This is a genomic window from Algoriphagus terrigena DSM 22685 (assembly GCF_000429445.1).
In the GTDB taxonomy this organism is placed as follows: Bacteria; Bacteroidota; Bacteroidia; order Cytophagales; family Cyclobacteriaceae; genus Algoriphagus; species Algoriphagus terrigena.
On record NZ_AUBW01000006.1, the window covers coordinates 230686 to 277391 of the forward strand.

The window sequence follows — 46706 nt, forward strand, 5'->3', positions numbered from 1 at the left end:
AAAGGCATTATGTTTGTGAATTGATGCAGCATTCCCTGATCACCGTGAGATTTATCCCAATCCTCTTCCTGTTTTGCCTTTTCTTCCTAGGGTCGAATGCCGGTTTTGGCCAGCAACCGCTTTCCAAAAAAGAAGCCAAAATCCAGGAAATCCAGACTAAGTCCAGCCGCTATTTTATCGAAGGAGAAAAGGCACTGGTACTTGGCGACCTCGAAAAAGCCTTCTTTTATCTGCAGCATTCGCTGGAACTGACTCCGGAAGAGCCTGCCATCAACTACAAAATCGCCGAGGTGCTCGTCAGATCAGATCAGGCGCAAAAAGGCCTTCCCTATGCGGAGAAAGCCGCATCGGCGGATCCTGACAACAAGTACTATTCGCTCATGGTCGCCGAGATCTACACCAATCTCAACCAGCCGCTCAAGGCCGCCGAGATCCTGGACCGATTGACGGCTGACTCGGAGCAAAACCAACAGTACAATCTGGATCTGGCTTCTCTGTATCTCAACGCAAACGAGTTTGACAAAGCACTGGTCGTGCTCGATCGCGCAGAGGACTACTATGGTATCCGTGAACCCTTCACCGTGCAGAAGCAGCGCATCTATCTCAGGAAAAATGACTTGCCAAATGCCATCCGAGAAGGCCGACAGTTGATTGAGGCTTTTCCCGGCAATCCCAACTATGTACTGAATCTCGTCGAAATCCTGTACAACAATGCCCGATTGGATGAGGCATTGGAGCTGGTTTCGGAGGAAATCAGCAAGTATCCCAACCAGCCGGAACTTCAGATGGCAGCCTATACGCTTTTGAAGGAAAAAGGTGAAATCGCCCAGGCAAACGCCTATTTGATGTCGGCTTTTGAAAGTCCCGACTTGGATGGCGAGGTCAAGGCGAAGACTTTCAAATCCATGCTTTCGGAGATGAAGACCATCGAGCGGGATTCACTTTTGGATGAGATGGAAGTGCTGATGCTGGAGTTGAATTCATCCAACGCCATGGTCCTGGAAGTCGTCGGCGAGCGGAAAAGAGCCGCTGGAGATATGCCAGCAGCAATGGACTATTTCAAAAAATCCCTTCAGATCCAGCCCAAAAACGCCTCGCTTTTGGAGCAGGTGATCCTAAATTCCTTTGGCGAAAGTCCGGATTTTGCAGAATTGGAAACCTATACCACGATGGGCGTGGATGAATTTCCGGAGGCGCCGGAGTTTTGGTTTTATGACGGCGTGGTGAAATCATCCCGAAAAAAGGACACGCTTGCCGTGCAGTCGCTCGAAAAATCCATTGAACTCAATGCCGGCAAAAACCCGCAACTGGACCAAGTCGCCTACGGGTCACTCGGCAATTCACTGTACAACCTCGGGGAAAAAGATTCGGCGTTTGTCTACTTTGAAAAAGCACTCAAGCTCAATCCGAACGACGAACAGGTACTGAACAATTACGCCTATTTTCTTTCGTTGGAAAAAAAGGATTTGGAAAAAGCCCGATCCATGTCCGAGAAAGTCGTCAAAAAACATCCTACCAACTCCACCTATCTCGACACCCATGCATGGGTACTCTTTCAGATGGGCAGCTATCAGGAGGCTTCGCAGTATATGAATCAGGCCATCGAAAACGATTCAGAGCCAAGCGGCGTGATGTTGGAGCATTATGGAGACATTCTTTTTCATCTTGGCAAAGTTTCTGAGGCGATGACCTGGTGGAAAAAAGCGGAAGGGAGCACCGAAGCCTCCGAAAAACTTGCCCAAAAACTAAAAGACGGAAAATACCATGAATAAACTTTTCGCAGGTGTTCTGGCACTTTTGATCATCAGCATGGCGGGGTGTGCCAAAAAAGTCATCCTCTACGAAGGAGACGGTCAGATGGAGGAGTTTCAGCCTGTCGTCGCCAAGTACGACTACCTAAGTGCCAAGGCAAAAGTGGTCATCGAAGAAGAATCAGGGAAAGTCACTCGGGGCACGCTGAGTCTCCGGGCAAAAAAAGACAGTGTCCTTTGGTTTACCATGTCTCCGGGAATGGGGATGGAGGCGATCCGTGGCTTTTTCACCCAGGACCGGATTCAGATACGGGATCGGGTCGGGCAGGACGACATCAACCTCACCTACGAGGAATTTGAGAAATTCTACGGCTTGAAACTTTCGCTGGAACTGTTCCAAAACGTCCTTTGGGCCAATACACCATTCGACTTCGACTATCAGGACAGGCTGTTTAGAGTGGGCAAAAAGTTTGAATTGACCCAGATCAGGGACCAGGTCAGGTACTTTACCAAGATCGAAACCAGCCACGGCAAGGTATCCGAGCTGGTGAGCAACTCGCTGGACGACCGCGGATCTGTGTTGGCGAGCTTTCCAAAATTTCAGGATGCTGCCTCTCAGCCATTTCCCGCCGAAGTCCTTTTCAAGCTAGCTTACCAGCTTCCCGAAGGCGGCCAAAACACCATCATTCACCTGGAGTGGACTTCTATTGAGCCAAATTCACAGCCGCTCAGCTTTCCTTTCAGATTCTAAGTTCCATGCGGATTTATAGATTTATACTCTTCTTATTTTTACTGCTTTTCCTCGGGAGCTCTGACACCTTTTCCCAAACCACAAAAACGAGAGAGGAGCTGGAGCGGGAAAAAGCCGAAGTGCAGGCAAGACTCCGGGAGTTTGACGCGATCCTAAAGCAGACCACCGCCAACAAAAAAACGTCCCTGGGAGAACTCAATGCGCTGACTAGGCAGTTTCAGACCCAAAACAGGCTGGTAAACACGCTCGACCGTGAGATCCGTCTGATCAATCAGGAAATCGCCGAGACTGAAGAAAAAATCTCAGAGCTGGAGTCCCAACTCAAGGAGCTCAAGGCCGAATATTCCAGGATGATCTATTCGTCCTCCAAGATAAACCGCGGCCTTTCCATTGTCGCGTTTGTATTTAGCTCGGGCAATTTCAACCAGCTCTACATGCGACTGAAATACCTGAGGCAATACAGTGAGAGCAGAAAACAGCAAGCGGCACAGATCGAGAAATTCTCCCTCGAACTGGCCGAACAGCGGACCTTACTGGATCAGCGAAAAGCCGACAAGGTAACCGTGCTTTCTGAGGAGCAAAAAGAAAAGGCTGAGCTTGAGCGACTAAGAAAAAGCCAGCAAGGCGTGGTAAATACCCTTTCCAAAAAAGAGCGGGACATCCAGCGTCAGATCACCGCTACCAAAAAACAACAGGATCAGCTCAACAGGATGATCAAGAAAGTGATCGAGGACGAGATCAAACGCGCCGAAGCAGAAGCTAAAAAAGCCAACACCACCACGACCAAAAAAGCCGGAACGAGCATGCCGATGACACCGGAAGCGGCGGCACTTTCCAGTTCTTTTGCAGGAAACAGAGGAAAATTGCCTTGGCCAGTGGCGACGGGATTCATCGCCCAGAGCTATGGAACGTATCCGCACCCCTCACTGAAAGGCATTACACTCGAAAGTGACGGGATCGATATACGCACGCAGCCCAACTCAAGTGTAAGGACTGTATTCGACGGCACGGTGACCAAGATCACCACCATGCCGGGTTTTGGAGGCACGGTCATCATCAAGCATGGAGAATACTACACCATGTATAGCCGACTGAAAAACATCAGCGTGAAGTCAGGTCAGGCCGTCAAGGCAAAAGACATCATCGGTGAGGCGGGCACTAACGGCGAAGGAGAAACAGAAATCCACTTCCAGACCTGGAAAGGACTCCAGATCATGGACCCCGCAACATGGATTTCATCCAAATAGAATTTAAAATCGTATGTTCATAAAAAAGAGCAATTGTCAATAGCCATATTTTTGGCTAAGCGCGTGACACTTGTATCTTTGTAACCCTGTATATCCTTAAACAAATACACCATCATGACTACATTAGGTTTCATTCAAAACATGGGCGGAGGTTCGATCATATTGATCATCGTTATCATCCTCTTGCTGTTTGGTGCTAAAAGGATCCCTGAATTGGCCCGAGGACTGGGTCGTGGCATTAAAGAATTCAAAGACGCTACCAAAGAAATTCAGAACGATCTTGAAGAAGGGCTGAAAGACAAGAAAAAGTAATCTCTCAAGCCAATACCCTTGGAAAAATTTAGTTCATTCGACGAAATCAAGAAGTCGCTCGAAAAAAAAGAGGCCGGCTGCCGGGCAATCGTCAATCACTACTTACAAAACATCTCAACGAAGGCGCATCTCAACGCCTTCGTTGAAGTTTATAAGGAGTCCGCTCTAGAACGCGCCGACCAAATCGACGAAAAAATCGCCAAAGGTAAAGCCGGAAAACTCGCCGGAATGGTAATAGGGATCAAGGATGTCCTCAACTATGCAGGACACGAATCCAATGCTGCATCGGCAATTCTCAAAGGTTACCAAGCCCAATATACTACGACCGCCATCCAAAGACTGATCGATGAAGACGCGATCATCATCGGCAGACTCAACTGTGACGAGTTTGGCATGGGCAGCTCCAATGAAAACTCTGTGCACGGCAAAGTGCTCAACGCCCTGGATGAAAGCCGCGTACCCGGCGGGTCTTCGGGAGGTTCTGCCGTAGCCGTCCAAGCCAATCTCTGTACCGTCTCCCTGGGAACTGATACCGGAGGATCTGTCCGCCAGCCGGCAGCTTTCACGGGAATCATCGGGATGAAACCCACCTATTCACGCGTCTCCCGCTGGGGGCTGATCGCCTACGCATCCACATTTGATACGATCGGTGTCTTTTCACGAACGGTAAAAGACAATGCACTGGTCATGGAGATCATCGCCGGACACGATGAGTTCGACAGCACTTCCTCCCGAAAACCGGTACTCCATTACAGTGAGCTGTTGCATTTTGACAAAAAAGTAACAGTCGCTTACCTCAAAGAGACCCTAGAATCTCCTGCACTTCAAGCCGAAATCAGGGAAAACACCTTGGCTACGCTTGATAAACTGAAGGCCGAAGGCCATGAAGTCAAAGAGGTTACATTTCCCCTGCTGAAATACCTCCTTCCGACTTATTACATTCTCACCACGGCTGAGGCCAGTTCTAACCTCTCCCGTTTTGATGGAGTGAAATATGGCTACCGCACTCCAAACGCCCATAATCTGGAAAGCATGTACAAACTCACCCGAAGCGAAGGTTTTGGGTATGAGGTAAAAAGAAGGATTATGCTGGGCACGTTTGTACTTTCTGCCAGCTACTACGACGCCTATTTCACTAAGGCTCAGCAGGTCAGAAGACTAATAAAAGACTTCACAGAAAATCTTTTAAACGAATTTGACTATATTATTATGCCGACGACGCCATCTACTGCGTTCAAGTTTGGTGAGCACAGCGGCGACCCTGTAGCGATGTACCTCGAGGATCTCTTCACCGTACAGGCTTCAGTATCAGGCGTTCCGGCGATCTCTATCCCTAATGGGTTTGACAAGTCTGGCATGCCAATTGGGCTACAAGTAATGTCCAACTCATTCAAAGAGGCTGAGCTTTACGGCTTTAGCAATTACCTGACTGAATTAACCTCTTAAATTAACAATTGATGAAAAAGTCTTTGCGCAGTACAATCATTCCGGTATTTCTCACTTGTCTGATCCCTCTGACCGAAGCTTTTTCCCAAGAAGAACCACAGGAATCGGCCGTATTGATGTCTGAAGACATTCAGCCCAACTATCATTACGAATACATTCCGGACTTTACCTACGAAGAAGTCGAGCAGCGCATCGAGGCCATGACCATTGGGATGCCTTTTGAGCTGAATGACCGCATTTTTTCCTTTATCCAATACTTCACCGTCCGAAACAGGGACTACACCAAGATGGTGCTCGAGCGAAAAGACATCTATTTCCCGATGTTCGAAGCCACGCTTAAAAAACACGACATGCCATCCGAGATCGAATATCTTTCGATCGTGGAATCGGGCCTTGACCCTCAAATCAAAAGCCGTGTCGGAGCTATGGGACTTTGGCAGTTTATGCCAGCCACAGGCAAGATGTACGGCATGAATGTGAATCCCGATGTCGATGACCGCATGGACCCAGAGCTATCCACGGATGCCGCAGCCAAATACCTGAAGTCACTCTATCGCATGTTTGGTGACTGGGAAGTTGCGCTCGCTGCCTACAACTGCGGGCCAGGCAACGTCCGAAAAGCAATCCGGAGATCCGGTGGCAAGAAAACCTTCTGGGGGATTTACAACTACCTGCCAAAGGAAACCAGAAGCTACGTGCCCCAATTCCAGGCTTTCCTCTACATCCTCAACAATCTAGAGGCGCACAACTTCAGCCTCGAGGAACCCACCTACCCGATTGAGTACGAAAAGATCAGATTCGATCGGGCATTCAGTCTGGACAAACTCTCCGAGCTGACCGCAATCTGCATCGAAGACCTCGAGCATCTGAACCCCTCCATCAAGGCAAAAAATGTCCCCCTATCGCATCGCAGCATGGAGGTGAAAATACCAAGATCAAAGGCACCGTTTCTCAAGGAAAATCTGGCTTGGATAGGCGATTCGTTGGGAAGTCAGCCCAACCTACTTTTAGCATCCAATGATGCGCCAGCGATCGTCGCGGTCGAGAAAGCCGTAGCATCTTCCAATTCCGCAAGAACCTCCTACCGGGTGAGATCCGGAGACGTGCTAGGTTCCATCGCCTCCAAACATGGAGTCAGTGTCAGTCAGCTGAAAGAATGGAATAACCTCCGATCAAATCTGATCAAAGTGGGACAAACCCTCTACCTGTACAACGGAAAAGCACCCGCCGCCGAAAATCTGGCTGATAATTCATCTAATTCAGGGCAGCGAACTTATACCGTCCGTCCCGGTGACTCACTTTGGATCATTTCCCAGAAACACGCCCTGTCAGTGGATCAAATCAAGCGGTTGAACAATCTCAACTCCAACAACATCAAGCCCGGCCAACGGCTGATCATCGGATAGTTGGCTCATTTTTAAGTCGAACTTAAGTCGGTTGATCTACTTCATTAAAGTTATTTAACTTATAGATTAATTAACCAAAATCGGAAAGACTCGTTTTTAGTGATTAACTTGAGGCGATGCTTAAACAAGAAAACTATGAAAGCGCTTTCCTATACACTCCTGATTCTATTTTCGGCTCTTCTGATCTCATGCGGTGAAAACGGCAAAGGCAGCTTCCTCGAAAATCAGAAACCGAAGGCTCGGGGATCAATCGGAGAGATTGTACTGGCCATTGACTCCACCAAATGGGCCGGGCCTGTTGGAGATGAGCTGCGGGAGATCTTTGAAGCAGACATACCGGGAATGCTCCGATCTGAGAGTATCTTCAAGGTACACCGTGTTGACCCTCGTGCCATGACGAGAATGCTGAAGATGTATACCAATCTGATCTACGTGACCACATTCGACGACAAAAAAGGCGGCAGTCAAGTGATCAATGCGCAGTTTACAAAGGAATCCAAAGATAAGGCCGCTGCAGATCCGAGCCTCTATTCGTTGAGAATGGAAGACGAATTCGCAAGCGGTCAGGAAGTCCTCTACCTCTTTGGCAATACAGAAGAAGAACTGATTGCCAATCTCCGGAAGAACAAGGAAAGACTTCGAAACCTATTTGAAGTACGGGAACGCGGCAGATTGGAGAAGCCTCTTTTCGCCAGAAAAAACTCCCAAGCGGAACACGATGCGAGAGAAAATCTGGGGATTGAAATCCAAGCTCCTGCATCCTATCAAGTCGCTAAGTTGTCCGATGACTTCCTTTGGATGAGGTCCCCCTCGCCCACTGAGAACCGCCCGGACATCAGTATCTTTTTCTATGAAACAGACTATACTTCCGAGGAGCAGACGTTTCCTGCAAACATCCTGAGCCTCAGAGATTCAGTCGCAGGCAAGCATATCTTTGGAGATCCAGAGGACCCAAACTCCTTCATGGTAAGCGAAAAACAAATCCCGCCTGCTTTCCGAAACATGGTGATTAATGATAATTTTACCGTCGAAATGAGAGGCACCTGGAAAACCAACAACATCAGCATGGGGGGGACTTACCTAGGATATTTGATGGTGGATCAGGCCAAAGGCAAACTGTATTACATGGAAGGTTTTGTCTACTACCCCAATGAATTACACCGGGATGCACTTCGCGAGATCCAGACCATCTTGCTGAATACCAATGTAAGCTGGAAAGAAAGCCAGGGTGCCTGACCTATACTCCCAAATATGACAATCAAAATCCGAAAGGAAGACGCCTTAAATTATCATAGCCAAGGCTCACCCGGGAAAATCGAAGTAATTCCAACCAAGCCAGTTTCCAGTCAGATCGACCTTGCACTCGCCTACTCTCCCGGAGTGGCTGAGCCCTGCAAGGAAATCGCCCTTGATCCCGAAAACAGCTACAAATACACCGCAAAAGGCAACCTGGTAGCGGTAATCTCCAATGGAACTGCCGTCTTGGGTCTCGGCGACATCGGACCGGCAGCTTCCAAACCGGTGATGGAAGGCAAGGGAGTACTTTTCAAAAAATTTGCTGGAATCGACGTCTTCGATCTGGAAGTCGACGAAAAAGATCCAAAAAAACTGATCCAGATTATCAAGTCCCTAGAGCCTACTTTTGGCGGGATAAATCTGGAAGACATCAAAGCTCCCGAATGCTTCGAAATCGAGCAGACGCTGAAGCAGGAGATGAATATCCCCGTGATGCACGACGATCAGCACGGCACCGCGATCATCTCAGGCGCTGCACTGATGAATGCGCTGGAGATCGTGGGAAAGAAAATCGGTGACATCAAACTCGTCGTGAGCGGAGCCGGAGCTGCGGCCATTTCCTGTCTGAGATTCTATGTCAGCCTGGGCGTAAACATTGAAAACGTCATCGTTTGTGACAAGGACGGCGTAATCCGTACTGACAGACCGGATCTTTCTGACATTCATCGGGAATTTGCGACCACCAAGGACATTCACCATATCCGTGAGGCTTTGCCGGGAGCGGACGTGTTTTTGGGTCTTTCAGCCGGAAATATCATCTCTCAGGACATGATTCTGTCGATGGCGCCCGACCCCATTGTTTTTGCGCTGGCAAACCCGGATCCTGAGATAAACTATGATTTGGCAATAGCCACCCGGGCAGATGTGATCATGGCCACCGGCCGATCCGATCACCCGAATCAGGTGAACAACGTCTTGGGATTTCCCTACATTTTCAGAGGAGCTTTGGACGTAAGGGCCACGGTGATCAACGAAGAGATGAAACTGGCTGTCGCGCATGCGATCGCCAAGCTTGCCAAAGATCCCGTTCCGGAGATAGTCAACAAAGCATACGGTGACTCCAACCTTGCTTTTGGAAGATTTTACCTGATTCCAAAACCAGTCGACCCAAGGCTAATCACCACTATCGCCCCCGCCGTAGCCAAAGCTGCCATCGCGTCTGGAGTCGCCAAAAAGACTATTGAAGACTGGGATGCCTACGAACTGGAACTTCAAAAGCGAATCGGAATCGATCAGCGCCTGATGTCCATCGTCATCGGCAGAGCCAAAAAAGATCCAAAGCGGGTCGTATTTGGAGAAGCAGATAATTTAAAAATCCTCAAGGCGTCACAGATTCTGCGGGACGAAAAAATTGCTATCCCAATCTTGCTGGGTAACCGTGAAAGAATCCTTGAGCTTATCGAAAACAACGCACTCGATCTGAAACAGGTGACGATCATCGATCCGGTAGAGGAACTTGCGACGGTGGAGAAATTTGCCAAAATCCTGTACAAAAAGCGTCAGCGCAAAGGCATGACGATCTTCGATGCAAAACGACTGGTCAGAGAACGGAATTATTTCGGCGCGCTGATGGTCGAGACAGGTTCGGCGGATGCCTTTATCTCGGGCCTGACGCGGGATTATCCAAAGACAATCCTTCCCTCACTCCATACTATCGGGGTCAAAGAAGGTGTAAATCGTGTCGCGGGGATGTATATCATGAATACTCCAAAAGGCCCGTATTTCCTGGCCGATGCCACAGTCAATGTCAACCCTACTGCGGAAGAACTCTGCGAAATCATCGGCCTGACAGCCAACGCCGTGAAGTTTTTCAACATGGAACCCAAGATCGCGCTGCTGTCCTACTCCAACTTTGGCTCCGCCCAGGGAGAAATCCCAGCTAAGATGGCCAAAGCGACTGCGCTGGCCCAAGCCAAATACCCGGACATCATCATCGAAGGAGAAATGCAGGCCAATGTCGCGCTCAATCAGGAGATCCAGCGGGAGATTTATCCTTTCTCCAAACTGGCCAAAAATGCGGTCAACACCTTGATCTTCCCCGATCTTGCGTCCAGCAACATTGCTTACAAACTGCTCGCTGAACTTGGCAATGCAGAAGCCATCGGTCCGATCCTGCTAGGCATGAACAAACCGGTTCATATCCTACAATTGGGCAGTTCGATCCGCGAAATCGTCAATATGGTCGCCATCGCAGTGGTGGACGCTCAATCTTCGGATGGAGCCCTATGATCGCCTATCTGAGTGGCAAACTTGCCTTCAAAGACCCGACCTATGTCATCATCGATGTGGGCGGGGTCGGCTATCAAGTGAAAATATCGCTGCAGACCTACAGCAAAATCAAAGATGAGGAGCAAATCAGGCTCCTGACCTTTTTGCATATCAAGGAGGACGCGCATACACTCTACGGATTCAAAGAAGAGTCCGAAAAGAAACTGTTCCTTTTGCTCATCTCCATCAACGGGGTCGGACCAAATACCGGATTGATGATCTTGTCCTCCCTGAGCACCGAAGAGATCGAGCATGCGATCTTGTCCGGCGACGTAGCTACCATCCAAGCCGTCAAAGGCATCGGTGTCAAGACCGCCCAGCGGATCATCTTGGAACTGAAAGACAAGGTCGGAAAACAGGGTAACGGCGAGACTACAACGCCGCTCGGATTTCTTAAAACCAGCAATAAAATCCGCGAGGAAGCGTTACAGGCGCTTATTACTCTGGGATTTCCAAAGGCTGTGGCAGAGAAGAATATCACGCTGGTGCTTAAAAAAACCGATGGAGAAATTTCCTTAGAAGATTTAATTAAAGCATCTTTAAAGACACTTTAATTTGAAGCTGGATTGAACTTTCAGGAGTTACTGACTTTCTACAGAAGCGAATTTAGAAGTCACGGGCCTGTTTTTATTTTCCTGTTGGGCTGTCTACTAGCAATTTCGCCGCTCAATGCCCAAACAGTTGCAGTTGATAGTACCCAATCCCGTATCGATTCCCTAAATACTCGCAGATTGTCTCCCTCATTTTTGCTTTGGCAAAACATGAGAACCAATCCATTAAACCCCAACCGAAATCCGTTTTTAAAGCCAAAATCCCCTTTTCTCCCAAGTCCTCCCGTCGAGCAATCGGTCAAAGTCCTGATCGACTCCACTCTCCGGTACAACATCGTCGATCAGATCGACAGCACCCGGGTGGGAAACGAGCAAGAATACGATTTTGAGCAATTTTCCCAGCTTCAGGAGTACCGCGTGCGCCAAGACTACTGGAGATCCCGAGCCAGGGGAATGGACGGCGAAAGTGCTGTGGAAGGTAGGAGTCTGATCCCGCCACTTACCGTCAGCCCGTCGTTTGATCGAATATTCGGCGGCAACGAGATCAACATCGTCCCAACTGGATACGTTAACCTGGATTTTGGGGCCATCTTTCGGAGGATAGACAATCCCACACTTCCGATTCGTCAGCAACAAAACGGAGGATTTAATTTTGATCAGCAAATCCAGATGGCCGTCAATGGCTCTTTGGGTCAAAAGATGAAGATCTCCGCCAACTTTGACTCCAACAATTCCTTTGATTTTCAGAATCAGCTCAAGGTCGAATACGATGGTTTTGAAGAAGACATCCTTCAATCCGTCGAGATCGGCAATGTGAGTATGCCGATTCAAAACAGGCTGATTCAAGGGGCGCAAAATCTCTTTGGGGTGAAAACACAGCTAAGGTTTGGCAAATTGAATATCACCGCGGTCGCTTCTACCCAACGGGGTCGAAGAGACAACCTGGTGATCGATGCCAATGGCCAGGGCAGGTCGTTTGACATCCAAGCTTCGGAATATGACGAAAACAGGCACTTTTTCATCGGCCACTTTTTCCGGGACAACTACGAAAGGTGGCTTAGAGGACTGCCTCAGGTGCTTTCCGGCGTCACGGTCACCCGTATTGAGGTATACATCATGAATCGCGCGACCAATACCGAGACGCTGAGAAATTTCGCCGCCTTCATGGATTTGGGCGAAGGTCGGGTGATCTATAATCCAACCAACCCAAACATCGGCCCCGGAAATGCGGGAGCTCCGGCTGGAAACAGCGCAAACTTACTGTACTCCAACATCTCAAATAATCCCTCGTTCAGGCCATTTGATACAGGATCCAGAGCTATGGAGTCGAGCTTGGGAATCAGAAAAGGGGTGGATTTTGAGCAGATCAACGGAGCCAGAAAGCTGAATCCAACCGAATACTTTTTCAATCCCCAGCTCGGTTATGTTTCTCTTTTCCGAAGACTTCAAAACGACGAAGTGCTTGCAGTATCCTACGAATACACCTACAATGGCCAGGTTTATAAAGTGGGAGAACTGACAGAAGACTATCAAGCAAGAGCTGAGGATGAGCTCATTTTCCTGAAAATGCTCCGACCGACACGCATCAATCCCAGGATCCCGACTTGGGATTTGATGATGAAAAACGTGTACAGCCTCAACGCAAGCCAGATCATGAGAGAAGGCTTCCAACTCCAGGTGATCTACCGCGATGACCGGACTGGCTTGGACAATCCCTCCCTGCTGGAAGGTGCGAATGTCCAGGACAAGCCGCTGATCCGGCTCACAGGACTGGATAATCTCAATCCGCAGAATGACCCTGCGCCGGACGGAAACTTTGACTTTATCGAAGGACTCACGATGCTCTCTGACAGAGGTTTGCTCATCTTTCCCGTCCTGGAGCCTTTCGGATCGAATCTTGAAAAAAACTTCCTCCCGCAAGAAATTGTCCTCAAGGACAAATACGTCTACGATACTCTCTACCGCACGACTCAAGCAGATGCTGAGCTTGTCACGCGACTCAACAAATATTTCATCAAAGGGAGATTGACCGCGGGCTCGGCCAGTGAAATCCAGCTCCCGGGACTGAATATCGCTCCAGGATCTGTCGTCGTCCAAGCAGGAAATATTCCGTTGACCGAGGGAGTCGACTACACCATCGACTACAATGTAGGGCGCTTGGTGATCATCAACGACGCGATCCTCCAATCAGGCAAACAGATCAATGTCAGCTTCGAAAAGGCTGATCTGGTTTCCTTCCAAACCCGGAGTCTCATCGGCACACGACTGGACTACCTCGTCAGCAAAAAGCTGAACATCGGAGGTACGTTCATGTACCTGAACGAGCGACCAAATGTGACCCGGATCGCAACTGGAAATGAAACCCTTAAAAACAGTCTCTGGGGATTGGATGTCAACTTCAATGACGAGTCCCGGTGGCTGACCAAGCTTGCCGATGCCTTGCCTTTTACCGACACGAAGGAAAAGTCCCTCGTCCAGTTCAACGCCGAGTTTGCTCACCTGATCCCGGGAACTTCCAATACTGTAGACGGCGATCCGGCTTCTTACATCGATGATTTTGAAGCGGCTGTCACGCCATTTTACCTCGGCGCTGCGGCCAACCAAAACTGGAAACTTTCATCTACTCCAAAGACCCCTACCAATCGCTTTGACCTGAGCGGTCAGACGGAAGACAATCTTGGAAGCGCTTACCGAAGAGCGAGACTGGCCTGGTACAACATCGACAATATTTTCTACCGGGATGGCGGCGCAGGAGTTCCGACTAACATTACACCTGCGGATCGACAAAATCATTATGTCAGAGCAATACGCCCGCAAGAAATTTTCAAAAATCAAGATCGCGAAGTGATCGTGGTTCCCCAGCCGCTCTTCGAAATGGCCTACTTCCCGAGTGAGCGGGGAATGTTCAATTACAATCCAAACCTGGATGCTGACGGCCTCCTACCCAACCCACGACTGAACTATGGTGGGGTTACGCGGGCGATCACGACTGAGGTTGACTTTGACCGAACCAACATCGAATACATCGAATTTTGGTTATTAGATCCTTTTATCCCGGGGGAAAACGGAAAAGTGCTGGACGGAATTTTCAACGAAAACAATACAACTGGCGGCAAGCTGTTGATAAATCTTGGAGACATCTCCGAAGATGTGATGAAAGACGGCACACATGCTTTCGAAAATGGGCTTCCGGCTGACGGTGATCCGTCCGAGACCGGCCAAAACGAATGGGGAAGACTCACCCGGGAGCAGTTTCTGATCCCGGCTTTTGACAACTCTGAGTCCTCTCGAGCAAATCAGGATGTCGGTCTGGATGGGCTGAAAAATGAGGACGAGCAGAACTATTTCCAAAGTAGATTCCTGGATCGTCTTAACGTATCTGCCGACGCGAGAAATACCATCACACAAGACGTCTCGGCAGATGCTTTTCAATATTATCTGGACGAAAAATTTGACGAAGCCGACATCAAAATACTGGAGAGGTACAAGAAATTCAATGGAATGGAAGGCAATACGCCAGTCTCTGCCAACGAGAATCTCGACTATACGCCCTCCGGAGGCAATATCCCCGACAACGAGGATCTGAATACCGACAACACCATCAACGAGCTCGAAAACTACTACGAATACGAGATTGACCTACGCCCAGGAGAGATGAACGTCGGTGAAAATCACATCGTGGATAAGGTCACCAACTCTGAAGGGGGCCAGGAAGTGAGTTGGTATCTGTTTCGGATTCCAGTGCGCCAGCCTGATCGGGTGGAGGGCGAAATCACCGGCTTCAAGTCGATCCGTTGGATGCGGACGTATCTGACAGACTTCGAACAACCCGTCGTGTTGCGTATGGCCGAGTTTAGGATGGTGGGTAGCCAGTGGCGGATTTTCCAAGAATCGCTATACGAAAAAGGGTTTTCGGAAATTCCCGAGCCGGACGTCTCTAACATGGTAGTGGATGTGGTCAACATTGAGCAAAACTCGCAGGGTAACGACAAGCAAAGCCCCTACGTCTTGCCTCCTGGCATCAACCGGGACCGGGACAATACCTCTACTGTCGAGCGGCGTCTCAACGAGCAATCGCTCCGGCTATGTATCGAGGATTTGGCGGCAAAAGACGGCCGTGGCGTTTTTAAAAACGTGAATCAAGATCTGGTGCAATACGAGCGAATCAAGATGTTTTTCCACGCCAACAGTGCCGATGTCCAAGATGGAGAGGTATCTGCCTTCCTGAGATTGGGCACGGACTACACCGACAACTACTACGAAATCGAAATTCCGCTCCTGATCTCCCCGCTAGGTACCAATGACCAAAGAGCTGTTTGGCCTCTGGAAAACGAGCTTGATATCGCCATCCAGGAAATCGTCGGCGTAAAAGTAGATCGCGACAACAGCCAATCGCCGCTCAATCTCCCGTTTTCCCAGAATATCAGACAGTACAAAGTGACCGTGGTCGGTCGACCCGAGTTGAGCATGGTGCAGAGTATGATGATTGGGGTGAAAAATCCTGGGACTGGGGTCGGTTCATCCAAGTCAATCTGTATTTGGGCCAACGAACTCCGTGTGACGGGCTTCACCAAAAGCAACGGCTGGGCGGCCAATGCATTCTTAAACACCAAAATCGCCGACGTCGCGGTTGTCTCGGCTTCGATCCGACACAATTCCATTGGCTTTGGAGGATTGGAAACCAAGCTTTCGCAACGGGCCCGTCAAGCCACGACGCAATATGACATCTCCACCAACGTAGAGATCAACAAGTTGCTCCCCGAGGCGCTGGGCGTGAGTATACCGATGTATTTCTCGGTAGAAAACTCCAATACCAAGCCGGAATATGACCCGCTTAACCCCGACGTGCCGTTCGAAGTGGCTTTGGGGAAATATGAAACCAACGCGGAACGGGATGCCTATCGAGATATCGCCTTGGATCAACTCAACCGCCGAAATCTGAGTTTTAATAACGTACGGAAAATCAAACGAAATCCGGATTCGCCAAACCGAATCTATAACTTCTCCAATTTTGCGTTCTCTTATGCCGTCGGTTCGGTCACCCAAACCAACGCGCAGATTCAGAGCTACAACTTCAAAACCAACCGGGGAAACATCACCTATAACTTTCAGCCCAAGGAGTGGCGAATTGCCCCTTTCCAAAATAAGGAAGGCATGACCTCTCCCTACCTGCGTTTGTTGAAGGATTTCAATCTAAACCTCGCTCCGACAAACCTGCTGGCGCGGCTGGATGTGGACAGGAGATTCCTGAGATCACAGTATCGCAGTGGTGATCTAAGCACGACGGGGGTGGATCCTTTATTTCAAAAGTCATTCTTCATGAATCGCTCCTTCAACATCAACTGGGATCTTTCCAACAGTCTGAGAGTAGACTTCGCGACACGTGCCAGCGCGATTGTGGATGAACCAGAAGGGGATTTGGATACGGAAGCCAAGCGCGATTCAGTGAAATACAACGCCTGGCGATTTGGTCGCACGACCAACTATAACCACACCCTTTCTGTCAATTACTCCATTCCGCTGGCGAAGCTGCCGGTGACCGATTGGATCCAAACAGACTACAAATACATCGCTTCCTATACTTGGCAAACGGGTACCGTCGGCCAAAAAGACAGCTTGGGAAACGTCATCTTCAATACAAGGGATCAGAGCTTGACCGGCAAATTTGACATGCTCAAGCTGTACAACAAGAATAAAAAGCTCGCTGCTCTCAACGCGCCAAAACGGCCGCCAATTCCCGGAAGAACCACCACGACTGCCGAGGACACCATCGGGACGCCATTCAGCAATCACCTGATGAAATTCCTGATGATGACCAAAGAGATCACCTTCTTCTACGGTGTGCTCGAAGGGACATTTATGCCCGGCTACATGCCAAACACCGGACTGCTGGGGATGGACAAAGCTTGGGACAATCCAAGCTGGGCATTCGTCTTTGGTAGCCAAAATCCAAACCTGCGATACACTCTTGCCCAAAACGGAGAGGTGGCGCCCAGTACCGAACTCACCCAGACGTTCAAGCAAAACCGAGCGATGACCCTCAGATTGAACGGAATTCTGGAGCCTATCCGTGATTTTAGAATCACGCTAGAAGCTCGAAAACGCGAAATCGGAGACTATCAGGAAATCTTCCGAAACTCCCTGGACAATCCAGGAGAGTATCAAAGTCTTAGCCCTAACAGGCTTAGCTCCTACTCCATCACGACCATCATGCTGGGGACTTCGTTCAGTAAAGATGACTCTCAAAACAACTCTCCACTGTTCACCAACCTTGAAAACTACCGGTCAATCATCAAGTCAAGGCTCGACGCAAGCTCGGAAGTCCCGGGGGAATATGGCCTGAACGGCCAAGACGTATTGATCCCATCCTTCTTGGCAGCTTATTTGGGAAAAGACCCGAATGAGGTCAAACTCAATCCTTTTCCAAAGACACCCCTACCCAACTGGAGATTTGACTACCGGGGCCTTTCCCGACTGAAAGGACTGAGTGACATCTTCAGCAGCATCAATCTGACCCACGGCTACACCTCAACCTACGACGTCAGCAACTTCTCTAACTCCCTTCAATATCAGCAGGGGCTTGAACTCTTCAACTCACTTCAGCAAATGCAACGGCCGGATATATCGAACGATGACGGCCTATTTATCCCCATCTACATCTTGAACGAAGTCGTGCTGACAGAGCGTTTTGGTCCGCTGATCGGGCTCGATTTGATGACCAAATCACGACTGAACGTCGTAGTCAATTACAACAGGGAGCGGATTTTGGGAATGAACTTCTCCAACTCCCAGGTGACTGAGCAAAAAAGCAGTGACTTCGGACTGACATTGGCCTACACCAAAGCTGGTGTGAAGGTTCCCTTTAAGATTCAGGGAAGTCAGAAAGTATTGAAAAATGACCTGCAGCTACGTCTTGACTCCAAGGTAGTCGACGTCCGTCAGGTACAGCGAAAGATAGAAGAGGGAAGCACCATCACCAACGGTAACCTCAACATTCAACTGAGGCCGACCGTAGGCTATGTCATCAATCAAAACCTAAATCTAACGCTGTACTTTGAGCGAACGATCAACGAACCTCGAGTGACCACAGCTTACCGAAGATCCTCCACTGCTTTTGGCGGACAATTGAGATTTAATTTATCTCAATAGATTTCAATCTCGCCCGATTCCTTTTAATTTTGGCCATTCTAAAAACGAACAAATTATGAATTTTCCACAAGAACTGAAGTACACCAAGGATCACGAATGGGTTAAGATCGAAGGTGACATCGCGACCATTGGTGTAACCGAATTCGCCCAGAAAGAATTGGGAGATATCGTCTATGTAGAAGTAGAAACTGTGGGCGACACGATCGAAGCTGGTGAAGTATTTGGTACTGTGGAAGCTGTCAAAACAGTGTCAGACCTATTTATGCCGCTGACCGGAGAAATCCTCGAATTCAACGAAGAGTTAGAATCCGCTCCTGAGTTGGTCAATGAATCTCCTTACGGAACTGGTTGGATGGTCAAAGTGAAGATCGTTGGCGATCTTCCAGAAGATCTACTGGATGCGGCGGAATACGCGGAATTGGTTGGAGCATAATCTCTGAGTTTTGCGATTGATTCTTGCGATTTCCTGGTTGGTTTTATTGGCATTTGCCATGCTGACTCCGGGAACCAAGCTACCTGAAGTTGACCTGTTTGACTTCCAAGACAAAGCAGTTCACTTGATTTCATTTTTCGTTCAAAGCTATCTATGGAGCGGCATCGGAATCAAGAGGGATCAGGTATCAGCCAAGAACACTGCCATCTGGCGTAATTTCGTCCTTTTCGGGGTCCTCGCCGGGATAATTTTAGAATCTCTCCAACAATTTATCCCGTTTCGTTCGTTTGAATTAATGGACATGATAGTCAATGTACTAGGTGCAGGAATCGGAGTGTTGATCTATTTAAAATGGCCGTCCGTTAAATACATTTTGGAATAATCTCCAATAATTCTTACACTTGTTATTCAGATTTCGAAAAGATTAACCTGTAAAAACCAATTTCACCATGGAAGCAAAAAAGTCTCCAAGCGCTGATATAACCAAAAGGGTTGGTATGTTTACCAATCTCGGGTTAGCAGTAGCTGTTGGGCTTACACTTGCTGCCTTCGAATATAAGTCATACGATGACTCAGGTCTTAAGGATCTGGGTGCAGTAACTGACAACTTCGAAGAGTTGCTTGATGTGCCAATCACAGAACAGCCACCTCCACCACCTCCACCACCTCCAATGGAACAACCGGTTATTGAGGAGATTCCGGATGAGGTAGAGATCGAGGAAAAAATCGACGTAAACTTCGATGTCGACGTGAAAGAAACCACTGTCATCAAAGAGGTGGTTATCGCTGAAGCTCCAGTAGTAGAGAAGGCAGATGAAATCTTCGACGTAGTAGAAACTCAGCCAAACCCTCCGGGCGGAATGTCAGGTTGGAATCAATATCTTTCCAAAAACCTGAAGTACCCAACCCAAGCGAGAAGAATGGGTATCGAAGGTACGGTAATCGTAGTATTCGTAATCAACACTGACGGATCTATCCAAGACGTAGAAGTCTTGAGAGGTATCGGCGGAGGTTGCGACGAAGAAGCTGTAAAAGTAGTACAGGAAGCCCCGAAATGGGAACCTGGAAAGCAAAGAGGCCGAGCGGTACGTACTCGTATGAGACTTCCGATTCGATTCAAGCTTAGCTAAAATCAATAAGAGACCCGAGAAATCGGGTCTTTTTTTTGCCTGGATTTGAAAAACTTTTTGAATAGTTAAAAAACGTTAGAGAAGTAGCTATTTCAAATTAGCGAGGTTAACTTCTGTCAACCAAAACTCTAACAATCATGGAACTAAAAAAGAACATCGGGTCCGATCTTCGCAGATGGCAAGGCCCGCTTCTCAACCTCGGACTGATGATCTCAGTCGGCGCAGTATTGGTGGCTTTCGAATGGAAGGCTGAAGAGGAAAATCCACTGCTCGATATCTCAAAGGGTACGACAGAATGGGATACCGAAATTGTTCCGATCACGATACAAAACCCGCCACCGGTGACTCCCCCACCCGTCTCACCTCCTGAGATCAAAATCATCGACAATGATATCAAAGTCGACCAAGTGTTTACCATCGACATCAATCCGAATGAAGCCGAGATAATCCCTCCGGTGGAACTTGCCGGGCCACCGACCGTGGAGGTTGCAGACGAAATACTTGACTTCAGCGAGGTTCCTGCCGAGTTTGCAGGTGGGATGGACGCATGGTACAAGTACCTCCGGGGCAATCTAAACTATCCCCGACAAGCGCAAAGGATGGGAATCGACGGCACGGTACTGGTGAGATTCGTAGTCAATACGGACGGAGGTATTCAAGACGTGGAAGTGGTTCGTCAGGTGGATCCAGCCTTGGACAAGGCCGCAATGGACGCTGTTCTTAATTCTCCCAACTGGAAAGCCGCCCGTCATCACGGCAAGCCTGTGAGAGTCCGAATGACGATCCCTATTAAATTCAAGCTTAACTAAACCAACTGCCTTTCAAAGGAAAAGCCTACGCTGATGGCGCAGGCTTTTCTGTTTCATATGCATTGGCATCCGTCAGCTTTCCGTAGCGAACAGAGCCTAACTCAAACTTATTTTAGATCACATTCAGCGACTGCTCTTTGATTTTTTCGAGCTCGTCTTTCATCAAGATAACGTGTTTTTGAATCTCGGCGTCATTGGCTTTGGAGCCGATCGTATTGATTTCCCGACCTATCTCCTGGCTGATAAATCCCAGCTTTTTGCCTTGACTGACTTCCTCACGCATCGATTTCATGAAGTAGTCCAAGTGGGTTTCCAATCGGACCAACTCTTCGGTGATGTCGATCTTTTCGAAATAGTAAATCAACTCCTGCTCAAAACGGTTGGCGTCAAAAGAGTTCTCATCCATCCACTGTGCAAAATGTCCTTTGATGCGCTGCTGAATTCTCTCTTTCCGGATCGGTTCCTCAGCTTTCACCCGCTGAAAAGCACCCCGGATCACCTGAATATTTTCTTCAAGCTTCGCATACAACGATGCCCCTTCGTCCTTTCTAAAACCGTCACACTTCTCCAACGCTTGCTGTAACACTTCCTTCACCTGAGCCCAGTCATCATTTTCTTCGCGCTCCACAGGCACTGAAATGATCACATTGGGAGCCTGCAGTGCCAGCTTAAACAAATCGGAAGGTTTCTCCCCGACTAAATCCGCCAAGCTTTTGAATTCTTCGAAATAGGTCTTGAATAACTCCTGATTGATGGTAACAGGCAGACTCTGGCTTCCTTTTGCCACAAAGTCTATTGATACATTCACTTTACCGCGATCCAAAATTCCCTGGACAATGGAACGGATCTCCGGTTCCTTATCAGAAAATTGCCTGGGGCTTCGAATGGATAAATCCAAAAATTTTGAGTTGAGCGAACGAACTTCGACTTGAATCATCATTTGCTCATTCTCAAATCCGGCTACTCCAAAGCCGGTCATTGACTTGATCATAAATTGGGGTGTATTAGAAATTGTAACCCAAAGTAAAGTAAAACTTCAGGTCTTCCGTCTCATAATTTCGAATCGGACGAGCCATATCAAATTTGACGTAGTAGTTCAGCAAGACCGTTCGTAATCCAGCGCCATAGCTTTGCAGCCAAGGACTGTTGAAGTTGTTCAATACGATCACAAACGGAGAGCCTTCCGTATTAATCACCTCCGTATTTTGGTCGTTGACACGCTCCCAAGGTGCAAACTCATCCCACGCCGATCCGACGTCGTAGAACCCGACAAGTTGGAAATTGCGAATGAAGTTGGAAGTGATGTTTCCACGGGTCAGATAAGAGAAAAGTGGAATCCGCAACTCGGTGGTAAAGGTGATGACCTTATTTCCCCGGATCTCGTCATAGTCATAGCCTCTCAGATCCACGAAATCGGCAAAGAGAATATTTGAATTTTCGACACCACTTGGATTCCTTATCGGAGAAGGCTCGGGTCTGTTGGACGGCGGATTATAAAATTCATTAAACAGCCAGTTGTCCATGCCCCCAACTAGGTAATCTTGTGGGTTTTTGCCGAAAAATCCGCCGACGTAAAGCTTGGAGGCCAGAGTAATATTCTTGTGTATCTTCTGGTAGTTTCTCAGATCAAGATAGAAATTGCTGAACGAGCGGTCTCCGTGATTCAATCCCTGATAATGCTGAAACCCAATTTTCCCCTTCAAACCGGTAAACGAATACAGTCCCATAGGCTCAGTCTTGTCAAAGACAAACTCCACCTTGCCTCCAAGATAGTTGACGTCAAATCGGTTTTGCTCGGGAACCTGTCCGTAAATCAGGGAATCGGGATTAAGGTTGAAGTACTGGGATTTGGCAACGAAAGGAGCCGCGTAGATTCTGGAATTGATATTCAAAGGATACGAAACGCCGGCTTCTACCTGGGTCAGCACGTACTTTTGAAAAGTAATGTCACTTTGTTCAACCCTAACGGTCTTCCGGTCAAATCTCCCCCGGAAATCCATGCGGCTTTTCAGATACTCGTATTCAAACCAGATATCTCCACCTGAATTGAAATCCAACGCAGTCATGATCCCTCCGGTAAACACATGGTTATCTAGAATGTCCGTCATTTTCCCGTCGAGATTGATTCCAAATCCGCGCAACGGGTCTACCACAAATCTGGTGTTGATGTGATTCGTAAAAAACTGCGGTTCCATCCTCTTGGGGCCAGAAACCCGCTTTTGCATGGATTGCTTCCGGAAAGTCTCGAGTAGATTGGTCCGATTGAGGTCCGGTTTGCCAGCTGCTGTACTAGTCGATGGCTGCGTCTGGGGCAGCGTATCAAAGGTGTAATTTTCGGTATTGACTCCCTTTCTGGATTCAAATCGCAATCGATCCAGATTGATCGAAGAGGTCTTGTTCGTCACAACGGTATCCACTTTGGGTAGCTGTTCCGTTTGAGGGGCAGCGGTGGGAGTTTCGGTCTTCTGGGCAGCGCTGGTCCTTGACTCTAGAAGCCTACGGGCTGCCAGACGTTCATTTAAGTCTTTTGCCTGAGCCAGTTGAATTCTAGGAGTACTCGGCGTGAACTGATCTGCACCACTGTAGCCCTCCACATAGAGATGAGATTCTTTCCCGCTGCGCAGCGCATAGGCGATCTTGTTCATCCTGCTGGTAATGTCAAAGACCTCAACGCTCTTGTCAAATGCCGAGATCTGATTAGACACCTGATTGCCGATATTGAATCGCATCAGATTGGTAATCCCACTGAGATCGCTCATATACAGGAGCGTATTGCTGTTGACTTTTCGCGGATGCGTGTTTTTACTGTTGGAGTTGGTCAGTCTGGTAAAAAAGGTCGTATCCTTCAGGACGTCCACCCGGAAAAGATTGTATTGGTTCGGTAAAACTTTGATATCAGGCGTCGCCGTCAAAACGGAATCTGGCAAATCGACGAAATTGGTCGAATAGACTATCACAGAATCATTCAAAAACGCAGGACTCAAATCATCAAAAATATCGTTGGTGAGCCGCTTGCCTTGGCCTCGCACGTTCAGGGTATAGATATCGGTTTTGCCATTGGAAATGGCCGAAAGGACCATGTTTTTTCCGGATTCATTAAAATCGAGACTCAGGATTTGGGTAATATTTCTGAGGAAAATCTTGTCCTGATTGGAACCATCGATCGACCGAAGTCGCAGCGTCGTGAATCCTCTTTTGAAAGAGGCAATCGCCAGATTGGCGGAATCCCTCCAAGCAATGATCGGCGAATACAGATTCGGAGTCAACTCGTCGAAGCTAGCTCCTCCCTGAAAGACAGTCTGCTCCTGACCAGTGGACAGATCCCGGACGATGACCTTAAATTTCCCGGCATTATTCAGCACGTAGCCCAACATCAGCCCGTCAGGACTAAACTTGATATCGCTGATTGCACCATCCACCCTAGAGGAAGTCTTGGCGATAGACGATTCCGGATTTACATTTTTGAATGATGTGTAAACCGGCTCATTTACTTTGAGATAGTAGCTTTTCCAATCATCAAAAAATGCCTTCGCATTCACTCCAATCGTATTTGCAATGCTGTTTTCCTCATTCCGGTTGATTCTGGACAGGTTGAGGATGCTGGAGATATAGCGGCGTCCGTATTTTTCAGAGATGTAATTCCAGATCGATTGCCCTACAAGACCAGCTTCGATGCCGGTCAGGTTGAGGATTTTTGGATTGGAGGTTTCCTTGATGTACTCTCGCATGAAATCGTCCATCTCTCGGCTCCAGCCTCTGGCCAGATACAGGGCCGCTCCGTCGATGTACCACTCTGGGAAATCATTGATCAGATTGGACTGAAACGCATCCGCAACAGAGGCGCCATAGAGCATCTCCCGGATGATCACTTTGGACGTAGCGAAGATGATATCCTCTTTGAATTGATCGATCCTTCCTTTGTATGAAACCTCGGCGATCAATCGGGTAAACTTGGTCTGACCGTCTTCGGAGTATTCCTGTACGTTCAGGTTCAAGTTACTTTGCAGCGCTTCTTCCGGAGAATTGTAGATGTAAATCTTTGGCTTGGTGTACGCCACATAGCCGATCATCTGGGTCAACTTGTCAAATTCCCCTTCGAGGTAGTCAATTGCCATCTTTGCGTTTGGCCCACCGCGGTCGTAGTAATAGACCTCAAAATTGTTGGACGAATAAAAATACCATTCGATCTCTTTGTGTTGAACTCGGTTTTTGCCAAATCGCTCTTGGTCAAATTGTGCCAAAGCAGAGGTATAGCTACCCAGGATAAGAAAAAGGAGCAAAAGTCGAAAGACTGTGTATCGCATTCGGGTCGGAATTGATAGGTTTTAAATATACTTAAAATACCGAGCTATATTAACTTCAGCACTAATTGGCTGAGACTTTATAAGATAATCTGCCATCATTTTACTAAAAAACGGAGTGAGCGAAACACCTTTGGCTCCAAAACCATTGAAAATGTAAACGCTATCTTCTCTTGGATGTTTGCCCAGAAATGGTTTTCGGTCTTTTGTCGCTGGGCGGATGCCGGTTTTATGGCTTTTCACCTCCGTGACAGGGACTCGGACGAGGTCTTGGAGCTTTGCCAAAATCTCGCTTTTAGCAGTTTCGGTCGGCCCAGTTTCCAAGTCATGCCAAGTGTAAGTCGAGCCTACGCGATAAATTCCTTTGCTCAACGGAACTCGGAAAACTCCACGGTTAGCGATGAAATCAGGATCAAAATCCTGGGCTACTTCCAGCAGCTCGCCTTTGACCGGAGCAAAGGGCAAATAGCTAAAGAATCGACTTTTTGACGCTCCCAGCCCGTTGCAATAGACTATGTTTTTTGCAAAAACAGTCCCATATTTCCAGCCGTCGGAGGTATTCTCCAGCAGCGTTTCATCGAAACCCTCCAGCCTCAGCCGATCCGAGAAATATTCCGCCATTCCATCCAAATACTCGTTGATGTTGAGCCAGCCGGACATTCGCAGCAGGACACCGCCAAACGAATCCCGCATCTGTGGATATTGGCTCTCTGTAAAGATCGTCTCGATAAACATCCCGATCGCCGGATCACTCGAATGCCCCATCCATTCATTTTGCTCCTCGATGGACAGGAAGGGTCGGTATATCTTTTGTCGGGTCAAAAACTGTCTTCCCGTCAGGTGTTCCAAGTCGCTGTAAAACGACTCAATCTCCGGAAAAAGCTCTTCCGCCTTCCAGGATCTGACCATCTTTCGTCCCGTGACCGGATTGTACAATCCTGCGGCAACCCGGCTGCTTTGATTGGATTCCGGCTGGTCAAAGAGCAAAAAGGTTTGCCCCAACTGCTCCAGCCGATAGGCCAGCGCGGTACCTGCCAAGCCCTGTCCAATGATCAAAAAATCAATTTCCATATCCCAAATTAAAGCCATAATTCATTACTTTGCTGCGATCACGCAGACTTTTGCAATGCTTCATATCAAGTCCTTCACCTTCAATCCCTTTCAGGAAAACACCTACCTCGCTTACGATGATCAAGGCATAGCCGCCTTGATTGATCCGGGCTGCCACACGGCGCCCGAGCGGAGAGAACTGGAAGATTTTGTGACAGCAAACGGGCTGAAAGTATTGCACCTCCTCAACACTCACTGTCACATCGATCACGTGTTGGGAAACGCCTGGGCTAAGAAACGATTCGGAATACCACTTTGGATTCATGCGATGGAAATCCCGGTATTGAAATCCGTCGAAGTCTACGCTCCGAACTATGGCTTTCAAGGTTTTGAGCCAACGGAAGCGGATCATTTCCTGGAAGAGGGACAGGAATTCAAGGTTGGAGAAGAGACTTTGAGCGTGTTGTTTGTGCCGGGGCATGCTCCTGGGCATGTGGTTTTCTACCACAAAGGCAGCGGACAATGCATCGTTGGAGACACGCTCTTCCGGGGAAGCATCGGCCGGACTGACCTGCCTGGAGGCAATCACGATTTGCTGCTGGAAAAGATCAAATCCCAGCTGTTCACACTACCCGCTGATACCGTCATCTATCCCGGGCATGGACCGGAAACCAAGATCGGATTCGAAAAAATTTACAATCCCTTTGTCGGAGAGAGGGCAGTCCATTGAACATCAAGTCGCAAATACCCAATACGCTGACCCTCCTGAATCTGCTTTTCGGAGTGATCGGGATCATCTGGGTGCTGGAGGGACAAATCCTGGCAGGCGCCTATTTTGTATTGATTGCCGCAGGATTTGATTTTCTGGACGGTTTTGTAGCGAGACTGCTCAAGGTCCAAAGCGACATGGGCAAAGAACTCGATTCGCTTGCTGACGTCCTTTCCTTCGGAGTCTTGCCCGGCCTGATTCTATTTATGATGGCAAAGAATGCCACTCCGCCGGATTCATATCTTCCGTATCTGACGCTGATCGTCCCAATGCTGTCAGCCTACCGACTCGCCAAGTTCAATCTCGACACCCGACAGAGTGATCGCTTCATCGGTCTTAACACACCGTCAAACGCACTCTTCGTCAGCACACTCCCGTATCTGGGACTGAAATGGCCGGTGATTGGCGAGTGGCTTTCTTCCCCTTGGACCCTGATCGCCATTGCCTGGATTTTCGCATTGCTGTTGATCTCAGAGATTCCGATGATCGCGCTAAAATTTAAAAGCACCTCATTCTCAAAAAACCGGTTCAGATACGCATTGATTCTGCTGAGTTTGGCAGTTTTCGCAGGCCTTCAGCTCGCAGGTATTCCGCTGGTGATTTTAGCGTATATTGGTCTATCTGTGATCGAAAACGCAACCGGAAGTGAATGAGGAAAGCTGTCACCGCTTGGGCTATTTTGCTGATCTTCGGCTTTCTTTCCGAGATTCCTCAGGCCTCGGCACAATCTTTCCAATTCAAAGTCAGCAAGCAGGGAGTGTACAAAGTCTCCGCAAGTCAAGCCGCTGATCTGGGATTCGCCAGCCTCTCCGACATCAGCGTCTTTGGCTACCCCGGCATGCTTCCGCAAAAGCTCGATTCCGTGCAGCTGAGCTTGCAGGAAATCCCAGCATTAGAAAGCGACGGCAACCTCTATTTCTTTCTCCCAAACCCCAACATGACTTTCTACTCCTCGGAAGGACTGACTTTTTCTCCCCATCTTTTTGAGGATTCGCTGAGTTTCCTCATCGGGAAAAAAGAAACTCCGCTCCGACTCACCGAAAAACCAGCCGATCCCGACACCGCCGATCCCAACGAAATCTGGTACAGTTTCACGGGGTTCCACGCGGACAAAACCAACCTCCTCAACTCCGGCCGAAGCTGGTATTCTGACCCGATCCGATCCGGTCAAAGTCTCAATATCAACCTCGGACTCCAGACAGCAACCGACCATCCCTGGGTCTTACAGGGCGCTCTGATGGCCCAATCCTACGCCTCCTCCACGATGCGGGTCCTTACTGGCAATGAGTTGTTCGGGGAAGTTACCTTCAGCCCGATTCCAAACTCCACCTACGGCGTCAAGGGACGGGAGGAAGTCTTCGGCTGGACGATCAGCCCGGGAAACTCACTTGCTCAGCTTCGCTTCACTTTTCAGGGAAGTGGAGCGGAGTCTGCGGGATATCTGAATTACGTTATAGTCGGAGTCCCATTCTCGAATTCGGCTTTGACGGAGGGCATCTTCGAATCGACCGAAAATCAGAAAATATCCATCTCTCCGAACTTCAAAACCTGGGAAGTCAGCGATTTTTTCAACCCGATTCCATTCAATACTTCATTGGGAAAAAGTGCTTTGGGTAAAAAATGGATAGTCTTTTCGCACGAAAAAACTCAAGAAATCACGGAATTCAAGCCAGTGTCTCTTAGTCTAAGGATACTAGCCGCTTCGCCAGATCTGATGATCATCACCTCCCCGAGCCTCTTGTCATCTGCCAATAAACTTCGGGATCATAAAAGATCCCGCGGTCTGGAAACGCTCGTGGTCACGACGACGGAGATCTACGAATCCTTTGGCTATGGAAATCGCGACATCACCGCTATCCGCAATTTCATCGCTGCGGTCTACCACGCCGAAAAACGCCTGAAAAACGTCCTGATCCTCGGCAAAGGCACTTTCGACTACAAAGGAAAACTGGGAGGCAGACCCAACCTAGTCCCCACATACAGCAGTCGCGAGAGTCTCAATCCATTGACCACCTTCAGTTCGGATGATTACTTCGGCTTGGTAGATTGGGGACAGGGGTTTTGGGAGGAGTCGCGAGAAGGCGATGAATTGCTCCAAATCGGCGTAGGAAGGCTGCCGGCGATCAACTTTGACGAAGCCAATGAGATGGTGGAGAAAATCATCCGCTACGAGACCCATCCTGTCCGCACGCCAAAATCCTCCACGGTGACATTTTTGGCAGACGACGGCGACAACAATATCCATGTGCGTGATGCCGAGTCTCTCGCTGGATTTTTATCAGAAAATCACCAGGAGTTTCTTCAGCAAAAGCTCTACCTCGACCGGTTTGATCAGGAAAGTGCGGGAGAAAACCAGCAATCTCCTCAGGCAAAATCAAGCCTTCAGAAAACACTCGACGAAGGCACGTTGATCCTGAATTTTATCGGACATGGCAACGAAACCACCTTGACTGCAGAGGAAGTTTTCAGAGTCGAAGACCTTGCCGACTGGCCAATGCAGGAACAATTGGCGCTTTGGGTCAGTGCCACCTGCGAATTTGGCCGGCACGACAGCCCCTTTATCAGATCCGCCGCGGAGGAACTTCTTGCTGCCAAAGGAAAAGGCGCAGTGGCACTCTTGACGACCGGACGACCCGTCTTCAGCAGCGTCAACTTCTCTTTGAACAAGGCTTTTATCGAAGAAGTCTTTGAGAAAAAAGACGGCCGATATCAGGACCTGGGGGAGATTTTCAAAACCACCAAAAACAACAGTCTCAACGGCTCCCTGAATCGAAATTTCTCGCTTCTCGGTGATCCGAGTCTAACACTCGCCTTACCTGATCTTGAAATCAAAGTAACGTCAATCGAAGATGGCAAAACGGGCATCGAAACCGATACACTTAGCGCCTTTCAGCAGATTCGTCTCACAGCAGAAGTCCTCGATCCGCTGACCCAGTCGCTTCAGTCGGGGTTTCAGGGAGAATATCAGATCGAGTTGCGCGACAAGCCCGTACAGGTCCGCACCTTGGGGGACGAAAGCAATCCTTATGAGTTTAGTGAGGAAAAGACGCTGATCTTCAAGGGAACCGGGAAAATTGAATCCGGTAAGCTCGAGGCGAGCTTTCTGATTCCGAAGGGGATCGATCCAGAATTTGGAAACGGCAACCTTAGGATAAGAGGCTGGGACGTCAACTCCGGACTGCAGGCAATGGGGAGCGAAATACCCGTGATGGGCGGCTCAAAAGCCGACGAATCAACCGACACAGATGGGCCGGAGATCAACTTGGTGATCAACGGACAAACTGGCGAACCATTTGTCTTTCCCACTCCAAATCTGCAAATTGAAGGGTTGCTGTTTGACGAAAGCGGCATCAACGTCTCCGGATTCATCGCAGGTCAGGATCTTAGCATCCAAGTCAACGATCAGCCGCCCACAATTCTTAACGAAGAATATTTGGCTTTGGAAGGAGGCTATCAAAAAGGGCTGTTCAACGCCCTTCTTTCGGGATTTACGGAGGGAAAAAACACGATCACCGTCACTGCTTGGGACAATGCCGGCAACGAGCAAATCAGAACTTTCGAAGTAGAAATCAAAGGCAGCGACATCCTGCAGATACTCGATCACAAAGTTTATCCAAATCCTGCGTCCGTCGAAACTCACTTTGAAATATCCCATAACAGACAGGGAGAAAACCTACTACTCAGTTTAACGGTTTACTCGCTGACCGGTCAAATACTATTTCAGGAAACATTTCGTTTGCAAAGAGCCCCCAAAAACATCGGAAATTTGTCGTGGTCTTTTTTGCAAAGCCAAACGAAATATCCAGCAAAAGGAACTTATATTTACAAATTAACGCTACAGTCAGAGTCTGATTTTAACTCAGATTCGGTAAGCGGAAAACTAGTGATTCAATGAACAAAAAGGCTGAAAAAAGCATCAGGAGCATTTTATTATTTGCCTTCCTAATTGCTGGCTTCTCATCTTTCGCGCAAAACAGTGTGATCATTTCTGGCCAGGATCCCAATCGCCGAGTGATTACAACTGCCGTGCCTTTTCTGAATTTTGCGCCAGATTCCCGCGCCTCTGGAATGGGAGACGTCGGAGTAGCCACCTCTCCTGATGCCAATTCCGCCGCTTGGAATTCCGGAAAACTCGCATTCATCAAGGATGATTTGGGATTTTCGCTTTCCTATTCTCCCTGGCTTGGGAAACTGGTCAACGACATGTCGTTGAGCTACCTGACCGGATTCAAAAAAGTCGACGAAAACTCCGCCTTTGGCTTTGAGATGCGCTACTTCAACATGGGCGACATCCAATTGACTGATGGCACTGGCAATCCGCTGGGAGAATTCAATCCTAGAGACATAGCTATTGGAGGTACTTATTCCAGAAAACTCTCTCAATACTTCGGGTTGGGCATTTCCGCAAGGTTTATCTATTCCAATCTTTCAGGTAACCTCTCCTCTTCCTCCGGATCTGAGGCTAAGGCCGGCACCAGTGTTGGAGCGGATATTGGGCTCTATTACGAAAAACCAATCTTCGCAGGCGCAAAGGATGGCACGTGGTCTTGGGGTCTGGCTATCACCAATATCGGCCCAAAGATCACCTACAACAGCGCTGAAGACTTAGATTACATTCCTACGAATTTCCGATTGGGAACCGCCTACCGACTCAATCTAGACCCAAACAACTCCCTGACTTTTGTCTTTGATGTTAATAAGCTGATGGTGCCAACCCCTCCTCAATATAAGACGAACGAGGATGGTTCGCTTGCCACTGATTCGGAAGGAAATCTAATAATAGAACCTGGAAATGGAAAAGACCCCGACAGAGCTTTAATCTCCGGGATGTTCGGCTCGTTTTCTGACGCTCCCGGAGGATTTGAGGAAGAGATGAAAGAATTTACACTTTCGGTTGGAGTCGAATACATCTACGCCGAGAAGTTTGCGATCCGCACCGGCTATTTCTACGAAAATCCCAGCAAAGGTGGCCGCAAATATTTTACCATGGGCGTAGGGCTTGACATCAAAAAAATCGGGTTCGATTTCTCCTATCTCGTACCTCAGGTACAAAATCACCCGCTCGCAGAGACACTTCGTTTTTCTTTGCTTTACACCATCCCAAGCAATTAATGGATCTTGACCGATCAAAAGCACCGGAGTTTATCGTTCCGGCAGATTTTGAATTGCCTTCCCCGCAGACACGACACCTTTCCGAAAACAGAAAGCTATACTACATTCCCACGCCTGGTCTGGACGCCGTCAAACTGGAGGTCTTGGGAAGCAGTCAACGGTTAACTCTCGTCCCGGAAAAGTCGCTCATTCCCTCTTTCACTCTCCAGATGCTGACCGAGGGCACACAAGACCTTTCGGAATCGCAGCTCTCCGAATTCTTCGATTTCCATGCGACCGAGGTGCACCCAATGGTCACTTATTCTCACGAAGGTCTGAGTCTGCTCACTACTAAAAAACACTTTTTCGAAGTCCTACCAGTGTTTTGTTCGCTCTTTGATCAAGCTGTTTTTCCGGAGGAAAGTCTGGAAAAAAGAAAGTCCCAGCGAAAACTCTCCATCAAACTGGAGCGCGAAAAATCAGCCTCCCGGGCAAGTGGACTTTTCCGAAAGGCTCTTTTTGGTGAAAGCCATCCCTACGGACTTGAAATCACCGAAGCCCATGTCGATCAGGTTGATCAAAAATCCCTGCTCGACTATTACCGAAATCAGCTTTGGGTCGACTCGGAATTCTTCCTTTGCGGCAATCTGACTTCAGCCGAACTTGGACAAATCGAGGAGTCATTGAATCACCTCCCTTTTCAAAAAGAGAACAGATCCTACTCACTTCCGACTGTATCCACGACCTTTTCTATCTCGGAGGACCGCGACGGAGCGCTGCAAAGCAGCATCCGTATCGGACATTGGTCGATCGCCAAAGATCATCCGGACTTTCTGGCGCTCTCTGTTTTCAACACGATCTTGGGCGGCTATTTTGGCTCGCGGTTGATCAAAAACATCCGGGAAGACAAAGGTCACACCTATGGCATTTTTTCCTCTTTGGCAGAGATCGGAAGCGTGAACTACTGGGTGATCGGAGCAGATGTTCAAAAAGCCCATCGGGAAATCGTGATCGAAGAGATCTACAAGGAAATCAACATTCTCGCAACAGAACCAGTCTCCCAGGATGAACTCGAAGTCGTCAGAAACTACCTGATCGGCCAAATGATCAGCAGATTCAGTTCCTCATTTGACTTGATGGATCGCTTTCGGGCAGTGCATCAATCCGGTTTGGATTTTGATTTTTACCGGAAAAAGCTGGCCTTCCTGAGGACATTTACTCCAGAAGACATCCTGGGGATTGGTGAAAAATACTTCTCAAGCCCGCGCTACATCGAAGTGGTGGTCGGCTGATCACCGCAGTTTCAGATAAAGCCAAGAGATATCATAAGCACCTTTTGCCCAGACCTTATACAGCCGAAATTCCAGACTTCTCAAGCCTAGTTGTTCTCCCAACTCTATCAGCTTCCGGGCCGGACCAAAATTAGCTGACCAAAGCGCATGCTTCAGCTCATAGCAGATCCGAACTTCCAGCGCCGCGTTTTCTTCCGCGCTTTCATTCATTTGGAGGATCTTTGCGCAGATCGTCACCGTACTCGGTAGCATTCTGGATTGTCGCGGACGGTATTGCGCCGCAGACATCGAGTCGGCATGCTTCCGCTTGACCACTCCGAAATGATCCGAAAAAACAACCGGATAGCTTCGCGCCAGCCGGAGTTGAATATCAAAATCTTCGTAAAAAAGAGATTCATCATAGCCTCCCTCCTTTCGAAGAACAGCCGCATCGAATACCACCGTCGGAGAACAGATGTAGCTCCTAGCGATCAACGTGACGTACATCCTGTTCAGGTCGGCTTCATCCACCAAAACTCCTGCTTTATCTCGCTTGTAGAAGGGCTTGATCTCCCCACGATGATTCAAGATCTGAGCATCGGAAAAGACAAAGCCTGCACCCGGACTCGCTTCCAGCGTCCGAATAGACGCTGACAGGTGCTGCGGATAAAGCACATCATCCCCAGAAAAATCGACTACAAAAGGACAGTCGACCTCCGCCAGAACCCGGTTAAAAAGCTTACAATAGGCTTCCGGCTTGTCATTAAAAATAGCCTTGATAGGTAGCTGCCCGGAGTGTTGATCAATCCAAGCGCGGACTTTCGCTTCGGTCCCGTCGGTACTCCCATTGTCCACTACGATCAATTCTACCGTGGGATAGTCCTGAGCGCGGACACTTTCCAGCGCTTCTTCGATCCAAGGGGCGTGATTGTATGCAATGCAGATCACGGTGACTTTGGCTGCGACGCGCTCGCTCATAGCTTCCGACTCCAGTTGATCTTGTTGCTGATATCGTTCGAAAAGCGTGACTTGAAGAACATCAAGCTGTGATTGGCGCCGGCATCGGTATCGGACGAGCCCAAATCTATGAAATTTGAATTTTGGTCCGACGCCAGTTGAAAAAGCTGAAAAAGGCACAGCTCGCCAAGATTTTTCAGGTGGGATTTAGGCCGAATTGCGGAAAGGAAATAATAGAAAGAATCCGGCAGAAGCTTTACGGCAAGCGTATGGGCGATTGCCAAGCCGTCCTTTGACACGCTGATCAAGAAGTATCGCTCAGGATAGTCCGACACTTGAGCGATCAGCCTTTTGTCGTCAAACTGGGCATCGTATCCTTTCTCCTGATTCCAGCTTCTGATCTCCTGCAAAAAGCCAAAATTTTGAATTGGCCCGACGTGAACCTTCACGCCAGCCTCTTTGGCCTTTGTCTGGTGTTTCGACTGCTCTTTTTTTACCAGTCTTTTGATCCTTTTCTTCCCGATGAAAAATTGATGACTCAGAACAGAATCCTGAACAAAACCATTTTTGAACAGGAGGTAATTGATCAAATCAAAATTGGTCTCATAGGGTTTGGGAGGCTGGATGATCCGTACCGTCTCGATTTGCCGGTGTTTCAACTCGTCTAAAACAGCGATAAGAAAAGCCTCCATCGCGGCGGAAGAGAGGCTGGCCTCACAGCTGACACCGCCAAATGGCGACTGAGGAAGCGAGACCGCCTCGGATTTTCTTGAAATGGCAAAAGTGATCGAAGCTTTGGTTTTGCCTTTCTTCACCCAGTTGAAATCCAGTTGTTCGGAAAAACCCTGCGTCTCACAATTTCTCAAAAAATAGGAATGGGATCCCCCGACGGAGGATTCGACCACCAACTCATGAAGATCAGTTTCCTTCTTGTAAGCTTCCAAAATAGTCTTTGTCTCTGATGAAATCCTTTTCCGAAAAAGCCCGATCCGCAAGCCCAAGCAACACCGCATCGCTGGAAAACCGGATTGAAACCCAGTTCAGCGGCGGAACAAATAGCCCCGAACCAGGACCTTCGAGTGTGAAAACCGCCTTGCTTCCTTCCACACCATCCACGCTAATTTCCAGTCGTCCGCTCACCGCAACAATCACCTGAGACTCTTCCCAATGCGCATGATTGCCGCGTGACTCTCCCGATTTGACTCCCGATATCCAGAAACAACGGAGAATCCCCTTGGGAAAAAGCAATGGATTTTCCCAAAAATGGACAGATCCGCTGTCATTTATGTTGCCCGGAATCTCGATATATCTCGGGGTCTGATATTCCAATTTCACAGCTTTTGAATCTTTGCTTGTATGACTAAAAGTAAGACAAAACAGGTTAACCGCCCGTTAGCCTTCGGTTAATTTTCTATTTTCGAATCCGCATTTCCCCATACCTGATGCCTGATTTCCCTGACAGTCCTGACTCAACTGATTCCTTTCTCACTTTGGCAGCGAAGAGCGAAAGCATCTTCAAAGAGCAGGGGAGCAAATTCCTGTGCTTTGCCTTTCCTGTACGATCTGAAGAAGAGATCAAAATCGAACTGACGGCGCTCCGAAAGAGCTACTTTGACGCAAGTCACCATTGTTTTGCATGGGTTTTGGGAAGAGAAGGCGCGCATTTCAGAGCCAATGACGACGGCGAGCCAAACCACTCGGCTGGCGATCCGATCCTGGGCCAAATCAGATCCAATCAACTCACCAATGTGCTGATCGTGGTGGTCAGGTATTTTGGGGGAACCAAACTTGGAGTCAGTGGACTGATCAAAGCCTACAAAATGGGCGCTGCGCTAGCCATCGAGGAAAATCAAATCATCAGGGAATGGGTGAAGGTCACGCTAAAACTTACGTTTCCCTACCCAGCGATGAACGAGGTGATGAAAGTGGTGAAAGCTTATGAGCTGGAGATTCTCTCACAGGAGATGACTCTTGATTGCCGCATGGTCCTTTCCCTGAGGGAAGGTCTGGCTTCCCAAGTTCAGGAGAAATTAAAAGATATCCAGGATTTGGTAGTTACTGGCGATTGAACAGCGTATCCAAGTAGCCCCCTTCCCGCAGCAAATTGAAGATTTTCAAGCAAGCCCAAGCATCAGTAGCGGCATAGCGCTGCTGCTTCTCGGTCAGAATTTCGGATTCCCAGTTAGACACTTGCTCAGACTTGGAAATCCGGATCTTCAGCACCATCCCACTGAGATTTCTCACACCCACGTTCAGAAAACCTACCTTTTTCAACTCATCATTCAGATCAAAAAAGGAAAGCGGATAAAAGCTATCCGTCAGTTTCCCCAAGCCCTTGAGATCGTCATGGACAGCAGCACCGATCTTCACGACATTCTCCTTTTCCATGAGATTGCGGAGCGATTCTGGGAAACCGATCTTGTTCAATCTGAATAGAAATGCCTGCGTGGAGGTTGAAAGCTGCAAGAGCGACACGTGATTGAACTCCCCCTTTCTAAAGGACGGCTTCGTCTCCGTATCAAAGCCGATGATCCGCTGACCCGCCAAAAACTCCACTGCTTCATCCACTTGCTCAGGATGATCAATCAGGAATATCTCACCCTCAAACTGGCCTAAAGGCAGCTCATTTACTTCTTCTTTGGTAATACTCAATGGAATCATACTAACTCTTCTTCCGGCTCATAATAGTGAATTCCGATCTTCAAATAACCGTATAAAATGGTCATAAACGGACTGATAATATTAAAAAAACAATACGGCGCATAGGTCAAAGTCGCGACTCCCAACACGGATGCCTGAGTCGCTCCGCAGGTATTCCAGGGCACGAGTACGGAAGTGACCGTGGCAGAATCTTCCAGCGTCCGGCTGAGATTTTCGGGTTTCAAGCCGCGCTTCCGGTACACATCCGCGTACATTCGACCCGGCACTAGGATCGCTAAATACTGATCGGATGTCGTGAAGTTAAAAAACACGCAAGTCGCCGCAGTGGACGCTATCAGCGAACCTACGGAATGAACTTTCCGGATTACCGCTTCGGCCAGCACGCTGAGCATGCCACTTTCTTCCATGATTCCCCCAAACACCATCGCGCAGATAATCAGCCAGATCGTGTTCAGCATTCCGCCCATTCCCCGTGTCGTGAGGAGGTCATTGACAATGTCATTGTCTGTCACAATGGCAATCTGCCCATAGAGTGACATCATCACAGCCTTAAACCCAAGATAGGAATAGGAACCAGAATCATTAGCAATATAGGTGACGATCTCGGGTTGGAAAATCAAGGCAAAAACCCCACCCAACAACGCTCCGGCGAGCAAAGCTGGAACCGCCGGCACTTTGTTCAAGATCATAATAAGCACAACCAGCGGGACGATAAACAGCCAGCCACTGATATTGAATCTTGTTGAAATCGCCTCGGAAATCGCCTTGACGTCATCCACGCTACCCGCGGTTTCATAATTCAAACCGATGATGGCAAACAAAATCAGGGTGATGATCATGGTCGGCGTGGTCGTCTTTGCCATGTATTTGATATGGGTGAAAAGATCGGTACCTGCCATGGCGGGAGCCAAATTCGTAGTATCGCTCAGCGGTGACATTTTATCTCCGAAATAGGCACCCGAAATGATCGCCCCGGCGATGATTCCCTCTTCAAACCCAAGCGCTTTGCCGATCCCCAGTAGCGCGACGCCTACCGTCGCAACGGTCGTCCAACTGCTTCCTGTAGCGACAGAAACCACCGCGCTGATGAAGCACGCCGCCACGAGAAAGATTTCGGGGCTCAACACCTCTAGGCCGTAATAGATCATGGCCGGCACGATTCCACTCAAAAGCCAGGTACCTGCCAACGCCCCGATCAAAAACAAAATCAAGATCGCGCCCATTGCGGAGCTGATACTTTTGACAATCCCATCCTGGAGCGCTTCCCAGCTTATCCCTAATCGAAAGACTGCGATAGATGCAGCCACTGTCGCAGAAAGAATCAGCACGATCTGGTTAGAACCCGACAAGCTGTCAGTACCAAAAATCTGAATATTGATAATCAGAAGGCCTATTAAGAATAGTATGGGAATCAGTGCATCAAGGATACGGGGAGCTTTTGGCAGGCCTTTCATTCAGTAAATCCGACGGTTTGGTGGGCTTGAATCTAAGTAAAAAAATCAATTACATCTTTGAAAGCAGCTGAGAAAGCTCCTTCCCGACCTGCCATCCGAGCGCTACTCCCATGCCTCCCAATCGAACCGCCACTGCGGTCTTTTCCCCAATCGGCTGAATCAATGGGCTTTTCTTCGAACCAAAGGCCATGATACCGGTCCACTCCATTTCCCATTCGATTTCTTGGTTGGGAAGGATGACTTCTCTTGCCAGCTGCTGCAGGTAAGATTTGATCTTGGGATTGGTCTCGAATTCGACCGTTTTTTCTTTTTCAAAATCCTTATTTCGCGCTCCACCGAGCAGCAGGCGTCCATCGATTTTTCTGAAATAAACATATCCTTTGTCTAGGTGAAAAGAGCCTTTCCAGGGGATTTTACCAGCTATAGGCTTGCTGAGCAAGACCAAGCCCCGACCCGGCTCCACATCAGACTCTGGCCATAGTTTCTTTGAAAATGCATTGGTGCAAATGGCAACCTTATCCCCGGAAAACTCGAAAATGCGGTCCTTCGCCATATTTTCTGCAATGATTAGCCCGTCGTCTTTTTGAACCTCGACCACACTCACCCCCGTCAAAATCTTCACACCCAGTTCAGATGCTTTTTCCCAGAGTGCTCCCAGATAAGCTCCGGGATCCAACTCGCCTTCAAATTGATTTTCGACGACCAATTTGACCCGATCAGAAAAACCGAATTTTCCTGGTTTTTTCACAATCGAAAAAACATCCTTTTTGAAGATCTTCTTCAGCATTTTGTTGACCTCATCCATTTGATCTGCTGCAGCGACATTTTCAGCTTCCAAAAGTTCAAACCCGTGATTAGCCTTGTATTGGAGCCTCGCATCGCCAAAGTTTTCACGAATCTGGCAAAGACCTTTGTACCGTCTTTCAACCAAGCTAAAAACCTCCTCGGGCGTCATCTTCCAAAAATCATCCAAGATCTCAGTCAAACTTCCAAAACAGGCAAATCCGGCATTTTTGGTGCTTGCACCCGTTGGAAGGACGCCTTTTTCCAGGATCAAAACGCTCGCTTTGGGATGTTTTCGCTTATAATGTACCGCTGTCGATAGGCCGGTAAAGCCCGAACCGATCACGATAAGATCATACCTGAAAAAGTTTTTTTTCTCCCAATAACTGAACATTGTCCGGGTATCGTTTAAAATTTGAAATGAGTTATCTAATTTGAATCGAAGCTACCGCAATTGAACCCAAAAACGATGAGAAAAATTGATTTGCTCCTGGATGAATACGGTGAAAGTCACCGTAATGACACCAATAAGTTGATTCACTGGTTTTGCGTACCGGCGATCTTTTTCAGCGTAATTGGCCTGATTTTCAGCATTCCCACCGGGTTTCTGCCGGACGCTTTGCCTTTTATGGGAAGCTTTGCCAATTGGGCCACCGTAAGCCTGGCACTCGTGTTAATCTACTATCTCTCGCTCTCGGCGCCGTTGACTTTGGGGATGCTCTTCTTTTCTGTATTTTGCCTGGCACTGGCCAATTTCCTCAATCTGGCTTTCCCTGGCAAACTCTGGGCAATCAGCCTCGGCATCTTTGTGATCGCCTGGATAGTCCAGTTTGTGGGACATAAAATAGAGGGGAAAAAGCCTTCATTTTTCAAAGACATCCAGTTTCTGATGATCGGCCCGGCCTGGCTGATGCACTTTATCTATAAAAAAATGGGCGTCCCCTATTAATCTGAGTAGATTGTTCTGGACGTTTTCTATTGGGGAAAAAGCGTTTGGACTCGCTCGATTGCCTGTTGATTTTTGAAAGAACCAATGCTGTTCAGGATAGACCTCTTCTCCTTGGCAGTCAATCGCCAGTTGAGTGACGCCCGCTTCATGGTCTCTTGCGAGCCTGTTAGTTGCTCAATCTGAACTTGCTCCGGGGCGTATTCAAACTCGATTCTTTCCATGGCAAAGGGCATCGACTCATCCATGTAGTTAAACAGGACTTCGTTTTGAATCGTCTGCACATTGTCCCAGTTGATGTAGATATTTTTTAGCGGAGTAAATACTTTTTCGAAGATCCGCGGCGGTTCCGTATGGGGGATTTCGGCTGATTTCTCAGAATCCCGGATAGAAACTAGGACGACTCCACTCGTATTTTTTGCAATCCAATCCTGGAAAACATACAAAAACCTCAGTGCATCCTGAATCCCGAAATTGTCAGAGAGGCCGGTATCCATGGTTTCCATAACAGGATCCGACGGCAGCTCTACATTGGGAGTGATGAAGGGAAAGGTGGCACTCATCCTCAGAGCGCTTAGAAATCGGAGATTTTCCGCATCATGAGCAGCGTAAAAGCGGAGAAAATCAATGGATTGTTTCTTCTCATTCAGGCCGGATTTACCCATTACTGAGCTGCCGAGGTAGGACATGGACTGCGGTGCAATCACCAATTTCCGGCCATCGTTGGTCACCAGAGCCGTCACCGGCAGCAAGGCGATCTTTCCCTCTGCTTCGGGTTCTCGATAGGCCGAAAGGGGTTTATCTAGGATTTTCTCGGTATTGATGTTCAGCTGATTTTCGAAGGCGTATCCCCGATCTTTCAGATGGCTATATCCGCGGTACTCAAAGCGCTGATTCCGAATGAGCAGGTCGTTGACCAGCAACGTGAACAAGATCGGGTTGAGATTGTCGGCGGAAATCTGTGCTAAAAACTTGGGATCATTCGGGTTCACAGTCGAATCAGAGAGCGATCTCAGATATATTTCCCTGAAGAAAGCCTGGCCTATCACCCCTCCGGACGCACCGGTGTACAGTTCGGTATGTTTTGTCAGTTCCCCTCCCGTAACATCATGAATCGTCTGCAGCACATGGAGTGTCCAGAGCGCCGCACGCTGGCCGCCACCGCTCGCGGCCACGATGACCAACTTGGGAAGCGAATCATTGGGGAATTTGGATTTCCAGCTTTCCAGAATCTTGAGCGTGTTTTCTTTATCCTTCCTGAGCGTATCGGGGTGCGTGAGAGAATCCAGCCTCGCCAGCGTGTAGGATGCAGGAGCGATTCCATAATTGATCCCGTAGGCTTCGTGTGGCCGATTGAGAAAGGAAAAATTTGAGAGGTAATTGATGGAATATAGCATCAGGAAGACCACCAAAGTCGCCCAACTCCTCAGCCAAAAACTCATCGCTCCCACCAGCATCACCAAGATGGCCAAAAGAAGTGTCACACTCATCGCCGCCGGAAACTGCAGCACTTCTTTTTCCTTGAAAAAGCCCAAAAACAGAACTAGAAGGATCAGGAAGATTTGAATCAGAAAAAGATTCAGGTGATTTTGATCAAAGACACGAAGGAGCTTGATGGGCTCAAATCTTGAGATATCAGGCCGGACGTTGACGAATTTTAAGCGCAGATTCAGATAGCTGTTTACCTGATCGTTGAGGACCTTGAGTTCCTTGTACTGCCTCACCACATTGACGCGGGTGAACCGCACTTTTCGCAGTCTTTTGTCCAGCGTCCCTGCGAAAATGATGAAAAAATCCTTGTTGGTCAGTGCAAAATACCCAAAGATCAAACTGTAGCTGACGACTCCCCCAAGGGAGAACCCGAGGTAAAACTTTAGTACTTCCCAGTTTGAAGCAAGGTCATTGTCCAGTTGAAAGACGACGAATTTGATGCTGTAGATCAGGTAAAAAATCAGAGGAATGATCGAATTGTTGATACAAAAATGGATAAACGGCTTCGGCACCACGGCCAAAAACTTGAATTGCCGCCCGTCCATGATATAGGTCGTCATGTGGAATGCCATAGTAAGGATGCCCATCCCGATCCCAATCAAAAAGAAACTCAGCCATGAAACCTGATGCAGGTACTCCGGATCCAAAAACAGAAATGGGATCCCCAAGACAACGCCGAATTGCTCCAGAATCACTCCCAGCAAGAGCACCCATACGAGCACCAAAGTCAGGTTTTTCCGAAGATGAAGCAGGAAAAGCTGAACTGGGAAGCTGTATAGTATTCTCTCGCGCATGGGTGTATTGTTGCGCCCAAGATAGCCCTTTTTGATAATTACTCTTTGAAGATCTGGACAGTCGGCATTCCCAAACTTTCCAAACTGATTTTCAGCCAGTTGATTTACCCTCTACTCCTCAAAGGAAAGATATCTGATCAAACTATTCGCAGCTTTAGAATAGAAAAAGTACCTTCGAATCCCTAAAAGTCAAAAAGATGAGAACCTGGTTTCTGTGCAAAGTCAAGTACGCGAAAGAAAATGAGGAAGGCTTGCTTAAAAGCATTTCCGAGCAATATCTGGTAGATGCAGTGTCGTTTACCGAAGCCGAGGCGATTCTATACGACCGCCTGGGTTCTCAGATCCGCGGCGATTTTCAGGTGACCGGCATTAGCAAAAGTAACATTGTGGACGTCTTCTTCTACGAAGACGCCGATCTGTGGCACAAGTGCAAGATCTCTTATCTGGTCGCGGACGGTGAGAATGGCAAGGAGAAAAAAGTCACCCAGTACATGATTGTGACCGCTGAAGACGTACGTCAGGCTTATGACCGAATTCAGGAAAGCCTCAGCAATATGCTGGTCAGCTTCCGGGTGCCTGATATCACCGAGAGTTCGATTGTCGAGGTATTCCCTTTTGAAAAAGATGAAGTGGCAGAACAGCTTCCTCCGGGCAATTTTCGACCTGTCAATCAGGAAGAAGAGCTATAAAAAGAGAAAGGCCGCAAAAATTTGCGGCCTTTCTCTTTTTACCCAAGATCTGCGGAAGCTTGGTGATCGATCACAAACTGAATCAGCTCGTCCACAGCGATTCCTGCCCGCTCACTGGCATCTTGGATATCTTCGCGACTCACCTGGGCGGCAAAAGTCTTATCCTTCAACCGTTTTTTCACGCCTTTCACCTCCATCCCCGCATATCCCTCAGGCCTCATCAGCGAATAGGCGTGGACAAATCCGCTCAGCTCGTCAAAGGCATACAGCATTTTATCCATCTCCGACACCGGCTCCACGCCAAAAAATCTAGGTCCGTGGGAGGCGATCGCACGGATTATCTCAGGATCAATAGCCCGGTCTTCCAACTCGCCGATGATCTTTTTGCAATGCTGGTCCGGCCACTGATCCCAGTCGGCGTCATGAAGGAGCCCCGCCAGATACCATCTGTGGCTCACTTCGTTACCATACTCCTTTGACTGCGAAAAAACCCTCATCAAATGCCCGACCTGCTTCATGTGGACTTTGAGTTTTTCATTTTTCACCCAGTCATCCAATAGACGTTTCGCCTCCGATTCCGTCATCACGTTTCCTGAATTAGCAGAACTACCGAAAACCGAGCGGTGTAGAAGAAGTGAGCTATTTTCCATTTTTTATATACTTTTATGTATTTTGTATAAATTTTATTGCCTTACAAACCCAAATCAACCTATTTTCAACTACTTTTGAATATGCAAGATTGGGATTCCATACAAGTATTGGGCAAACTCGCCATTATTTCGGAGTATTTCCTTCAAATCACGCTGGATAAATCCGGAACGGTGATCTCCTCCGATTCGGGTATTGGTCCTGTACCGTCGTTTTTTGACAACAAGGAAAAACCCTTGCAATTTGAAGACTGTTTCTTGGCTACCGATTGGGCAAAATTCGAAAACCAACGAGTCAAAGCCTGGAAAAGCAGACACCAGTCCTTCATGGTTGATCTACAAAAAATCAACCATCCGGAGGGTACCACTATCTTGACTAAATGGGAATTCTTCTTCATTACCGGTGACTTTGGCACTTGCTTAGGTCTCGGTCATCCCGTCGAGCCGCTCCATCCGTACAATCTTGGCTTGGGAGAATTTATCGAAGGGTCGACCGGAGACAGCGAACTGATTAACGTCCTTCTCGAGAACAAGCTGCTGGGCTTTTGGGAGTTTGACATCGATGATAAGACAGACTCTATCAGTAGTGGTTTGGCTCAACTTCTTGGCTACCGAATCGAGGAACTTCAGCATTTGAAATCCATTTCTTGGCAGCAGCACATCCATTCGGAAGACTATCCCGAGATCGTCAGAGAAATCTCGCAGCACTTCAAATCCACGGGGAACCTTCCCTTCCGCAAGGAATTCAGAATTGTAGCCAAAGGCGGTCAAGTCACTTGGGTGATTGGTTTTGGAAAGACTACCAAGTGGGACTCGGACGGCCACCCAAAAAAGATTCAAGGGATGATCATCGACATCACCGAAAAAAAGAAACAGGAGATATGGATGAGAGAGCATCACTATTTTCTCCGGGACTTGGCGTTTCAACAGTCGCATTCGCTCCGGGCAAGAGTCGCCAACATCCTAGGAATCCTAGAAATCCTTGACACGGAAACCCAAACCCCGGAATCCAGAAAACTCCTGGATATTCTCAAAAAAGAATCGAAAAGTCTCGATCAGTCTTTGAAAAAAAGTATCAAAGAATCGGTCAGCCAAAACCAATCTTGGGAGCGGGAAATTAATTCCTAGACTACAAGTTTCTGATTTTCCATTTTGCTTTCAAGTAGCCCCAAACCAGACCGGGGCTTAAAGCTTTTTTCCTCGGGACGCCTCCATCATATCCCACATTTCTTGAGGTATTTGGTCTAGATTATTAAACTCTCCAGCGCCCTTGAGCCATTCGCCACCATCGATTGTGATCACTTCACCATTTACATAGGCTGAAAAATCCGACACCAAATAGGCAGCAAGATTAGCTAACTCCTGATGCTCACCTACTCTGCCAATCGGCACTTTCTTAGCCGGATCAAACTTTTTTACCAACTCTCCCGGCAGTAAGCGGCTCCAGGCTCCCTCGGTAGGAAATGGTCCCGGCGCAATGGCATTGGATCGGATGCCGTACTTAGCCCACTCCACGGCAAGGGATCGAGTCATCGCCAAAACTCCCGCTTTTGCAGCTGCCGAGGGCACCACATACCCCGACCCCGTCCAAGCATAAGTAGTCACGATGTTCAAAAATATACCGTCCTGTTTTTGAGCGATCCAATCTTTGCCCGCTGTCAATGTGACCTGCGAGGTTCCCTTCAAGACGATATCCAAGACCGTGTTGAAGGCATTGGTGGAAAGTCTTTCGGTAGGACTGATGAAATTGCCCGCCGCATTGTTGACGACCGCGTGGATTTGACCCAACTCCGATTTGGCTTTATCCCACATCGCCTCCACCTGCTCGATATCACGCACATCGCAACTCACCGGTACGACCGTGCCTCCGTTTTTGCCCATCATCTCCTTGGCAGTCTCGGTCAAGACGTCCAGCTTTCGGGATGAAATCACCAAATTCGCTCCCAGTTTCAAAAAATACTCACCCATCGACCGACCAAGGCCAGTGCCGCCACCCGTCACCAGAATATTTTTGCCTTCGAGAGATCCCTCACGGAGCATGCCTTCGTTAAATTTCATCGCTTTGAATAGTTTCGTTGTCGACCAAGTTAGCAATCAGGCGCGGTAATTGAAAGGAAGCGCAATAGATGCCATTACCATGAAAAAATACTTAATTCTTCTTTCAACTTCACTCCTCTTGGCCGCCTGTTCCGAAGACGTCGGCAAAGAGATCAACACAGATTTGGTGCAAGAGGCCGAACAGTTTTTCGGTTTTTCGGAAGCCTTCGGCGAAAGCTCATACCTGGGTAATCTCACCTACGAGGATTATTTGACGATAGTATCCGCCGAATTGCCGGGATGTCCGACGATCATCCAAAATCCGGACACGAAGATCATCGAACTGGATTATTCGGCTCCACAGGAATGCGAACAGGAAAACCCAGGTCCCCGAACCGGAAAAATCATCCTTGACTTCACACTCGCAGATTCAGTGAACGCCAACTGGTCGCTTACCTATGACAACTACGCATTCAAAGGTTCCGAGTTCACGGGAACGAGGATGTTTATCAGGCTTTCTCCTACTGAGAACCAGGAAAGCTTTGAAAGCCTGACGATCAAGACAGGCCAGGGCCTCACCTTCGTTGCTGAGGGAGAGCTTTCCTACGTTATGTCGCGGCTAGATCTCGCTCCCGTCTCACTGACCACGAGAGGCCAGATCACAGGTCGAAATCCTGCCGGGAGGAATTTTTCGCTGGTGATCACCGAAGCCAGAGAACAACCCTTCCAATGCTACAGTGCTAGCTGGGAGCTGCCACAAAAAGGGAAAGAATCCTGGATCGTTTCAAGAACCGCTACCAGCAGTGTGGATTACCGGGTGAGTTTCGAGCCCACTGAGACTTGCAATCCCGTTGTAATCTCGACTTTGCCCGACGGAAGAAGCCTTCAGCTAAATCCATAAAACTTATATGAATTAGGGAAATTCACCCACAGCCATGAAAGTCGTAAAAGGAGTTACCACAACTTATTTACGATATGGACATGATAGAATTTCCCCAACTCATTGAACGAGGCTGCGGCCTTGATGTTCATCGCGACACGGTAGTTGCCACCGTTTCAGGAAAAGATCTGCCAGAGCAGACGTTAACCTTTGCCACCCATACCCAGGATCTGGAGAAGCTGATCGGTTGGCTTCAAAACCAAGGAGTAACCCATGTTGCTATGGAAAGCACAGGCGTTTATTGGAAACCTGTGTATTATGTTCTGGAAGGATATT

Annotated in this window: 37 protein-coding genes; 25 read left to right on the forward strand and 12 right to left on the reverse strand. The window is 48.4% G+C overall.

Annotated features, from left to right (window positions below):
• Positions 1–23: 23 nt before the first annotated feature.
• The 14 genes from G459_RS0106935 to G459_RS0107005 all read left to right on the forward strand — a co-directional run bounded on the left by G459_RS0106935 (position 24) and on the right by G459_RS0107005 (position 20549).
• Entirely contained in the window at positions 24–1772 is a 1749-nt protein-coding gene (locus G459_RS0106935; RefSeq protein WP_035455339.1) for a tetratricopeptide repeat protein, read from the forward strand.
• The gene (gene lolB1, locus G459_RS0106940) at positions 1765–2502 is read left to right on the forward strand and encodes a lipoprotein insertase outer membrane protein LolB1 (RefSeq protein WP_026966991.1); all 738 of its coding nucleotides are present in this window, start codon (positions 1765–1767) and stop codon (positions 2500–2502) included. The genes G459_RS0106935 and lolB1 overlap by 8 nt, the downstream gene beginning before the upstream one ends.
• A gap of 5 nt (positions 2503–2507) precedes the next feature.
• Positions 2508–3749, forward strand: a complete 1242-nt coding sequence (locus G459_RS0106945) for a murein hydrolase activator EnvC family protein (RefSeq protein ID WP_026966992.1) — start codon at positions 2508–2510, stop codon at positions 3747–3749.
• 114 nt (positions 3750–3863) lie between these two features.
• Positions 3864–4061 (forward strand): twin-arginine translocase TatA/TatE family subunit, encoded by a 198-nt coding sequence (gene tatA, locus G459_RS0106955; RefSeq protein WP_026966993.1) that lies wholly within the window; start codon positions 3864–3866, stop codon positions 4059–4061.
• An 18-nt stretch (positions 4062–4079) separates the two neighbouring features.
• Positions 4080–5507 carry an Asp-tRNA(Asn)/Glu-tRNA(Gln) amidotransferase subunit GatA gene (gene gatA / locus G459_RS0106960; RefSeq protein WP_026966994.1) on the forward strand — a complete coding sequence of 476 codons (1428 nt, stop codon included), beginning with the start codon at positions 4080–4082 and terminating at the stop codon, positions 5505–5507.
• A gap of 11 nt (positions 5508–5518) precedes the next feature.
• Positions 5519–6913: a LysM peptidoglycan-binding domain-containing protein gene (locus G459_RS0106965; protein ID WP_026966995.1), complete on the forward strand. Its 1395-nt coding sequence runs from the start codon at positions 5519–5521 to the stop codon at positions 6911–6913.
• Between the two features lie 135 nt (positions 6914–7048).
• Complete coding sequence (locus tag G459_RS0106970) at positions 7049–8149, forward strand: DUF4837 family protein (RefSeq protein WP_026966996.1); 1101 nt, start codon at positions 7049–7051, stop codon at positions 8147–8149.
• Between the two features lie 15 nt (positions 8150–8164).
• Positions 8165–10438 (forward strand): NADP-dependent malic enzyme, encoded by a 2274-nt coding sequence (locus G459_RS0106975; protein ID WP_026966997.1) that lies wholly within the window; start codon positions 8165–8167, stop codon positions 10436–10438.
• Complete coding sequence (gene ruvA, locus G459_RS0106980; RefSeq protein WP_026966998.1) at positions 10435–11031, forward strand: Holliday junction branch migration protein RuvA; 597 nt, start codon at positions 10435–10437, stop codon at positions 11029–11031. Before G459_RS0106975 ends, ruvA begins: the two co-directional genes overlap by 4 nt.
• A 207-nt stretch (positions 11032–11238) precedes the next feature.
• Complete coding sequence (gene sov / locus G459_RS0106985) at positions 11239–18177, forward strand: T9SS outer membrane translocon Sov/SprA (protein ID WP_245588139.1); 6939 nt, start codon at positions 11239–11241, stop codon at positions 18175–18177.
• A 55-nt stretch (positions 18178–18232) separates the two neighbouring features.
• Positions 18233–18610 (forward strand): glycine cleavage system protein GcvH, encoded by a 378-nt coding sequence (gene gcvH, locus G459_RS0106990; RefSeq protein ID WP_026967000.1) that lies wholly within the window; start codon positions 18233–18235, stop codon positions 18608–18610.
• Positions 18611–18626: 16 nt separating this feature from the next.
• Positions 18627–18992, forward strand: coding sequence for a VanZ family protein (locus G459_RS0106995; RefSeq protein ID WP_157373289.1), 366 nt, complete (start codon positions 18627–18629; stop codon positions 18990–18992).
• 67 nt (positions 18993–19059) lie between these two features.
• The gene (locus G459_RS0107000; protein WP_026967002.1) at positions 19060–19740 is read left to right on the forward strand and encodes an energy transducer TonB; all 681 of its coding nucleotides are present in this window, start codon (positions 19060–19062) and stop codon (positions 19738–19740) included.
• Between the two features lie 137 nt (positions 19741–19877).
• Positions 19878–20549 carry an energy transducer TonB gene (locus G459_RS0107005; RefSeq protein WP_026967003.1) on the forward strand — a complete coding sequence of 224 codons (672 nt, stop codon included), beginning with the start codon at positions 19878–19880 and terminating at the stop codon, positions 20547–20549.
• Positions 20550–20661: 112 nt separating this feature from the next.
• Here the strand turns inward: G459_RS0107005 and G459_RS0107010 are convergent, their stop codons facing one another.
• The 3 genes from G459_RS0107010 to G459_RS0107020 are packed head-to-tail and all read right to left on the reverse strand — an operon-like array spanning position 20662 to position 25921.
• Entirely contained in the window at positions 20662–21540 is an 879-nt protein-coding gene (locus tag G459_RS0107010; protein WP_026967004.1) for a YicC/YloC family endoribonuclease, read from the reverse strand.
• 13 nt (positions 21541–21553) lie between these two features.
• Positions 21554–24853, reverse strand: a complete 3300-nt coding sequence (locus G459_RS0107015) for a biopolymer transporter Tol (RefSeq protein ID WP_026967005.1) — start codon at positions 24851–24853, stop codon at positions 21554–21556.
• Between the two features lie 21 nt (positions 24854–24874).
• Positions 24875–25921 (reverse strand): NAD(P)/FAD-dependent oxidoreductase, encoded by a 1047-nt coding sequence (locus G459_RS0107020; RefSeq protein ID WP_026967006.1) that lies wholly within the window; start codon positions 25919–25921, stop codon positions 24875–24877.
• On the opposite strand from G459_RS0107020, the gene G459_RS0107025 reads away from it, so the two are divergent.
• Genes G459_RS0107025 through G459_RS0107045 form a run of 5 tightly spaced genes read left to right on the forward strand, consistent with a single transcriptional unit; the run spans position 25899 to position 33052 of the window.
• Positions 25899–26630 (forward strand): MBL fold metallo-hydrolase, encoded by a 732-nt coding sequence (locus G459_RS0107025; protein WP_342664320.1) that lies wholly within the window; start codon positions 25899–25901, stop codon positions 26628–26630. The two genes, G459_RS0107020 and G459_RS0107025, sit on opposite strands and share 23 nt — an antisense overlap.
• Positions 26627–27322 carry a CDP-diacylglycerol--serine O-phosphatidyltransferase gene (gene pssA / locus G459_RS0107030; RefSeq protein WP_026967008.1) on the forward strand — a complete coding sequence of 232 codons (696 nt, stop codon included), beginning with the start codon at positions 26627–26629 and terminating at the stop codon, positions 27320–27322. Before G459_RS0107025 ends, pssA begins: the two co-directional genes overlap by 4 nt.
• Complete coding sequence (gene porU, locus G459_RS0107035) at positions 27319–30564, forward strand: type IX secretion system sortase PorU (protein ID WP_026967009.1); 3246 nt, start codon at positions 27319–27321, stop codon at positions 30562–30564. The genes pssA and porU overlap by 4 nt, the downstream gene beginning before the upstream one ends.
• Positions 30561–31781, forward strand: coding sequence for a type IX secretion system outer membrane channel protein PorV (gene porV, locus G459_RS0107040; RefSeq protein WP_026967010.1), 1221 nt, complete (start codon positions 30561–30563; stop codon positions 31779–31781). The genes porU and porV overlap by 4 nt, the downstream gene beginning before the upstream one ends.
• Positions 31781–33052 carry a M16 family metallopeptidase gene (locus G459_RS0107045; protein ID WP_026967011.1) on the forward strand — a complete coding sequence of 424 codons (1272 nt, stop codon included), beginning with the start codon at positions 31781–31783 and terminating at the stop codon, positions 33050–33052. The genes porV and G459_RS0107045 overlap by 1 nt, the downstream gene beginning before the upstream one ends.
• Here G459_RS0107045 and G459_RS0107050 read toward each other — a convergent pair whose 3' ends face one another.
• The 3 genes from G459_RS0107050 to G459_RS0107060 are packed head-to-tail and all read right to left on the reverse strand — an operon-like array spanning position 33053 to position 35317.
• A complete protein-coding gene (locus G459_RS0107050) occupies positions 33053–34009 on the reverse strand; it encodes a glycosyltransferase family A protein (RefSeq protein WP_026967012.1) in 957 nt (318 codons plus the stop codon).
• The gene (locus tag G459_RS0107055) at positions 34006–34932 is read right to left on the reverse strand and encodes a hypothetical protein (protein WP_051315111.1); all 927 of its coding nucleotides are present in this window, start codon (positions 34930–34932) and stop codon (positions 34006–34008) included. The genes G459_RS0107050 and G459_RS0107055 overlap by 4 nt, the downstream gene beginning before the upstream one ends.
• Entirely contained in the window at positions 34907–35317 is a 411-nt protein-coding gene (locus G459_RS0107060) for a sugar 3,4-ketoisomerase (protein ID WP_169725010.1), read from the reverse strand. Before G459_RS0107060 ends, G459_RS0107055 begins: the two co-directional genes overlap by 26 nt.
• Before the next feature lie 113 nt (positions 35318–35430).
• On the opposite strand from G459_RS0107060, the gene G459_RS0107065 reads away from it, so the two are divergent.
• On the forward strand, positions 35431–36057 hold the full coding sequence (locus G459_RS0107065) for an IMPACT family protein (RefSeq protein ID WP_026967015.1): 627 nt from the start codon (positions 35431–35433) through the stop codon (positions 36055–36057).
• On the opposite strand, the gene G459_RS0107070 is transcribed toward G459_RS0107065, so the two are convergent.
• From G459_RS0107070 to G459_RS0107080, 3 genes are read right to left on the reverse strand one after another with little or no spacing between them, the layout of a single operon-like run.
• Positions 36044–36649, reverse strand: a complete 606-nt coding sequence (locus G459_RS0107070) for a 3'-5' exonuclease (protein ID WP_026967016.1) — start codon at positions 36647–36649, stop codon at positions 36044–36046. The genes G459_RS0107065 and G459_RS0107070 overlap by 14 nt on opposite strands.
• Entirely contained in the window at positions 36646–38103 is a 1458-nt protein-coding gene (gene nhaC, locus G459_RS0107075; protein ID WP_026967017.1) for a Na+/H+ antiporter NhaC, read from the reverse strand. The genes G459_RS0107070 and nhaC overlap by 4 nt, the downstream gene beginning before the upstream one ends.
• A 49-nt stretch (positions 38104–38152) precedes the next feature.
• Positions 38153–39280, reverse strand: a complete 1128-nt coding sequence (locus G459_RS0107080) for an NAD(P)/FAD-dependent oxidoreductase (protein WP_026967018.1) — start codon at positions 39278–39280, stop codon at positions 38153–38155.
• A 75-nt stretch (positions 39281–39355) separates the two neighbouring features.
• On the opposite strand from G459_RS0107080, the gene G459_RS0107085 reads away from it, so the two are divergent.
• On the forward strand, positions 39356–39835 hold the full coding sequence (locus G459_RS0107085; RefSeq protein WP_026967019.1) for an Mpo1 family 2-hydroxy fatty acid dioxygenase: 480 nt from the start codon (positions 39356–39358) through the stop codon (positions 39833–39835).
• 26 nt (positions 39836–39861) lie between these two features.
• Here G459_RS0107085 and G459_RS0107090 read toward each other — a convergent pair whose 3' ends face one another.
• On the reverse strand, positions 39862–42117 hold the full coding sequence (locus G459_RS0107090) for a patatin-like phospholipase family protein (RefSeq protein ID WP_026967020.1): 2256 nt from the start codon (positions 42115–42117) through the stop codon (positions 39862–39864).
• A 197-nt stretch (positions 42118–42314) separates the two neighbouring features.
• Between G459_RS0107090 and G459_RS0107100 the strand changes: the two genes are divergently transcribed.
• On the forward strand, positions 42315–42806 hold the full coding sequence (locus G459_RS0107100) for a DUF4494 domain-containing protein (protein WP_026967021.1): 492 nt from the start codon (positions 42315–42317) through the stop codon (positions 42804–42806).
• Between the two features lie 38 nt (positions 42807–42844).
• Here the strand turns inward: G459_RS0107100 and G459_RS0107105 are convergent, their stop codons facing one another.
• Complete coding sequence (locus tag G459_RS0107105; RefSeq protein WP_026967022.1) at positions 42845–43456, reverse strand: hydrolase; 612 nt, start codon at positions 43454–43456, stop codon at positions 42845–42847.
• An 81-nt stretch (positions 43457–43537) separates the two neighbouring features.
• On the opposite strand from G459_RS0107105, the gene G459_RS0107110 reads away from it, so the two are divergent.
• Positions 43538–44581, forward strand: a complete 1044-nt coding sequence (locus G459_RS0107110) for a PAS domain-containing protein (RefSeq protein WP_026967023.1) — start codon at positions 43538–43540, stop codon at positions 44579–44581.
• 57 nt (positions 44582–44638) lie between these two features.
• Here the strand turns inward: G459_RS0107110 and G459_RS0107115 are convergent, their stop codons facing one another.
• On the reverse strand, positions 44639–45511 hold the full coding sequence (locus G459_RS0107115; RefSeq protein ID WP_026967024.1) for an SDR family oxidoreductase: 873 nt from the start codon (positions 45509–45511) through the stop codon (positions 44639–44641).
• A 79-nt stretch (positions 45512–45590) separates the two neighbouring features.
• Between G459_RS0107115 and G459_RS0107120 the strand changes: the two genes are divergently transcribed.
• Together G459_RS0107120 and G459_RS0107125 are read left to right on the forward strand one after the other, a co-directional pair.
• The gene (locus G459_RS0107120; RefSeq protein WP_026967025.1) at positions 45591–46391 is read left to right on the forward strand and encodes a hypothetical protein; all 801 of its coding nucleotides are present in this window, start codon (positions 45591–45593) and stop codon (positions 46389–46391) included.
• A 74-nt stretch (positions 46392–46465) separates the two neighbouring features.
• On the forward strand, positions 46466–46706 hold a 241-nt coding region (locus tag G459_RS0107125), incomplete at its 3' end, for an IS110 family transposase (RefSeq protein ID WP_026967026.1).

Coding starts and splice junctions, on each gene's coding strand:
- G459_RS0107100 (WP_026967021.1), top strand. CDS start 42,315: ATGAGAACCTGGTTTCTGTGCAAAGTCAAGTACGCGAAAGAAAATGAG.
- G459_RS0106975 (WP_026966997.1), top strand. CDS start 8,165: ATGACAATCAAAATCCGAAAGGAAGACGCCTTAAATTATCATAGCCAA.
- G459_RS0107005 (WP_026967003.1), top strand. CDS start 19,878: ATGGAACTAAAAAAGAACATCGGGTCCGATCTTCGCAGATGGCAAGGC.
- G459_RS0107080 (WP_026967018.1), bottom strand. CDS start 39,280: ATGTTCAGTTATTGGGAGAAAAAAAACTTTTTCAGGTATGATCTTATC.
- G459_RS0107070 (WP_026967016.1), bottom strand. CDS start 36,649: ATGATTCCATTGAGTATTACCAAAGAAGAAGTAAATGAGCTGCCTTTA.
- G459_RS0107000 (WP_026967002.1), top strand. CDS start 19,060: ATGGAAGCAAAAAAGTCTCCAAGCGCTGATATAACCAAAAGGGTTGGT.
- G459_RS0107065 (WP_026967015.1), top strand. CDS start 35,431: ATGCCTGATTTCCCTGACAGTCCTGACTCAACTGATTCCTTTCTCACT.
- G459_RS0107010 (WP_026967004.1), bottom strand. CDS start 21,540: ATGATCAAGTCAATGACCGGCTTTGGAGTAGCCGGATTTGAGAATGAG.
- porU (WP_026967009.1), top strand. CDS start 27,319: ATGAGGAAAGCTGTCACCGCTTGGGCTATTTTGCTGATCTTCGGCTTT.
- G459_RS0106965 (WP_026966995.1), top strand. CDS start 5,519: ATGAAAAAGTCTTTGCGCAGTACAATCATTCCGGTATTTCTCACTTGT.
- G459_RS0107110 (WP_026967023.1), top strand. CDS start 43,538: ATGCAAGATTGGGATTCCATACAAGTATTGGGCAAACTCGCCATTATT.
- G459_RS0106935 (WP_035455339.1), top strand. CDS start 24: ATGCAGCATTCCCTGATCACCGTGAGATTTATCCCAATCCTCTTCCTG.
- ruvA (WP_026966998.1), top strand. CDS start 10,435: ATGATCGCCTATCTGAGTGGCAAACTTGCCTTCAAAGACCCGACCTAT.
- G459_RS0107120 (WP_026967025.1), top strand. CDS start 45,591: ATGAAAAAATACTTAATTCTTCTTTCAACTTCACTCCTCTTGGCCGCC.
- tatA (WP_026966993.1), top strand. CDS start 3,864: ATGACTACATTAGGTTTCATTCAAAACATGGGCGGAGGTTCGATCATA.
- G459_RS0107020 (WP_026967006.1), bottom strand. CDS start 25,921: ATGGAAATTGATTTTTTGATCATTGGACAGGGCTTGGCAGGTACCGCG.
- G459_RS0107115 (WP_026967024.1), bottom strand. CDS start 45,511: ATGAAATTTAACGAAGGCATGCTCCGTGAGGGATCTCTCGAAGGCAAA.
- G459_RS0107050 (WP_026967012.1), bottom strand. CDS start 34,009: ATGAGCGAGCGCGTCGCAGCCAAAGTCACCGTGATCTGCATTGCATAC.
- sov (WP_245588139.1), top strand. CDS start 11,239: ATGAGAACCAATCCATTAAACCCCAACCGAAATCCGTTTTTAAAGCCA.
- G459_RS0107085 (WP_026967019.1), top strand. CDS start 39,356: ATGAGAAAAATTGATTTGCTCCTGGATGAATACGGTGAAAGTCACCGT.
- G459_RS0106945 (WP_026966992.1), top strand. CDS start 2,508: ATGCGGATTTATAGATTTATACTCTTCTTATTTTTACTGCTTTTCCTC.
- lolB1 (WP_026966991.1), top strand. CDS start 1,765: ATGAATAAACTTTTCGCAGGTGTTCTGGCACTTTTGATCATCAGCATG.
- G459_RS0107090 (WP_026967020.1), bottom strand. CDS start 42,117: ATGCGCGAGAGAATACTATACAGCTTCCCAGTTCAGCTTTTCCTGCTT.
- porV (WP_026967010.1), top strand. CDS start 30,561: ATGAACAAAAAGGCTGAAAAAAGCATCAGGAGCATTTTATTATTTGCC.
- G459_RS0106970 (WP_026966996.1), top strand. CDS start 7,049: ATGAAAGCGCTTTCCTATACACTCCTGATTCTATTTTCGGCTCTTCTG.
- G459_RS0107105 (WP_026967022.1), bottom strand. CDS start 43,456: ATGGAAAATAGCTCACTTCTTCTACACCGCTCGGTTTTCGGTAGTTCT.
- nhaC (WP_026967017.1), bottom strand. CDS start 38,103: ATGAAAGGCCTGCCAAAAGCTCCCCGTATCCTTGATGCACTGATTCCC.
- gcvH (WP_026967000.1), top strand. CDS start 18,233: ATGAATTTTCCACAAGAACTGAAGTACACCAAGGATCACGAATGGGTT.
- G459_RS0107025 (WP_342664320.1), top strand. CDS start 25,899: ATGATCAAAAAATCAATTTCCATATCCCAAATTAAAGCCATAATTCAT.
- G459_RS0107045 (WP_026967011.1), top strand. CDS start 31,781: ATGGATCTTGACCGATCAAAAGCACCGGAGTTTATCGTTCCGGCAGAT.
- G459_RS0107015 (WP_026967005.1), bottom strand. CDS start 24,853: ATGCGATACACAGTCTTTCGACTTTTGCTCCTTTTTCTTATCCTGGGT.